Here is a 57671-nt window from a genome sequence, read left to right on the forward strand (position 1 = left end):
TCCCGGGTCCGGGAGCCCCCATTTTTTCGGGTCAGCTTATCTCCGTGGTCGTCAGCACCGGGTTGGGATCCGGATAGCAGGAGGTCGGAACACCGACCGTGCCGAGCACCGTCGAAACGTCGGCGTCGAACGTCAGACCGGGATCGGAGTATCCGGTTCCGTGGAGCCGCGTTTCGATCACTCCCGAGTCACCGGCCTGCAGCGTGGCCGTCACTGTCGGAAGCTCGAACTCGGCTCCTCCGGAGATGGGACCTTCCACGTGAAGGGTGGCGATTCCGTCGGAAACGTTCACGGTGGGTTCGGCACCCCCGAGGTTGGAACCTCCCTCCAACTGGGTGGAAACATGGGTGGAGTTGTCCGGGATCGGCAGCCTCAGCTCCATGCCCTGCATCCGTTCCACCTCGTAACCGTTCACTTCGGAGGGAACGGTGTTGACCGCGGGGTCGATGACGACCTCGAACTCCTCACCGGCGGCCACGCTGGACGGGGCGGAGACGTCCGAATCCTGCTGGTAGCCGAACAACTGCTCGCCGAGCGGGGAGTCACCCGAGCACTCGAAGTTGTGCGTGAAGCTCTCCGCCGCCGCGGGTTGCGCGAAGGCCACCACCGGAGCTATCGCGAAGGCCGCGGCCGTCAGCAAGCGTGCGCCCGAACGTCTGGCACTTGCCATCGATATCACCTCGAGAACAGAGCGGAAAACGTCGATTCCACGAAAAATGCCGCGCGACGACCGAGGTGTTTACCGGCCGGTAGGTTATTTCGTCAACAACGGTGCCGACACATCGGAAAAACCAAAACGAAATCACGGCACCAATCGTGACGGGAAATGCCGCGGGATTTCACCGGAACAAAGCAGTAACCCGCCACTCGGGGGGATGACGCCCCGCCCGGACCGGTCACTTCCCGTGCACGCGGTGGGCCGACCGGGTGTTGTTGGGCTTTCCGCCCCGCGCACGCCGCGCCGAACCGGCGAACCCCGCACGCTGCTCCCCCTGGTCAGCATACCGCCCAGTCGGTATGCTGCCTCGCCATGAGGAGGGAGCCCACTGTCGACGCCGTGGTGTTCGACTACGGCGGCGTGCTGACCGTCCCCGGCAGGCAGGCGGTCGAGTCCTGGACGCGCGCGGAGGGCATCCGCCCGGAGAGCTTCTCGGCACTGCTGCGGGAGTGGGTGGGCAGCGAGGCCGCCGCGGACACGCCGCTGCACCGACTGGAGACCGGCCTGCTGCCCATCGAGGAGTTCAATCACCTGCTGGCCGCACGACTGCGCCCCCACCACGAGGAGGGTCGGATCGAGCCCGCGGGCCTGCTGCAGCGACTCTTCTCGTTCATGCACCAGGACGAGGAGACGCTGCGCCTGGTCACGAAGCTGCGCGGAGCCGGCCTGCGCACTGCTCTGCTGTCCAACAGCTGGGGCAACACCTATCCGTGGGAGCAGTTGGAGGGACTGTTCGAGCACGCTGTCGTCTCGGGTTCGGTGGGGCTGCGCAAGCCCGATCCGGAAATCTACCGACTCCTCCTGGACCGAATGGACCTGCTCCCCGAGAACACCGCGTTCGTCGACGACGTCCGGGCGAACGTGACGGCGGCACGACGGCTGGGGATGCACACCGTCCTGCACCGGGACGCGGCGCGCACCGAGCAGGAGCTGCGCGAACTCCTCGGCGACCTCGACAAGCACGACCGGAGGTAGTAGCGATGCCGGAAGACACCGCCGAAGGACCACCCCCCGGGTTCGACCCGACGAGCCTGCGGACCTACCTGGAGACCGAACGTCCGGATCTGTGCCGGGGAGAACTGCGCGCCGAGCTCATCCAGGGCGGACGCTCCAATCTCACCTACCGGGTGACGGACGGCAACGGCAGCTGGGTGTTGCGGCGCCCGCCTCTCGGGCACGTTCTCGCGACCGCGCACGACATGAGCAGGGAATACCGCGTCATGTCCGCGCTCGCCGACACCGCGGTTCCCGTCCCCCGGACCCATCTCCTGTGCTCGGACGAGAACGTGCTCGGAGCTCCCTTCTACGTCATGGACTTCGTCGAGGGGCACGTCTACCGCTCGCGACAGCAGGTCGAGCGACTGAGCGAACCGCAGCGCCGTGACCTGTCGCTGCGCATGATCGAGGTGCTCGCACGGCTGCACTCCGTCGACCCGGATGCGGTGGGGCTCTCCGACTTCGGCCGCCCGGAGGGCTTCCTCGAACGGCAGGTCCGCCGCTGGAGCAAGCAGCTCGAGTCCTCGCTGGACCGGGAAATACCGGGCATCTCCGAACTGCGGGACCGTCTCGCGAGCACGATCCCCGCGGGTGGGCGCACCACGATCGTGCACGGCGACTACCGGCTGGACAACGTGCTGGTCGACGACGACGGACGGATCCGTGCCGTTCTGGACTGGGAGATGGCCACCCTCGGCGATCCCCTCACCGACCTCGGACTGCTGGTCGTCTACTGGGAAGGGTTCAGCGGCATCCGGAACAACCCGATCGCCAAGGGGGTCGGACCGGAATTCGGATTCCCCACGGCGCGGGAACTGCTCCAGCACTACGCGGAGCACAGCGGTACGGACGTGTCCGAGCTGGACTGGTACGTCGCGTTCGGCTTCTTCAAGATAGCGGTGATCCTCGAGGGGATCCACTACCGCTACACCCGGGGGAAGACCGTCGGTGAGGGTTTCGAGCACGTCGGTTCCATGGTCGAACCGCTGGTGCGCCAGGGACTTGCCAAGATCAGGGAGGACTAGATGGACTTCGCCTTCGACGAACGAACCGAGAGCATGCGTTCGGAGCTCGAGTCCTTCATGGACGAGCACGTGCTGCCCTCAGAGGAGGAGTTCGAACGCCAGGCCGCCTCCTCCGCGCCCTGGGAGGTCCCCGGGGTCGTGGAGGAGCTCAAGCGCGAGGCGCGCTCCAGGGGACTGTGGAACCTCTTCCTGCCCGGTGAGCACGGAGCCGGGCTCACCAACCTGCAGTACGCCCCCCTCGCCGAGATCACCGGGCGCAGCCCCCACCTGGCCCCGCCCGCGCTGAACTGCGCGGCACCGGACACGGGCAACATGGAAGTGCTTTCCATGTTCGGCGACGAACGGCAGCGCGAGCAGTGGCTCGCCCCCCTGCTGAACGGGGAGATCCGTTCCGCCTTCTGCATGACCGAACCGGACGTCGCCTCCTCGGACGCCACGAACATAGCGACCCGCATTCGCCGCGAGGGCGACGAGTACGTCATCACCGGACGCAAGTGGTGGTCCTCCGGGGCGATGAATCCGAACTGCCGGATCCTGATCGTCATGGGCAAGACCGACCCGGAGGCCGAGCGGCACCGTCAGCAGAGCATGGTGCTCGTCCCGGTGGACACCCCCGGCGTCGACATCCGCCGCGGCATGAGCGTGTTCGGCTACTCCGACGGCGACCACGGGGGACACGCCGAGATCGACTTCAACGAGGTCCGGGTGCCTGCCGCCAACATCATCTCCGGCGAGGGCGAGGGCTTCACCATCGCGCAGGCACGGCTCGGTCCCGGTCGGATACACCACTGCATGCGGGCCATCGGCATGGCCGAACGCGCGCTGGAGCTCATGTGCAGGCGGGTGGTCGCCCGGGAGGCCTTCGGCAGGCCGCTCGCCGACCAGGGCACGGTCCAGCACTGGATCGCCGACGCCAGGGTGCGGATCGAGTCGGTGCGCCAATTGGTGCTCAAGACTGCCTGGTTGATGGACACGGTGGGCAACCGCGGAGCGCACACCGAGATCCAGGCCATCAAGGTCTCGGTTCCCGAGATGGCGACCACGGTGATCGACCGGGCCATTCAGGCGCACGGCGGCGCGGGGGTCAGCCAGGACACTCCGCTCGCCAATCTGTACGCCCACGCGCGGACCCTGCACATCGTGGACGGGCCCGACGAGGTTCACCGCCGGTCGCTGGCCCGCCGCGAGCTGTCGAAGCACCGGTGAGGGGCGCACGCCCGCAGCCGGTGGGAACGGACACGGCGCCCCGGTCAACGGGGGGAACGCCCGTGACAAGCACCGAACCAGGAAGGTGAGCACATGCCCGTATTCGCCAACGCGGAGCAGTTGTACTCGGCTCGGGGAACGAAGCTGGGCACCAGCCAGTGGTGGACGGTCACGCAGCGGATGATCGACCAGTTCGCCGAGGCGACCGGAGATCACCAGTGGATCCACGTCGACGCGCAGCGGGCGGCAGCGGGGCCGTTCGGGACCACCATCGCCCACGGTTTCCTGACGCTGAGCATGGTCAGCGCGCTCAACGCGCAGATATACGGTTTCGAGGGTGCGCGCATGGTTATCAACTACGGGTTGAACAAGGTGCGCTTCCCCACTCCGGTTCAGGTGGACAGCAGGGTGCGCGCCGGCTCCGAGCTGGCCGACGTGGCGGAGAGCGGTGAAGCGCTGCAGCTGACCCTGAACACCACTGTGGAGATCGAGGGCTCGGACAAGCCCGCCTGCGTGGCCGAGGTCCTCTCCCGAGTGGTGTTCTGACCGCGGCTCGCGCGCGGAAGCGCCCACTCCGGTCGGAGTCACGACCGGGGTGGCCGCTTCCGCGTTCGTCGCCCGCCCCGCGGAGATACCGGGCGGGTTCCGCGCGGACCGGGCGGGCGACCTCTCGAAGATCACGTGCCGGTGTAAACCACCCGTCCCACGGTGTGCCCGTCGGCGACCCGCTGCGCGGCCGCGGGCAGTTCCTCGAGCCCGACCCGCTCGCTGACCAGCGGGGCGATCTCTCCGGCCGTTGCCATACGAGTCAGGTCCTCGTGGGCCTCACGCACCGCACGTGGATCCCGCTCGTTGTACAGCCCCCAGTGCAATCCCACGATCGAGTAATTCTTGATCAGGGCGTGGTTCAGCGCCGGTGTCGGGATGTCCCCGCTGGCGAACCCGATCACCAGGATGCGTCCCTCGAAGGCGACACACTTGGTCGACCGGCTGTAGGTGTCCCCGCCGACCGGGTCGTAGACCACATCGGCTCCCCTGCCTCCGGTGGTTTCCTTGACCACGCTGACGAAGTCCTCGGTGTGCCGGTCCACGACCACGTGCGCGCCCAGTTCACGGGCCACCTCGGCCTTCTCCCGGCCACCGGCCACGCCGATCACGGTGGCGCCCGCGGCCCTGCCGAGCTGTATCGCCGCACTGCCCACCCCGCCGGAGGCGGCGTGCACGAGCAGCGTCTCCCCGGAGCGCAGTCCGGCTCGCCGGTGCAGCCCGAACCAACCGGTCTGGTACCCGATGAACAGGGAAGCCGCCGCGACGTCGTCGAGGGCCTCCGGGGCGTGGAAGGTCCGCCCGGCGTCCATCAGGGCGTACTCCGCGAACCCTCCGTCGGGCACCGCACCCGCCCCGATCACTCTGTCCCCGTGCGCCAGCCCGGTCACCCCGGATCCCACAGCGACCACCTCACCGCACAGCTCGACGCCCGGCGTGAACGGCGGATCTGGCTTGACCTGGTACTTTCCCCGGCACATCAGCACATCGGGAAAGTTCACCGGACTCGCCGCCACACGCACGGCGACCTGTTCGGGCCCCGGTTCGGGGAGCTCGGTCCGGGCGAGCTCGAGCACTTCGTACGGCTTGCCCAGTTCGGTGACTCGCAATGCCCGCACAGCACACCTCCGTACTCCCTCGCTCCGCGATGCACAACCCCGCGTGGAGGGACACAACTGCCGCAATTGGATATACCGACTAGTCGGTATGCTAGTGGCTCCCTGTCGCGCTGTACACCCGCGAGAAGCGTCCGCGAGCTCGCGCCTCCGACTCACCCGGAGAAGTCCGGCCGCAGCGAGTCCAGCAGCAGGTCCGCGAACTGCTCCCCCACCTGCTGACCGCTCATCGGACCGTCCCTGCGGTACCAGAATCCGAGGTGGTGCACCGCCCCGAAGAAGAAGTCGACCACGAGCTCGGCCGAGCGATCGCTCCGGAACACTCCCGTCGACTGCCCCTCCTCGATCAGCCGACGCACGCGCTCGTGGTAGTGCCGTCGCTGCGCGCGCACCTCGGCCTGCTTGTCCGGATGCAGCAGGTGCATGGAGCGGAAGAAGATCACCGTGTCGTCCAGGTGCGTGACAGTGGTGACCACGACGTCGACCGCCACGGCCCGCAAGCGCTGCTGGATCGATTCCGCACTGTCGACGGCTCGCTCCATCCGGGCGGTCTGCACCCGCAGAATCCGCGCGTAGATCTCGTAGAGCAGATCGTCCTTGGCGCCGAAGTAGTGGTACATGGCCCCCTTGGTCACTCCGGCGGCGTCCACGATCTCCTGAACGGAGGTGGTCTCGAACCCCCTCTCGGCGAACAGCCGCGTGGCAGCCGTCAACAACCGCTGCGGCACCGGTTCCTGCTCCGCCTCGCTCTCCGACACCTGCGCGGCGGGATCCTCCGCCCCACCGATGGATGATCCCGGCGCCATCTTTCCTCCCCGTTCCTCGGACCGGTCGAACTCCTCCAGAGTACCGACCGGTCGGTCCTCCACCGACCGACCGGCCGGTGCCCACCGGCGTGTCCGTGCTCCCCTCCTTCGGGGGACGTCCCTAGCCGTGCTGCTCGACCTGCCGCCGCAGCGAGCTCATCCCGGCAAGCCAACGGTCCGGATCGGCCGCACGCCGCGCGTAGCGCTCCGCGACCTCGGGGTGGGGCAGTATCAGGAAGTCACCGCCGAGGGAGTCGGCGACCACCTCCGCGACGTAACCGGGTTCCAGCGCGTCCTGCGCCAGCAATCGCTGCCCGGTCTCCCCGCTTCCCGCCAGCATCCCGGTGCGCACCCCCTGCGGGCACAGCGCCTGCGCGGTGACCCCCCTGTCGCCGTAGGTCACCGCGAGCCACTCGGCGAACCCCAGAGCCGCGTGCTTGGTCACCGAGTAGGGCGCGGCCCCGAGCATGGTCAGCAAGCCTGCCGCCGACACCGTGGCCAGGAAGTGCCCACCGCCCGTCTCGAGCCAGTGCGGCAGCACGGCACGAGCCGCACGCACGTGCGCCATCACGTTGAGCTGCCAGGCGTGGTCCCAGTCCTCCTCGGAGGCCTCCGGACCACCTGCCGTGGCGACCCCGGCATTGGCGCAGAACAGATCTATGCGCCCGTGCTCGCCCAGGGCCCTGGACACGAGCTCCCGAGCTCCCGCATCACCCGCGGCGTCCCCCGCTGCGGCGGTCCCACCGATCTCCGCAGCCACGCTCTCGGCGGCGGAGGCGTCGACGTCGTTGACCACCACGCGCGCTCCCCGCGCCGCGAACTCATGACTCATGGCCGCGCCTATGCCGTTGCCCGCTCCGGTCACCACCGCCACGGAGCCGTCGAGCCGCACACCGGCAACACCGTTCTCCCGTTCCGTGCCGACCACCGCGAATCACATCCCACCGGTGAGCGTCACTCCGCCGTCCAGAGTCAGGATCTGGCCGGTCACCCAGCAGGCCTCGTCGGAGAGCAGGTAGGCGGCCGCACCCGCCACGTCGGAGGGCACGCCGAGCCTGCGCATCGGGTACTGCCCCGCCAGCTCCTCCTCGTTGTTCTCGTACAGCGCGGTGGCGAACTGCGTCTTGACCACGGCGGGTGCGACTCCGTTCACCCGCACTCCGGGCCCCAGCTCGACCGCGAGCTCACGGGTCATGTGACTCAGCATCGCCTTGGTCGCACCGTAGTAGCCGATGCCCGGCGCGGGGTCCGAACCGGCCACCGAGGACACGTTGAGCACGGAACCACCGTGCTCGGCCATCCACTCCCGGTGGACCAGTTGGGTCCACGCCAACGCGCCCAGGACGTTGACCTCGAAGGTCTTGCGGGCGACCCCGTGGTCGAGCTCGATCAACGGGCCGTAGGCCGGGTTGATGCCGGTGTTGTTGACCAGCACGTCGATCCGCCCGAAGGCCTCCAGGGTGCGCGACACCGTCTCGGCCTGGTGCTCACCGTCGTCGGCCTTGCCCGCGACCGCGATCGCGTGCTCGGGACCACCGAGCTCGCGGACGGCCTCCTCCAGGGCGTCGCTCTTGCGGGCCGTGAGGCACACCCGTGCCCCCTCCTCCACGAGGCGCTGGGCTATGCCGAACCCGATCCCCCGGCTGGAGCCGGTAACGATCGCCACGCGACCGTCGAAGCGCTTGCTCATCGACTTCCTTCCGTCGTCGTGCTCACTCGTCGCTGGCCTCCTCCCGAAGACGGCGCCGCAGGATCTTGCCCGTTGCGGTCTTCGGGAGCTCGTCGACGAGCACTATCTCCCGCGGGTACTTGTACGCCGCCAGCTGCTGCTTGCAGTGCTGCGCCAGTTCGGCCTCGGTGGTGCGCCCACCGGAGACGAGACTGACGTAGGCCTTGACCGTTTCGCCCCTGTAGGCGTCGGGGGCCCCGACCACGGCCACCTCCCGCACAGCGGGGTGGCCGTAGAGCACGTCCTCCACCTCGCGCGGCCACACCTTGAACCCGGAGGCGTTGATCATGTCCTTCTTCCGGTCGACGACGTAGAACCAACCACCCTCGTCCATGAACCCGACGTCACCGGTGCGCAGCCTGCCCCGCGGAATTCCCTCCTCCGTCCGCTCCGGGCTGTTCCAGTAGGCCGGTACCACCATCGGCCCTTCGACGACGATCTCCCCGGTCGAACCGACGGGCAGGTCCCGCCCGTCGTCGTCGACCACGCGCAGCACGCAGTTGAAGGTCGGGATCCCGACGCTGATCGTGCCGGTCGCCTCGTCCACGGGAGCTTCGAGGTGCGGCGGGACCGAGGTCGCGGTCGCCGTCGTCTCGGTGAGCCCGTAGCCGTTGCGGATGTAGAGCCCGAAGCGGGAGCGGAACCGCTCCACCAGCGCCGCGGGCAGCGGAGCTCCTCCCGAGTACACCTGCTCGAAGGAGGCGAAGTCCTCGGCCAAGGCGCTCGGGTGATCCAGCAGGGCGACGTAGGCCGTCGAGGGCCCGATCATGTACTGCGGTCGCCGTCGCCGCAGCACTTCGAGCACCGTGTCCGGTTCGAACCGGTACAGCAGGTCCAGCCTGCCGCCCAGGGCGAGCACCGCTCCCAGCTGGCAGACCAGCCCCGTTATGTGGAACAGCGGTGCCAGCGCGACGATGCCTCCCCCCACGGCGTCGGCCCGCTGCGTGAACGCCTGAGCGTTGAAGCTGATGTTGCGGTGCGTGTTCGTCGCGCCCTTCGGCGCCCCTCCCGTGCCGGAGGTGTAGGTGAGCAGGGCGACGTCGTCCGGGTGCAGGCGTGCGCGCTGGGGCTCGCTCCCCTCGCGGGCCCGCACCGTCTCCACGAGGTCGTCGGTTTCCTCCGGGCGCCTGCGCGCTGAGTTCCGCAGCGGCGCGGCGGTGCCGCTGCCCGCGAAGTCGAGTTCGCTGGTGGTGAGCACGACGGGCACGCCGCGCTCCGCCAGGACGGCAGCGAGCACGTCGTGCCAGCCGTCCTCCGAGGAAACGATCGCGGCAGGTTGGGCATCGGCGAGGATGGTGGTCAGCTCGTGGCTGCGATACATCGGGTTCAGCGGTACGACGATGGCCCCGATCTTCCAGCTCGCGAGCAGCGCTATCCCGAACTGCGGGATGTTTTGCAGGTAGAGCGCCACCCGGTCCCCGCCGCCGACCCCGCGCTCGGCGAGGTACGTGGCCAGCGCGTCGGCGAGTCCGTCCAGTTCGCGATAGCTGATCTCGGTGTCGAAGTAGGTGAGGGCGACGCTCTCCGGGAAGCGCTCGCACGTGTCCTCCAGCACGGAGATCATGTCCCCGTACCGGGGAGTTATGTCCCCCGGCTCGCCCTCGGCGTAGCGAGCCAGCCACGGACGCTCGTCGTAGACACCGGACATCGACACACCTCCGCGAGACCGACCAGTCGGTACGGACAGTCAACTGATTCGACCGGCGGTCGTCAACCCGTGCGATGGCCAAAACACGTCGATCCCTTGACCACCCAAACTGGTCTAGTCCAGTTTGGGGGCTTCGAAAAGCGATCACGGAGGTATCGATGCGCCTTCGCCGAATCACGGCCGCCCTGGCGGTGGCCGCCTTCCCGCTGGCGTTCGCCACGGCGCCGGCAACAGCGGCCACCAGTTCCGAGCACGCGTCCCCCGAGAGCACGGAGCTCGGGAGCTCCGCCCTCCCCGAACACCAGCTCACCGGTTACTGGCAGAACTTCGTCAACGACGCCGAACCGTTACGCGTGAGCGACGTTCCCGCCGATTACGACCTGGTCGCGCTCGCGTTCGCCCAGAACGACCCGGCACGCCCCGGAGCCGTCCGGTTCAACGTGGACTCCGGACTCTCGAACGCCCTCGGCGGCTACACCGACGCCCAGCTCAAGTCGGACATCGCGGCCAAGAAGGCCCAAGGCACTGATTTCGTGATGTCGATAGGCGGCGCCAAGGGCTCGGTCGACCTGAGCACCGAGCAACGCGTGAACAACTTCGTGGACTCGATGACCGGAATCATCGAGGAGTACGGTCTGGACGGGCTGGACATCGACCTGGAAAGCAGCTTCGACGCGGCCGGGATGACCAGCGCGGCCAGGCAGCTGCGTCAGCACTTCGGGCAGGACTTCATCCTGACCATGGCCCCGCAGACGCTGTACGTGCAGCAGGACGGGTCGTACATGCCGCTGATCAACAACCTCAGCGACATCATCACCGTGGTGCACACCCAGTACTACAACTCCGGCTCCATGTTCGGCTGCGCGGGCGAAGTACGCAGCCAGGGCTCCGTAGACTTCATCACCGCCCAGGCCTGCAACCTGCTGGACGTGCTGCGCGCGGACCAGGTCTCGCTCGGCCTGCCCGCCTCCCCCTCCGCGGCGGGGAGCGGGTACGTCGATCCCTCCGTGGTCACCGACGCGCTGGACTGCCTGACGGCGCGGACCAACTGCGGCGACTTCGTCCCCGACCAGGCCCACCCCTCCGTCAGCGGAGTCATGACCTGGTCGATCAACTGGGACGTCAGCAACGGCCGCGACTTCTCCCGAACCGTGGCCGATCACCTGGACACCCTGCCGAGCAGCTGACGTCCCGAGGTCGAGCGCGACCCGTTGAAAGTGGACGACTTCACCGCGTGGTTCGTGGGAAGTCGTCCACCTTCCCCGGCCACGCAGCGAACCAGGACGAACACGATGTGTGACATGACTGACACGGTTCGCACAACAGCGCACAGGTCCCGGGAAAGGCGTTAGGCTGGAAGTATGACAGTCGCGCTGGAGACCGTGCTGGCGCGGGCCGGCTTGAAGGTGACCGCGCACGAGTTCCTCACGCTGGTCGAGGACGCGGCCAAACGGCTCACCCCCGCCCAGGCCGATCCCGGCGCGCACTTCGACGAGTCCGAGCGGGCCGCGCTGACCGAGACGGGGCTGGACCTGAGTCCGCTCGGCGAGGAGGAGACCGATCCCAGAGCGCGCTCCGTCGCGGAGCAGACGGTACTGCGCGACACGGCGCTCTCGGTGGGGCAGGCCGCCGAACGCGTCGGCGTGGACGGCAGCCGCATCCGGCACCGCGTGGCCTCGCGCAGGTTGATCGGGTGGAAGGACCGCGGAGGATGGCGGCTTCCCGCCTGGCAGTTCACCGACGACGACGTGCTGCCCGGCCTGGAAACCGTGCTGGCCGCGATGCCGAGCGACCAGCCCGCTCTGGTTCTGGCCAATTTCATGACGACCCCCCAGGAGGACCTGGAATTGGGAGACCGGCCCGTGAGTCCGCGGGAATGGCTGATGGCCTACGGCGATCCTCGGCGCGTGGCCGAGCTCGCCTCGGTCATCGGAACCCCCGCGTAGTCGTCGACGAACACAGGACCGCAGATGGCCCGGCTCCCCCAGCCACCAACTCCCGCCGCGCTGCAGGCCGTGCTCCGGCGGACCGAGGACGTCGTAGCGCTTCCCGCCGGGACCAGACTCGTCAGGGTCTTCACCTCCGGTGGCAACCATCCCCAGCAGTGGGACAGCTTTCGCTACGCCGGACCGCTCCCGCACGCGCGATTCGACCCGCACCCGCCCACCCCGCAGGGCGGTCCCGCGGTGACCAGGGAGCACGGCGTGCTGTACTTCTCCCTCTCCGTGCGCACGTGCATAGCCGAAGTCTTCCAGGCGACTTCCACTGTGGACCGCAAAACGCGCGCTCCGCAGCTGGTGATCTTCCGGCCGCGCCGCACGGTGCGGCTGCTGGACCTGTCCGGGCTCTGGCCCACCAGGGCAGGCGCTTCCCAGGCGATCAGCAACGGCACGAAGGAGCGCACCCAGGCCTGGGCACGTTGCATCCGGGCCGCCCACCCCGAGCTGGACGGTCTCTGGTACCGCTCCTCCATGGACGCCGGGCACCCCTCGGTGTGCTTGTGGGATCCCCCCGCCGGAACGGTGCTGCCCGATACCCCGGACCTGCTGCTCCCGCTCGAGAATCCCGGCCTCGATCTTCCGCTCGGCCGGGTGTGCAAGGAGCTCAGCTACACGATGCTCAGCTGACGACCGACCGCCGGGCCGCACGACTCTCCCGGAAGACGTCGCACCCGGAAGCCCCGCCCCGGTCCCCCGTCGTCCCCGCCGAGTCGGCGAGAACGACGGCGAACCGGAGCGACCCGGTCAGGCCCGCTCCGTGGCGTGCTGTTCCCCGCGGGACTTCAGCAAGCTCGCCAGCGCGGTCACCAGCAGCACGGAAACTATGACACCGAGCGAGAGGAAGTTCCCGATCTCGAACCACTCGGGAACCCAGCCGTACTCGTGCAGGGCGTGCACGATCAGCTTGAAACCGATGAAGGCCAGAATCACCGAGAGACCGGCCGACAGGTAAACGAGCCGATCGACGAGATTGCCCAGCAGGAAGTACAACTGGCGCAACCCCATCAGGGCGAAAGCGTTGGCCGTGAACACCAGGAAGGAGTCCTTGGTGATTCCGAAAATCGCCGGAATGGAGTCCACGGCGAACATCACGTCGGAACTTCCGATGGCGATGATGACGACGAACATCGGCGTGAGCCACCGCTTGCCGTCGTACTTCACCGACACCTTCGTGCCGTGGTACTGCTCGGTGACCGGGTAGGCCTTGCGCACCCAGCGCACCACGGCGTTCTCGGGCTCCTCGCTCTCCTCCTTGTTCCGGAGCATGTTCGCCGCGGTCCAGAGCAGGAAAGCGCCGAAGACGAAGAACACCCAGACGAACCTCGCGATCAGTTGCGCCCCGACCGCGATGAAGAGCCCGCGGAAGACCAGCGCGAGAACGATGCCGATCAGCAGCACGCGGTGCTGGTGAACGGCGGGAACCGCGAAACTGGACATGATCACCATGAAGATGAACAGGTTGTCCACGCTCAAGGAGTATTCCACCACGTAACCCGTGAAATACTGCACGGCGAATTCATGGCCGCCCAGCAGCCAGACCCCGACTCCGAACAGCAGCGCGCAGCCCACGTAGAAAACCACCCAGCGGGCCGCTTCCGCCATTCCCACTTCGTGGGGTTTCCTGTCGACGATGACCAGGTCCAGCAACAGCAGCAGGACCAGACCACCCAGGGTCGCCAACCAGACCCACCAGGGAACACCCATCGTGTCCTGCTGGCTCCGCTCCGCTGCCTGCGCGAGCACTTGCGTTCCGATATGCATCGACCACCTCCGGTACAGGGCCATCGCCAAGGACCGGAGGTCTCTCCCACCGGCCGGACCGGCCGACGGCACCGGGTCCGAGTCAGCGCAACGCGCGTCGTCGGTCCGTGATGACGATGCCGCCGTGTAGGAATACTCCCCTCCACAACCTCCTCGAGATTCTCGCCCATGCGCGCGGGCGGCGGGCAAGCGGGTGTGGCGGTCGGCACCACGGGCGGACACAGCCGCGTGCGGACTGCTACTCGGGCAAGGTGGGGCTTGCACCCCGAACTGGCAAGCCTCCGCGCCGCGCGGGTGCGGAACACCCGGTACGAACAATTTTCATGTAGCCAAGGTCACCGCCGACTGGTTAAATGGTCCGTGGAAGCAGCGCGCGGATCACGCCGATAGCGATACGATTTCGGCGCCGTATCTAATTCGTAGCGTCTGCGCGCGTACCGGCTTCTCGGAGCCCCAACGGCGCCCCTGTTGCCCTAGGGTCGTGCGCGTGCTTCCGTCCCGTCGCCATGCTCCGAGCTTCACGCTGCTCTCGGTCGTCCTGATCGCACTGATCGTGGCCGGGGTGGCCCTGTGGTCCTCGGACGACGAATCGGTTCGACAACCGTCGCGCATCAGCGTCCGTCACGCCAAGATCGACGTACTGGACGGGCCGCAACGCCAGCAACGCGTCCAACTGGACCTCACGCTGTTCTCCCCCTCATCCACTCCTGCCCCGAGCGTGGTGCTGGCGCACGGCTTCACCGGGGACAAGACGGAGCTCGTCGGACCGGCCCGAAGACTCGCCGCCCGCGGGTTCACCGTGCTGACGTACTCCTCGCGCGGGTTCGGGGACAGCACGGGAAAGATCGCGCTGAATTCCCCGGACTACGAGGTGACCGACGCGCGGCAGCTGCTGGACTGGATGGCCAGGCAACCCGAGGTCGCGACTCAGGGCGAGGGCGATCCGCTGGTCGGCGTCGGCGGGATCTCCTACGGTGGCGCGCTGAGCATGCTGCTGGCGGGCAACGACCCGCGGGTCGACGCCATAGCTCCGATGGCCACCTACAACGACCTCTCCGAAGCAGTGCTGCCGAACGCGGCCTCGCAGCACCCGATCCCGGCCTCGACCGCCGCGCACGGAGCCGAGGGAGCTCCGGGAGTGTTCAAGCACCTCTGGGCGCGCAAGCTGTTCCAGATGGCCACGGGGGATCCGACCTCCGCCTCCCCGGCCCCGTCGAGCACGACGACGTCGACATCCGCGGAACCTCCCCCGAGCGCTCCACCGGGCGACGAGCCGCTGACATGCGAGAACTTCGTCGAACGACTCTGCAGGGCCTACACCGAGCTGGCCAGCACCGGACGGGCGGGCGAAAGCACGTCACGGTTGCTCGCGGCGGCCTCGCCCACGACGGTCACGGACAACGTGGACGTGCCGACACTGCTGGTCCAGCGCCAGAACGACGCCCTGTTCGGACTCGAACAGGCCGACGCGAACGCGCGGCAGATCACCGCTGCCGGCGGCGCGGTGAAGATGCTCTGGGTGGACGAGCGCGCGGACCGCGGCTTCTCCCCCGCCGTGTGGGAACAGGTCGGGGACTGGTTCTCCCGCAGGCTGCACGACCCAGGTGAGTCCCGCGACGCCGAGCCCACGAGCGCGTTCTCGTACCAACTGGCGGAGGAGACCGACGGCGGCTCCGGAACGGAGCGGAGCACTCTGGTGTCCGAACGCTACCCGGGGCTCGAGGAAGGCTCCGTGCCACGCTTCGCCCTCCCGCTGCGGGGCGAGGCCACGGAAGTGATCAACCCGCCCGGCGGCAGCTCCAACTCGTCCTCCGCGCCGCGGAACAACGGTTCGGGCGGGCAGGACGGCTCCTCCTCCGGCGCGACCACCTCCCCGGCCAACACCCCGATTCCGGAGGAGGACGAACGACCCGCGGCGCAGAAGGCCGTCTTCGACACCCGGCGCTCGGAGCAGGAGGTGCGGATAACGGGAGTCCCCCAGTTCGAGCTGTCGGTGTCCTCCGTGCCGGAACAGCCCGGCGGCGACACCGCCGTGCTCTTCGCCAGGCTCCTCGACGTCGGACCGGACGGATCACGAACGCCGCTCGGCAGGAGCAGCGCCGCCATCCGCGTGAGCGGTCTCGCCGAGAACGGCGCTCCGAGCACGGTCGATGTCGCGCTGTCGCCGACCGTGCACACCCTCGAGACCGGCCACCGGTTACGCCTGCGGCTGAGCACGACCGACGCCGCCTACTCCTCCCCGGAGGCACCCGCCGTCCACCGGGTCGCCCCGGCGGGCAGGAACACGATTTCACTGCCCTCGGTCCCCGCCGAGCCCGTGGAGGCGGCGGCACCCCCCTACGGGGCACTGATCGGGATCGGCACGTTCACGCTCCTGATCACCGCCGGTGCGGTGCTGGCGATCCGATTCGGCCGTTCGCACGGCCAGCCACCCGATCCGGAGCTCACCCACGTTCCCCTGTCCGTGGAGGGGATCGGCAAGTCCTATCCGCGCAGCCCCGATGCCGTGCGGGACCTGTCCCTGCGCGTCGACCCCGGGCAGGTCGTGGGACTGCTCGGACCGAACGGCGCGGGCAAGACCACCCTGCTGCGCATCGTCCTCGGGCTGAGCAGACCCGAGGAGGGGCGTGTCCGGGTGTTCGGGCGCGGAGTCACCCCGGGCGCCCCCGTGCTGTCCCGCGTGGGCGGCTTGGTGGAGTCGCCGGGACTGCTGCCGCACCTGACCGGGCTGGAAAACCTGCGCAGCCACTGGGAGGCGACCGGGCGCCCGCTCGAGCAGGCCAGGCTGGACGAGGTCGTGCGCATCGCCGCTCTCGGCGAGTTCGCCAACCACAAGGTCAGTACCTACGGACCGGGCATGCGACAGCGCGTCGCCCTGGCCCAGGCGATTCTGGGCATGCCCGATCTGCTCGTGCTCGACGAGCCGATGAACGCGTTGGATCCGGCACACACCCAGCGGATGCGCGAGGTGCTCCGCGAGTACGCGAGCACGGGACGTTCGGTGCTGTTGTCCAGCCACCTGCTCGACGAGGTCGAAAAGACCTGCACCCACGTGGTGGTGCTCCGCGAAGGGCGTCGCGTGGCCGGCGGGACGACGGAGGAACTGATCGCCGCGGACTCGATCACCGCGTTCCACGTGGACCAGCCCGACCGCGCCGCGCGGACGCTCGAGGGACTCGAGGGGATCGGCGAGGTGGAGGTCCGCTCCGATGTGGTCTACGCCGAACTCACCGGTCACCCGACCGCGATCGCCGTGAACGCCTTGGTGGAATCCGGGGTCTCGATCAACCGGGTAGGCCCTCACCGCAAGCTCGAGGACGCGTTCCTGGAACTCGTCGGAGAGGACCGCTGATGCGGGAGGAATCGGAGCTCGTTCCGGAAGCGGTGGATGAGCACGCACGGGCTTCCGGGGTGGACGGCAGCGCCCCGGGGTACCGCGCGAACCGGACGTTGCCGCTGAACGTGGAGCTGCGCAGGCAGCTGACCCGCAAACGCACTCGGGTGGTGCTGGGCTGTCTCCTCGCCCTTCCGGCACTGCTGATAGCCGCTTTCGCGCTGGGGGAAAACGAGCGGTCCCGCCCACGCGCCACCGATCTGGGTGACCTCGCCGTGTTCAACGGCTCGAACTTCGCCGTGTTCACCCTGCTGCTGTGCACCCACTTGCTGCTGGTGCTGACCGTGGCGTTGTTCTTCGGCGATTCCGTGGCCAGCGAGTCCTCGTGGGCGAGTCTGCGCTACCTGGCCACGATCCCGGTACCGCGACACCGGCTGCTGCGGCAGAAAGCCCTCGTGGCCGGGTTGCTGTCCGGACTGGGATTGTGCTTGCTCACCCTGTCCGCCCTCGCCACGGGCACGCTCTGGTACGGCTCGGGGGAACTGATCACCCCGGACCACGGGATGCTGACGGGCCCGTGGAGCGCGCTCGTGCTTCCCGCCGTCTGCGGCTATCTCGCCGTGCACCTCACCTGGGTGGCGAGTCTGGCGCTGCTGCTCAGCGTGAGCACCAGCAACCCGCTGGCCGCGGTGGGCGTCAGCGTGGGGATCTCGGTGGTCTCCCAGATCCTCGACAACGTATCCAGGTTGGGGCAGCTGCGACTGCTGCTGCCCACGCACCACGCCACGGCGTGGGTGGACCTGCTGGACTCGCGAATCGACTGGACGAACATGGCCAACGGGGCGTTGTCGGCCGCCGTCTACGCCGCGGTGTTCACCACCGCCGCGCTCGTGCGCTTCCAGCGAGGCGACATCACGAGCTGACTCGCCTCACCCGGGCGCACGAGGCGGTGGCCACTTCCCGGCGACTGCTCCGGGGAGCGCTCAGTGGTGAACGACGTCGGTGTTCTCCGCGGCTCCCCAGCCGTGCCAGCGGTCGACCGCGATCCGCGCGCTGATCCGGTGCCGATCGCGAACGTGATACCGGTCGCCGGTGTAGTGCCGGGCGAGTCGGTCGATGTCGGTGAGCTCCGGATCGTCCAGCAGTTCGACGACGTGTCCCTGCAGGCTGACGTGGGTGTACCAGTTGTCGGAGGCCAGCACCGTCAGGCTCACCCTGGGCTCGGCCCTCATGTAGTCCAGACGTTTCCGCCCCTGATCCATGTTGACCAGGATGTTTCCGTCCTCCCACAGGTACCAGGTCGCCACCGAGACCGGCTGCCCGTCCGAGCGCACCGTGGTTATCACGGAGGGGTTGGGCGCGGAGAGCAACTTGCTGACCTGTTCGGGAACCGGGGGCTTCGGCACGAGTGCACACCTTTCCGCTCGTTCGTCGCGAGTTCCTTCGCACCGGAAATCCTAAGTCGGATGAGCCGCTCCGTCCTGGCCAACGTCCCCGCGTGGGGCGTACCCGATCCGTTCGGCGGAGGGCGCGTACGCGGAAGGCACCGATGACTTCTCGAGTAGTCTCGATCGTGATGGAGATCTTCCACCTGCGCTACTTCGTGGCCGTCGCGGAGAACCTGAGCTTCTCGCGGGCCGCCCGCCAGCTCCACATGGCCACGTCCCCGCTGAGCCAGCGAATCCGCGATCTGGAGCGGGAGCTGGGCATGACGCTGTTCGAACGGGATTCGCACAACGTGGAGCTGACCGAGGCGGGGCGCCACCTGCTGCCCACCGCCAAGGACGTGGTGCACCGCTTCGACGACATCCCCTGGCGAATGCGCCAGGCGGTGGGCAGCTCCACGCCGACCGTCTTCATCGGTGTGGCCCCGGGGCTGCACTCCCGGGTTCGGGACAGGCTCATCCGCCTGGAGCGCCGGTGTGCGCAGGACTTCCGGATCAAGCGCTGGCCTGCGAACACCGACGAGCTGGTGCGCTCGGTCTCCCGCGGGGAACTGGCCATGGCGCTGGTCCACCTTCCCGTGCACGCGAGTTCCCTCGGGGTCCTGGAGGTGACGCGCGAACCGCTCGGCGCCGTGCTCCCGCGTGCCGAGTTCGGCGATCACACGAGCGTCTGCCTGGACGAGCTCACCGACTACTCCTATGTGGTTCCCGCCCCAGCCACGGCACCGATTTACTTCGAACAGCTGGAAAAGCGTCTGGACAACGCGGGAATCAAGAAAAAAATCCATCTCAGCACTGGGGACTATTCCGCCGTCAGCGAGTTGGTGGCGAACGGTTCGGCCTTCGCCATTTCCATGCTCGACCCGGAGAGCGGAATGCACAAGTACCGCACGGAAGAGCAGATAGTCCTTCCCTTCGAGGATTTCTCCCCAGCGCTCGCCACGGGACTCATCTGGCGGCTCGACCGGGCCGCGGAGGGCTGTGAACTGCACGAGCCCGTGAACAGGGCACAGGAGGAGCTGCCGGACCGGTAAGCCGGTCCGCGCCACCCCGCGCCCCACCTCGGCCGAAAAACGGGCAACTCGGCGAAAAAATCCGCGCAAAGCACGGCTACCACCCCAGAACGAAGGCGTGACCGCAGTGGTCACGCAGTTTTTCGCGAAACGATACAGCCGATCAGTTGAAGCGAACACAGTACGGCCGTACTGTCGTTAGTGAGGTTAATAAGTTTCAATGCTCGACAGGGAGACACCATGTCGAATACCACCGGTACGCGGTCCACCGAGGAGAAGCGGAACGCCACCGGGCCGCTGGCGGGAGTTCGAGTCATCGACATGTCCACGGTGGTGATGGGTCCGTACGCGGCCCAGATATTCGGAGATCTCGGGGCCGACGTGATCCGGATCGAATCCCCCCGGGACAGCGCACGCCTCGGCACCACGCACCGCACTCCCGGAATGACTCCGCTGCACCTCAACGTCAACCGCAACAAGCGCAGCGTGGAGCTCAATCTCAAGGACCCCGAGCAGCGGGAACGAGCTCTCGGATTGATCGACGGGGCCGACCTGCTGATCACCAACATGCGGGCTGGAGCCCTGCAGCGACTCGGCATGGACTACGAGAACCTCGCGCAGCGCAATCCCGCGCTGGTCTACGCGCACGCGCAGGGTTTCCGCCCCGACTCGGACCGAGCCGAGCTGGCCGCCTACGACGAAACCGTCCAGGCGGCCTCCGGAATGATCGACATGGCCCAACGAGCCGGTGACATCGGAACCCCCGCGGTCCTGCCCAGCATTCTCGCCGACAAGGTCACCGCGCTCACCATCGCCTACTCCACCATGGCCGCGCTGCTGCACCAGCGCGCCACGGGTGAGGGACAGCGCGTGGAGGTCCCGATGGCCGACACCCTGCTGTCGTTCAACATGATCGAGCACCTGCAGGGCAACGCCTTCGAACCACCGCTGGGCCCCACCGGATTCCCCAACTCGTTGAACGAGGGCCATCGGGCGCGGCCCACCAAGGACGGGCTGGTCATGATCATCCCGTACACCCCGCAGAACTTCCGCGACCTGTTCGCCGCCGCGGGGCGTCCCGACCTGGCGGAGGATCCCAGGATCAACGGGGAGTTCATCGACGTCCGCCGGGACGGCCAGGACCTGGCGGAGTTGATCGAGTCCGTCACCCCGGAGCTGACCTCGGAGGAGTGGATCGAGGTCGGCACCAAGCACAGCATTCCCGTCGGACCGGTCCTGCGCCTGGAGGAGGCCACCGAGGACCCCTACGTGCGCGAGGGGCACCTGCTGGACGTGGCGGAGCACCCGACGGAGGGCAGCTACCGGGTCGTGGGGATCCCGATGAACTTCTCCCGCACCCCCGCCTCCATCCGCAAGCACGCACCCCAGCCCGGCCAGGACACCGCCGAGGTGCTCGGCGAGTTCGACCGGTCGGACGAGACGCAGGAGTGAACGAATGAACGACATCGAGAACCAACCGGTGCGCACGGAGGTGCACGAGAACACGCTCGTGATCACCATCGACCGCCCGAAGGCCCGCAACGCCGTGAACGCCGCTGTCGCCGAAGGCATCGCCGAAGCCGTGCGACGCCTGGACGAGGACCCGCAACTGCGCGTCGGGGTGCTCACTGGAGCGGAACGGATGTTCAGCGCGGGCATGGACCTCAAGGCAGCGGCCAACGGGGAGTCCGCCTCGATCGAGGGCAAGGGGTTCGCCGGATTGACCGAGGCCGAGCCGGACAAACCACTCATCGCGGCGGTCGAGGGCTTCGCGCTGGGAGGCGGGTTCGAGCTCGCCCTCGCCTGCGACCTCGTCGTCGCCGGATCGAGCGCGAAGTTCGCGCTGCCCGAGGTGCAGCGCGGCCTGATCGCGGGTGGGGGCGGAGCGGTCCGCCTGCCCAACCGGGTTCCGTACCACCTGGCGATGGAACTGATACTCACCGGGGAAAAGCTCACGGCCGAACGCGCGGCCGAGCTCGGTGTGCTCAACAGGGTCACGGCGGACGGCGCGGCCGAGTCCACGGCTCTGGAACTGGCCGCAGGCATCTCGCGCAACGCCCCCCTCGCGGTCAAGGCGGCCAAGCGGGTCTCCCGGACGGCGGCGCGCGACTCGGAGCAGCAGGCCTTCACCGCCCAACGCGAGGAGATCCGCGCGCTGCTGGCGTCCGAGGACTTCGCCGAAGGTGCCCGCGCCTTCGCGGAACGCCGCTCACCGAAATGGTCCGCACGGTAAGGAGACCCGAGATGCGTTCGGAAGAAGTCCGTCAGGCGCTGACCACGCCGCTGACCAACCCGGCTTTCGCGGCCAGCGTCCCCAGGTTCACCGACCGCGAGTACCTGAACATCGTCTACCGCACCGACCGCGACGCGCTGCGGGCCGTCGTTCCGGAACCGCTGGTCGTCGAACAACCACTGGTCCGCTTCGAGATCATGCGCATGAACGAGGTGACCTCCTTCGGTCCCTACACCGAAGCGGGGCAGGCCATCCCGGTGCGTTTCGGTGACGAGCAGGGCGAGTACCTGCACGCCATGTACCTGGACAACTTCCCGGCCATCGCATCGGGACGCGAGCTGAGCGCCTATCCGAAAGTGCTGGCCACTCCCGAGCTGCACACCGAGCACGCTGCCCTGGTCGGAACGCTGGACTACGGTAGCCAGCGCGTGGCCACGGCCACCATGGGGTACAAGCACCAGCCGCTGGAGGCCGACCGCGCCCGGGAACAGATCACCGTCCCCACCTACATGCTCAACATCGTCTCCGGCGGCGACCGGACTCCGCGGGTGTGCGAGCTGGTGCGCACCGAGATCACCGACATAACGGTCAAACAGGCCTGGACGGCACCGGCTCGTCTCCAGCTCTTCGAGCACGCGCTGGCGCCGCTGGCCGATCTCCCGGTGCGCGGAATCGTCTCGGCCAGCCACATCCTCACGGACCTGACGCTTGGTCCGGCGCACCCGGTTCACGACTACCTGCACGAGCGGTGATCACGCGAAGAAGGCATCATGACGAAAGCAACGAATTCGGCGAACTCGCCCTCGGCGCGCTTCGAGCGGGCCGCGGTCATCGGGGCGGGAACCATCGGACTCGCCTGGGCGGCGCTCTTCGCCGCCAACGGCATGCACGTGCGGCTGTCCGATCCGCGCACCGACCTGCGGGAGTCCCTGGAAGCGGCCCTGCCTTCGCTGAGCGCGGCCCTGCCCGGAACCGAGGACTCCGACCCGCGCGAGCGGATCGAGTTGGGCGACGATCCCGAGTGGGCCGCCGAGCACGCCGACGTAGTCCAGGAGAACGGCCCTGAACGGGTGGAGCTCAAGCGGGAGCTGTTCCAGCGAATCGCGGACGCGGCCCCCGAGGACGCCGTGCTCGCCTCCTCGAGCTCTGGGCTGCTGCCCACCGACATCGCCGCGCGGCTGTCCGACGAGTCCGCCGCACGGATGCTGGTGGCTCATCCCTTCAACCCACCGCACGTGGTCCCGCTCGTGGAGATAGTCCCCGGGGAGCGCACCGCCGATTCCGTCGGAGCGGCTGCCTTCGGGTTCTACGAGCGCCTCGGCAAGACCCCGGTCCGGCTGCACCACGAGACCTCGGGGTTCGTGGCCAACCGGCTGCAGAGCGCCGTGCTGGCCGAGTCGTTCGACCTCGTGCTGCGCGGTGTGGTCGACGCCGAGCAGCTGGACACGATCGTGAAGAACTCCCTGGGCAACCGCTGGGCCACGGTGGGCCCCCTCGAAAGCTTCCATCTCGGAGGCGGTCCCGGGGGCATCCGGCACATGATCGAGCACCTCGGAAAGGGGATGGCCGAGCGGTGGAAGGACCTCGGCACCCCCGAGCTCAACGCCGGGAACATCGACACCCTGGCCGAGCAGACCGAACGGGCCTACGGCGAGGGAGCCGAGGCCTACCGCGCGCGCTCCGCACGGCGTGACCGCAGGCAACTCGCGATCACCGAAGCCCTGCGCGGGACCAACGAGGCGGACTGACCACCGGCGCGCACCGATCCGATTTCCACGAGAAGAAGGTTGAGCACAATGTCCAAGCACGTCAAGACCGACCCCGACTTCTTCGGCTTCGAGGAGCTGCTCACCGAGGGGGAGCGCTCCGAACTGGCCGAGATCCGCGAGATCGTTCAACGCGAGCTCAAACCGCTGGCCAACGACGCCTGGGACCGGGGAGAGTTCCCCTTCGAAGCGATCCGGACCTTCGCCAGGACGGGGATCGCGGGGTTCCAGTTCCCCGAGTACGGGGACGGGCGGACCCGCAGGCCGCTGTTCAACGGCTTCCTCAGCATAGAGCTGAACAAGGTCGACCCCTCGCTGGCCGTGGCCTCCGGCGTGCACACCGGCCTGGCCATGGGAAGCATCTACGGAGGTGGTGACCAGCATCAACGGGATCGCTGGATGCCGGACATGGTCGCCTGGAACAAGATCGGCGCCTTCGGCCTGACCGAGCCCGAGGGCGGCTCCGACGTGGCGGGAGGCATGCGCACCACCGCCCGCAGGGAGAACGACGAGTGGGTGCTCAACGGGGCGAAGCGCTGGATCGGCAACGGAACCTTCGCCGATCTGGTGGTCATCTGGGCCAGGGACGAGGCGGACGGCAACGTCAAGGGCTTCGTGGTCGAGAAGGACACCCCCGGGTTCCACACGAGCAAGATCGAGGGCAAGATCGCGCTGCGCTCGGTGCAGAACGCCGACATCTCGCTGAACGAGGTGCGCGTTCCGGAGGAGAACCGGCTCCAGAACATCGAGAACTTCAAGGACACCGCCAAGGTGCTGGCCAAAACCAGGGGCAACGTCGCCTGGCAGGCGCTCGGCGTGGCCATCCGCGCCTACGAGCTGGCCCGGGAGTACGCGGTGGAGCGCGAGCAGTTCGGCAAGCCCATCGGCGGTTTCCAGATGATCCAGGACCTTCTCGTGAAGATGCTGGGCAACATCACCGCCATGTTCGGCATGGTGACCAGGCTGGCCCAGAAGATGGCCGACGGGACCGCGGGGGCCGACCACGCCGCGCTCGCCAAGAGCTTCACCACCACCAAGATGCGCGAGTGCGTTTCCTGGGCACGTGAGTTGTTCGGCGGCAACGGCATCGTGCTCGACTACGAGGTGGCCAAGTTCTTCGCCGACGCGGAGGCCGTCTACTCCTTCGAGGGCAGCCGCGAGATGAACACGCTGATCGTGGGCAAGTCCATCACCGGCCACAGCGCCTTCGCCTGATCCCGCGGCGGCCGGGACCGGCCGGGACGAGCAGCCGCCCGCGCGGGAGCGGCGACCTTCCGCGCGGGCGGACTCACGTCGCGGTTCGGCGCGCGACGACTACTCCACCCCGGCCTCGTCCATGCCGCGCAGCTCCTTCTTGAGATCGTTGATCTCGTCCCGCAGCCGTGCGGCGAGCTCGAACTGCAGCTCCCGCGCCGCGTTCATCATCTGGTCGTTGAGCTGCTGCACCAGATCGGCCAGCTCGGCCCGCGGCATGGACTCGATGTCGCGGTCCTTGAGCACGCCCGAACTCACCGTGGAGCTCTCCCCGCTCGACTTCTTGCCCCGCGAGGCGTTGCGCGCGGAACCGCCCTCGGCAACGGTCTCCTCGGTGTCCTCGGACTCGGTGTAGACCCGGTCGAGGATGTCGGCCACCTGCTTGCGCAGCGGTTGCGGGTCGATGCCGCGTTCCTCGTTGTAGGCGATCTGCTTGGCCCGCCTGCGATTGGTCTCCTCGATCGCCCGCCGCATCGACTCGGTGACCCCGTCGGCGTACATGTGGACCTGGCCGGACACGTTGCGCGCGGCCCGGCCGATCGTCTGCACCAGGCTCGTCTCCGAACGCAGGAAACCCTCCTTGTCCGCGTCCAGGATCGACACCAGCGAGACCTCGGGCAGGTCCAGTCCCTCGCGCAGGAGGTTGATCCCGACCAGCACGTCGTACTCGCCGAGCCTGAGCTGGCGGAGCAGCTCGACCCTGCGCAGGGTGTCCACCTCCGAGTGCAGGTAGCGCACCCGGATGCCGAGCTCCAGCAGGTAGTCGGTCAGGTCCTCGGCCATCTTCTTGGTGAGCGTGGTGACCAGCACCCGCTCGTCCCTGCCCGCGCGTTCGCGGACCTCCGCGACGAGGTCGTCGATCTGCCCCTCGGTCGGTTTGACCACCACTTCCGGGTCGACCAAGCCGGTGGGACGGATGACCTGCTCGGTGAACTCACCCCCGGAGCGCTGCATCTCGTACGAGCCCGGCGTCGCCGAGAGATACACCGTCTGCCCGATCCGGTCCGCGAACTCCTCCCAGGTCAGCGGGCGGTTGTCCAAGGCGCTCGGCAGCCGGAAACCGTGCTCGACGAGAGTGCGCTTGCGCGAGGCGTCCCCCTCGAACATCCCGCCGACCTGCGGGACCGTGACGTGGGACTCGTCGATGACCAGCAGGAAGTCCTCCGGGAAGTAGTCGAGCAACGTGGCCGGAGCCGTACCGGGCTCACGCCCGTCGATGTGCCGCGAGTAGTTCTCGATGCCCGAGCAGAAGCCGACCTGGCGCATCATCTCGATGTCGTACTGGGTGCGCATCCGCAAGCGCTGCGCCTCGAGCAGCTTGTTCTGGCGTTCCAGCTTGCCGAGCTGCTCCTCCAGCTCGGCCTCGATGCCGCGTATCGCCTGCTCCATGCGCTCGGGCCCGGCGACGTAGTGCGTGGCCGGGAAGATCCGCAGGTCCTGCACCTCCCGGACGACGTCCCCGGTGAGCGGGTGCAGGTAGTAGAGGCGCTCTATCTCGTCGCCGAAGAACTCCACGCGGACGGCGAGCTCCTCGTAGGCGGGAATGACCTCCACCGTGTCCCCGCGCACCCGGAAGGTGCCGCGCTGGAAGGCCAGGTCGTTGCGCTGGTACTGCACGTCCACGAGGGCGCGCAGCAGGACGTCGCGGTCCGTCTCCCCGCCCACCGACAGCGCGATCGCGCGATCGAGGTAGGACTGCGGCGTCCCCAGGCCGTAGATGCACGACACCGAGGAGACCACCACGCAGTCCCTCCGGCTCAGCAGGTTCGAGGTCGCCGAGTGCCGCAGGCGCTCGACGTCCTCGTTCACCGAGGAGTCCTTCTCGATGTAGGTGTCGGTCTGGGGGACGTAGGCCTCGGGTTGGTAGTAGTCGTAGTAGCTGACGAAGTACTCGACGGCGTTCTCCGGGAAGAACCCGCGCAGCTCGTTGGCCATCTGAGCGGCGAGTGTCTTGTTCGGCTCCATCACCAGGGTGGGCCGTTGTACGCGTTCGATCAGCCAGGCCGTGGTCGCGGACTTGCCGGTACCCGTCGCGCCGAGCAGCACCACGTTCGTCTCACCGGAGTTGATCCGTTTTTCCAGGTCGTCGATCGCCTCGGGCTGGTCTCCCGCCGGCTCGTATTCGGTGACGACCCGGAAGGTTCCCTCCTTGCGCGGGATGTCACCGACCGGCCGGAACTCGGAGTGCGCCAGGACGGGGTTCTCAGTCGCGAATGCCACACCCCCAGCTTACGAGCTCGGAACGACACCGCTGCGCCGCCGCTTCCCGCGTCGTGGGCACGTTGCGGGAAAACGGCGACACGACTCACACGGTTCTCGTACAGTGTCGGCGTGACGTCACAACGGGAGATCGCCGAGAGCATGGGCCTTCCGGTCCATCCTCCGAAGGTGGAGGTCTTCGACCTGACCGCACGGACCAACACCGACTCCAAGGGACGGCTACGGGCGGTGGACGAGTACCGCCTGGAGTCGTTCGGGCTCTACATGGCGCGTGAGATCGTCGACCACCCGAAACTGACCTACGTCGAGTCCTGGCTGCTTCCCGAGCTGAACCTCCGGGTCAGCGATTTCCGCTGGCGCCCCGGACACGAGCGGGTGCAGGACTTCTACCTGGACGTCGTCTCCGTGGAGCGCGGGGCGCGGCAGTGGCGCACGGTCGACCTGTACCTGGACATCGTGGTTTCGACCACGGGTTTCGCCGAGGTCCTCGACACCGACGAGTTCGTCAGTGCGCTGCGCGCCGGTCTGCTGGACGAGCAGACCGCGCAGCGGGCGATGTCCACCACCCACGCGACCGTGGACGCCCTGGCCAGGAACGACTACGACCTCGCGGCCTGGTTGCGGACCTCCGGTATCGAGCTGGAGTGGCGCACTCCCGGTGCCTGATCGACAGCCCCGGGGATCCGCGCACCCGAGGAGGTGGCCCCGACGCAGGCGCCGGATGCTCAGCACTCGAGGCCCGAATTCGGGAACTCCTAGCAGAGATCACGCTGCGCGACAACCGACATACTGGCTAACTCACCGGTAAGGGTGTAACCATCACGCGAACAAGGTTCAAAGGTTACATAACAGATCCATTTTGTTGGTTATTTCACAGTTCTTTCGGGTTACTCTCGGCCCCGTGGGTTCGGTGATCACTCCTCAGCATGTCGAAATCGTCGACGTCCCCAGTGCGCAACGGCACCTGGGTTCCGGGGCCGTCCAGCAGCTGGACGACTGCCACCTCGAGCGATGGGGGTTGTGCCTGGAATGCAGCACGCCGGATGACCCGGTTCACGACAGCGAGATCACCTGGCTGCTGCCCGATCCCGGACTGCGGCTGACCCGTTACCGGCCGCGCAGTCGCCACGCCCTGCCCGAGGGAAGCCTGCTGACGGCGGCCCGCATCGACCGCGACGCGCGCTCCTGGATCGCGACCGATCTGTGCCTGGGGCTGGAAGTCCCGCAACAGGGCCAGCCGCGCATCGTCAACTCGGAGGAGTACGCCCGCGCGATAAACCGCGGTCAGCTGACACCGGAGGAGGCCGACCTGGCGCTGCGCACGGTGCACAGCGTCTTCGACGAGATCAGCCTGCACCGCGACATCGAGCAGTGGCTGGCCCACCGCGGGATGTTCGCCGGGCTGTAGAGCCTCACTCGTACGGGCTCCAGCCCGTGCGCTCCGCCCACCGCTCGGCGCGCGGCAGGACCTTTTCGAACCAGGCACGCTTGGCCTCCGCGTAACGCCGGGAGTCGACGTCCGAGGCGAACAGCTCCGCGCACCGGTGCTTGAGCGCCGCGTACTCCGCGCGGGCCTGCTCGTCCGCGCGCAGCCAGGCCGACAACAGCAGTGCCAGGCGCCAGTTGCTCCTGCCCTCCACCCGCAGGTGCAGGTCGACCCTCCTGCCCGGATCGGCGGAAACGTGCAGCCTGCGCCACCACTGCTCCACCGAGTCCCCGGTGCACGGTTCGTCCGCGTCGTGTCCGGACAACCGCGGGAAACCGGCGGCGGCGAGCCGCTCGTCCAGGACGTCGGCCTCGTCCGGCGCACGGACGGTCAGCTGCAGATCGAGCACGTCCTCGGAAGCCAGCCCCGGAACCGCGGTGGATCCGATGTGATCGACCCGGACACCGCCCCCGCCCGCGGCCTTGGCGATCCGCGCAGCCAGCCGTCGGGCCTGTGCGGGCCACTCCGGATCGGGCGCGACCGGCTCCGGAGGAGCGCTCCAGAGCTGCGGAACGCGGGACCGCACGTTGGCCTCGAAAGGCATCAGGCGCATCTCCCACAGCCGGTCCACCTCGGCGCGGAGTTCCCACTGCGCGGAATCGTTGTCCAGCCAGACGTCGGCGGCCGCCCGCCGCTGCTGCTCGTCGGCCTGCGCCTCGATGCGGGAGCGCGCGTCCTCCGCGGACAACCCCCGGTTCACGAGTCGCCGCACGCGCTGCTCCACCGGGGCGTCCACCACGATCACCAGGTGGTAATCGTCCTGATAGCCGTTCTCGACGAGCAGCGCGACGTCGTGGACCACGATCGCGTCCTCGGGCGCGGCGGCGATCAACTCGGCGGTGCGGGCGGCGACCCTGGGATGCACGATCCCGTTCAACACGCGCCGGGCCGCCTCGTCACCGAAGACCACCCGCGCCAGCGCGGAACGGTTCAGCGCCCCGTCCTCGTCGAGGACCTCCGCACCGAAGTGCTCCACGATCTCTGAAAGCCCCTCGGTTCCCGGTTCGACGACCTCCCGCGAAACGAGATCCGCGTCCACGACGACGGCACCGTGCTCGGCCAGCCTGTTCGCGACCGTCGACTTGCCCGAACCGATTCCTCCTGTGAGACCAACGCGCAACATCCGCCCCATCCTGTCAGTTCCACCGGGGCGGGCGGCGGGGCCGCTGCCCCACGGTTCGGTGATCCGTCCTCCAACCGCCCGCGAGTTCCAGCAGCGCGCCCCGGCACGGGAAGGAGGGTTCCCCGCCGCCCGCCGCCGCTTTCCGGGAACCGCCCGCAGAGCCCGGTCCGCGCCCACAAAAAGGGCGGCCCCGCACCACCCGGGTGCGGGGCCGCCCACGAACCGATCGATCAACCGGTCAACGACCGGGGGTTCGTTCACGCGCCGCCGGAGAGCTTCTCGCGGAGAGCGGCCAGCTGCGCGTCGCTGGCCATGGCGCTCGGCTCCGGCTCCTCCTCCTCAGCAGCGGGCTCCGTGGTGGAGGTGTAGTCGCCCTCCTGGGGCTCCTCCTCCCCTTCGCCCGCGGCCGCGGCAGCGGCGTCGGCCTCGGCGGCCTTGGCAACCTGGCGCATGTGGGCCTCGTAGCGCTCGAGGGCCTCGGCGTACTGCCGCTCCCACTCCTCGCGCTGGGCCTCGTAGCCTTCCTTCCACTCCTGGGTCTCCGGGTCGAAGCCCTCGGGGTAGATGTAGTTGCCCTCGTTGTCGTACTCGGCGGCCATGCCGTACTGGGTCGGGTCGAACTCCGAGTCCGGGGTGAAGCCCTCGTTGGCCTGCTTCAGCGACAGCGAGATGCGCCTGCGCTCCAGGTCGATGTCGATGACCTTGACCATGACCTCGTCACCGACCTGAGCGACCTGCTCCGGAATGTCCACGTGCCGCTCGGCCAGCTCGGAAATGTGCACCAGGCCCTCGATCCCCTCGTCGACGCGGACGAAGGCACCGAACGGAACGAGCTTGGTGACCCGACCGGGCACGATCTGGCCGATCGCGTGGGTCCGGGCGAACTGGCGCCAGGGGTCCTCCTGGGTCGCCTTCAGGGACAACGAGACCCGCTCGCGGTCCATGTCCACGTCGAGCACCTCGACGGTGACTTCCTGGCCGACCTCGACGACCTCGCTCGGATGGTCGATGTGCTTCCAGGAAAGCTCCGAGACGTGCACCAGACCGTCGACCCCACCCAGATCGACGAACGCACCGAAGTTGACGATGGAGGAAACGACGCCCTTGCGGACCTGCCCCTTCTGCAGCTGGTTGAGGAACTCGCTGCGGACGGCGGACTGGGTCTGCTCCAGCCAGGCCCGGCGGGACAGAACGACGTTGTTGCGGTTCTTGTCCAGCTCGATGATCTTGGCCTCGAGCTCGCGCCCGACGTAGGGCTGCAGGTCGCGAACACGCCGCATCTCAACCAGCGAAGCGGGCAGGAAGCCGCGCAGGCCGATGTCGAGGATGAGGCCGCCCTTGACGACCTCGATGACGGAGCCGCGCACGGGCTCGTCCTTCTCCTTGAGGTCCTCGATCGTCCCCCAGGCGCGTTCGTACTGCGCACGCTTCTTGGACAGGATGAGGCGGCCTTCCTTGTCCTCCTTCTGCAGGACAAGGGCTTCGACAAAGTCGCCGACGGCCACGACCTCGGCGGGATCGACATCGTGCTTGATGGACAGTTCCCTGGACGGGATAACGCCCTCGGTCTTGTAGCCGATGTCGAGCAGGACCTCGTCCTTGTCGACCTTGACGATAGTGCCCTCGACGATGTCGCCATCGTTGAAGTACTTGATGGTCTGGTCGACGGCGGCGAGGAAGTCCTCCTCCGTCCCGACGTCGTTCACTGCGACCTGCGGCTTGGTGGCGGCTGCAGTCGGGACGGTGGTGGTGTCGGTGGACATCAGGTGGGTTGCTCCGGTACGGATAGGTAGGTTGTCGGGTCTAAGGTTCTCATGCACCCGGAGTGGTCCCGCACGGGACCCGCCCGTCACGACGCCGGAAGTCCGAGCGGCGTTCGGGGCCCTTGTCCCCGGCCGCTTTCCAGCCACCCGGGAGCCGCAACTCCCGGCGGGAAGCGGCACGGCCGGTGGCTTCCCGCGCGGTATTTTCCGGAGAATGACCACCCCGGGAACCAGCCCCGGTGGGTGGACGGACCACGCGAAAACGGTGACCCCGGCACCGTGTTCGAACACGGGGCCCTGGCGGAGACATACTCCTGGTGCGAGCGATAGCGTACCCGCCCCGGCGATCGCGGAGCAAATCGCCCCACCGATTCCGCGGTCCCCCCGCCGGACACCCACGAGAACACCACCCAGGACTCCACGGAGGCAACAGTGACCGACCGCGTCACCACCGGATCCGACCAGGACGACGGGCGGAGGGCCGCGGCCTCCGCCGTCGTTCCCGAAGCGGGGCAGCAGGCTTCCGGCGGAGATCCGGAGCACACCACGGCCGAGCGCGTCCTCGGCACCATCGGAACGGCGAACCGGGCCGCGGGATCCGCCGAGTCCCGCTCGGCCAGCAAGCTGTGGTGGGACGCCGACGCCGATGACTACCAGGCCGAGCACGGCCCGTTCCTCGGGGACGAGGAATTCCTGTGGTGCCCGGAGCGCCTGCGCGAGCGCGAGGCGAAACTGCTGGGCGAGGTCGCGGGAAAGCACGTCCTCGAGGTCGGCTGCGGGGCGGCCGCCTGCTCCCGCTGGCTGGCCGCCCGGGGAGCCCACCCAGTGGGATTGGACATCTCCGAGGGCATGTTGCGCCACGCCGCGGCAGGCAACGAACGCTCCGGGCGGAGCGTTCCGCTGGTGCAGGGCAGCGCGGACATGCTTCCGTTCGCGGCCGAGTCCTTCGACACCGTCTGCTCCGCTTTCGGAGGCGTGCCCTTCGTCGCCGACTCGGGGCAGGTGATGCGCGAGGTCTCCCGAGTGCTGCGCCCGGGCGGGCTCTGGGTGTTCGCGGTCACCCACCCCATTCGCTGGGCGTTCCCGGACGATCCGGGCCCGGACGGCCTGACGGCCGTGCAGTCCTACTTCGATCGCAGTCCGTACGTCGAGATCAACGCCACCGGCAGGGCCACCTACGTCGAGCACCATCGCACGCTCGGCGACTACGTGAGCCAGATAACCTCGGCGGGCTTCCGACTGCTGGACCTGATCGAGCCGGAGTGGCCGGAGGACCACACCGAGGTGTGGGGCCAGTGGAGTCCGTTGCGCGGCAGGACGCTTCCGGGCACCGTGATCTTCCGCTGCCTGCTTCCCGAGTAACCGGACAACAGCGGTACGCGACCGGCAACGACGGGGCGGGCGAACCAGCAGCACCGCGACCACCGCTCGCGTCCGCGCGAGCCGATACGAGCGAAAAGGCACCGGAAGCGCCGTGAACAACGCACAGGAATTGCTCAAGGCCCAGCAGCGGCGGTTCCGGCGGCTGGATCCCGCCCTGCCCGCGGTCTACCCCCTGCCGCGCCACGGCGAACCGGTCCTGGCTCATCTGGACGCCGGGCGGACGGTGGCGGGGGTTTCCGCCCACGCGCATCAGCCTCCCGGAACCCTGCCGAGTCTGTGGTCCACGGCTGACACCTACGAACTCTTCCCCCTGCTCGGCGAGCACCCGCGTGCGGGCATGGACGTGCTGCTGCGCGCCTTCCGGGAGCAGCTCGCCACCCGCGCTGTTCCCGAGCGGGACTCCGCCTGCCTGGTCACCTGGCCCAGCCGGGACGTCTCGGCCACCCGGGCCCTGCTCGACCACGGTTTCACCCCGCTGACCTGCCTCGCGGTGCGGACACCGACTCCGGAAGTAGATACGAAACTGTCTGGTACCGTAAAGATGCGTCGGGCCGGACCGCCCGATTCGGACCGGGTCGTCGAACTGGCCATGGCCGAGCTCGAGTACGCCGCGCTGGTCGGGGGCTCCGTCCTTCGCCCCGACGCGGCCGGACTCAAGCGCAGTGCCGTCGAAGTCCGGTTGCGCACGCGGAGCACCCCCGGAAGCGCCGAGGCTCCGGGCGGCGATCCGGTCTGGCTGGCCGAGCGGAACGAGATTCCGGTCGGACTCGCCGAATGCGGCTGGGTCGACGCGAACAACCACCACAGTGGACACCGGATCGGCAGCGGACTCTGGGGCTACGTCAACTGCCTCTCCGTCCGCGAGGAGCACCGGGGCACCGGCATCGGTCGCGACCTGATGACGATGGCCCACAACGACTTCGCGGCGGCGGGAGCCGTGGGCAGCTTCCTGTACTACAACCCGGCCAACCCGGTGTCCCCGGTTTTCTGGCACCGCCAGGGCTACCGGCCGCTGTGGACGATATGGGAGATCAGACCGGCTACCGCACTGCGCTGACACCTCGGACGGCGGAGCCGGTCGCGACGCGAAAGGCAACGCCGAGCCGTGGAGATCGTCGCAACGGGAGTCGAGGTCGCCGGTCCGCACGGGCCGCTGCTCGAGCCCACCTCGCTGCACGTCCGTTCGGAGGAGCTGCTGCTCGTCGCGGGACCGCCCGGATCGGGGCGCACCGCACTGGCGCTGGCGTTGTCGGGACGCCTGCGCCCCGACAGCGGAACGGTCCTGCGCAACGGGCACGCTTCCCCCGTCCGACTGCGGCGGACCACAGCCGTGGTCGACTCCGCCGGAATCACCGAGCCGGAAGGATCCGTCGAACTCTCCGAAGCGGTCGCCGAAGGGCTCGGTCTCGCCGGGAGACCGTTCGGCAGGCGAGCGGTGCACCGGTGGTTGTCCGAGCGCGGACTGCACCACTCGGCCCGGAAGCGTTTCGAACAGCTCGCACCGGAGCTCCGGACCAGGGTGCTGCTCGACCTCGCCCGCACCGCGCGCGGCACCGAAGCGCTGATCCTCGACTGCCCCGACCGCCACGGCGGTGACCCGCTTAGCTGGTACACCGCCGCACGCGAAACCGCCACCCACGGCTACGCGGTCGTGGCGCTGTGCGCACCGCAGACCGCGCGGGAACTGAACGTGCGCCCGATTCGCATCGGCTCCGCTCGGAACTCGGGCACCGAGCAGCCCGTCTCCGAGTGCACCCACCCCACTCCCACCGCCGGAACTTCCCCCAGGACCGCACCATGACCACTCTTCGCCTGGCCAGGACCGAACTACGCCGGCTGACCTCCGGCAAGCTGCCCAAGCTCGCTCTCGTGGCGGTCACCCTCGTCCCGCTGCTCTACGGAGCGATGTACATCTACGCGAACTGGGACCCCTACGGGGAGCTGGACTCCGTTCCCGCCGCCGTCGTGGTCGACGACGCGGGAGCCACCCGGGACGACGGGAGCAGGCTCACGGCGGGCGACACGGTCTACCAACGCCTGATCGACTCCGGGGACTTCGACTGGAACCGGGTGAGCCGCGAGCAGGCGACCAGCGGAGTCTCGGAGGGTCGCTACACCTTCGCTCTCGTGATCCCGCAGGGCTTCTCCGAAGCACTGCTCTCCCCCGGCGAGTTCGATCCGGAGCAGGCCCGGCTGCGGCTGGTCACCAACGACGCGAACAACTACTTGGCGGGAACGATCGCCGACCAGGTGGTCACCCGGGTTCGTCAGGGAGTCGCCGCCGACGCGGGAAGCGATGCCGCGCGGCAGCTGCTGCTCGGACTGAGCACCGTGCACGACCAGACGGTACGGGCGGCCGACGGGGCCGGAGAACTCGCGAACGGGGCCGGAGAACTGGACGAGGGGCTGGACAGCGCCAGCAGCGGTGCCGCGCGGCTCTCCCGGGGAGCGCACGAACTGCTCACCGGACAGCGCAGGTTGGCCGACGGCTCCGCCCAGCTCGCCGAGGGCGCCGGAGAGATCGCCGACGGCAGCGACGAGCTCCACGGCGGACTGAACCGCCTGCGGGAGCGAACCGCCGAGCTTCCGGAGCGCAGCGACCGCCTCGCCGACGGCGCCGAACGCGTCGCCGAGGGCAACGCCGAGCTCGCCGAGAAGGCCACGAAGCTCGGGACCGTGTCGCAGCGCGTAGCCGACGGGCTGGACGGCGCCAAGAGCGACGTGGTCGAGAAACTGCGCGGGCTCGGGATGTCGGAGCAGCAGATCGAGCGCGTCACCCGCTCGATCGACGAACTCGACCAGCCCGTGGACGAGGCCAACTCGAAGGTCCAGCAACGGGTGAACAAGATCCGCAAGCTCTCGGACGGAGCGGAGCAGGTCGCCACGCACGCGCGGGAGCTCGCGAACAGGACCCCCGAACTGACCAACGGCATCGCGAAGCTGGACACGGCCTCGGAAAAGCTCGCGAACGGCTCCGCCGAGGTCCACTCCGGAGCCACCGAGCTGCGGGACAAGCAGCGGGAGGCGGTGTCCGGGGCCGAGCAGCTCACCACCGGCGCCGACGAACTGGCCTCGGGCACCACCAGGCTGGCCAACGGATCGGACGAGCTGGCCAACGGCTCGCACGAGCTGGCCGACAAGCTCGACGACGGAGCAGCCGACATCCCGGCCCCGGACGAGTCCACGCGCGAAGCCACGGCCGAGACCATCGGGAACCCGGTCGCCGTGGACGAGCGGGCGCAGACCGAGGCGGGAACCTACGGGGCCGGGCTGGCCCCCTACTTCATGGGATTGGCGCTGTGGATCGGCGGGTTCGTGCTGTTCCTGCTGATGCGTCCCCTCTCCAACCGCGCGTTGGCCGCAGGCGTCGCACCGTGGCGCACCGCGCTCGGGGGCTGGTTGCCCGCCGCGATCGTGGGGACGGTCCAGGCCGTGCTGCTCTATCTGGTCGTGGTCTTCGGCGTCGGAGTCCAGCCCGCGCGCCCGTGGCTGACCCTGAGCTTCCTGGTGCTGACCTCGCTCGCGTTCACCGGTGTGGTGCACTCGCTCAACGCCGCGTTCGGCCCGCGCGGGAAGTTCCTCGCCCTGGTGTTCCTGGTTCTGCAGCTCGTCACGGCCGGGGGAACCTTCCCCTGGCAGACCATTCCCGACGTGCTGCACCCGCTGCACCGGGTGCTGCCGCTGAGTCACGTGGTGGACGGGCTGCGGCACCTGATCTACGGCGGTGGCGCGGACAGCGCGGCCCGGGCGGCGCTGGTGCTCGCCTGCTACCTGGCCGGTGGGCTGCTGCTGAGCACAGTCGCCGCCATGCGGCAGCGGGTCTGGACTGCCTCCAGGCTCCGACCGGAACTGGCACTCTGACACCGCGACCGCCGCAGCGGACGAGAAGGGCCCGGAGTGGTTTGGCTTTCACCACTCCGGGCCCTTCGAGCACGCACTGTACCGCACGGATTCACACGCCGTAGCGAGGGGGCGAGAGCAGCCGCCCCGCCGTTCCGCGGGGCGGGCGAGTCACTCCCGCGCCGACTGCTCCTGCTCGTCGTAACGAGCGATCTCGATCAGGTTGCCGTCCGGATCACGCAGGTACAACGAGGTGATCTGACCGGTGCTGCCGGTCCGCACGACCGGACCGGCCTCGATGCGCACGTCGTTCGCCCTCAGGTGCTCCTGGACCTCGCTGAGCACGTTGCCGGTGACCAAGCACAGGTTCGCCGAGCCGGGAACCGGATGCGTCGCCGTGGGTTCCACCAGCTCGCTGGCCGCGTGCAGTTTGATGGTCTGCTGACCGAAACGCACCGCGCGCCGCTCCCCCTGAAAGGTCACGGTCTCCATTCCGAGAATGTTCTCGTAGAAGTCCAACGCACGATCGACATCGGCCACGGTGAGCACCAAATGGTCCAGTCTGTCGATGCTGATCATGATCCTCCTTCGCCGACGTCGGGCAACCCCCAACACCACGCGTCGACCATCCGCGGTTTCTCGTGTCGTGATACGCCAGTTCTCCGGCGGCTCGAATCCCCTGCTTGAGACGACGGAACACCCCGACGGAGCCTGCACCGCCGATGCACAACTGAATCCAGGGCAGCCTAACCGCATGACCCCTTCGGAGTGACAACCGGCTGCCCCGGTTCACCGGGTGTCGCCCCGGCGGGAGCACCCGGTGAACAACCGTATGGCCTCACGACGCGGCGAAGGGGTCAGTGTGCCGCCGTGTCCCAGGAATCCCCCGTTCCCACGGAAACCTCCAGCGGAACGTCCAAACTCGCCGCTGAGCTCATCTGCTCGCGAACCAGCCGCTCGACGGCCGCGGTCTCGCCCTCGGCCACTTCGATGATCAGTTCGTCGTGCACCTGCAGCAGCATCCTGGAGGACAGCCCCTCGGAGGCCAGCGCGCTGTGCACGCCGAGCATCGCCACCTTGATGATGTCCGCGGCGCTGCCCTGGATCGGGGCGTTCAGCGCCATGCGTTCGGCCATTTCCCGGCGCTGCCTGTTGTCGCTGGTCAGATCGGGCAGGTAACGACGTCGTCCGAGGATGGTGGACGTGTAGCCGTCCTTGCGCGCCCGATCGACGATCTCGTGCAGGTACTCGCGCACCCGACCGAACCGGGCGAAGTAGGCGTCCATCTGCTGCTTGGACTCCTCGTTGGAGATCTGCAGCTGCTGGGCCAGCCCGTAGGAGGACAGCCCGTAGACCAGCCCGTAGGACATCGCCTTGACCCGACGACGCAGCTCGTGGTCGACCTCGGCGATCGGCACGCCGAACGCCTGGGAGGCGACGTAGTTGTGCAGGTCCTCACCGGTCCGGAAGGCCTCGATGAGCCCCTCGTCACCGGAGAGGTGGGCCATGATCCGCATCTCGATCTGGCTGTAGTCCGCGGTGAGCAGTGTCTCGTAGCCGTCACCGACGACGAACACCTCCCGGATCCGCCGCCCCTCCTCGGTGCGGACGGGGATGTTCTGCAGGTTCGGTTCCGTGGACGAGAGCCTGCCCGTGGAGGCGATCATCTGGTTCAGGGTGGTGTGGATCCGCCCGTCCGGAGCCACGGCCTTCACCAGCCCCTCCACGGTGGTTTTGAGCTTGGTGGCGTCCCGGTGCTCCAGCAGGTGCCGCAGGAACGGGTGCTCGGTCTTGGCGTACAGCCCCTGCAACGCCTCGGCGTCGGTGGTGTAACCGGTTTTGGTGCGCTTCGTCTTGGGCATGCCCAGCTCGTCGAAGAGCACCGTTTGCAGCTGCTTCGGCGAGCCGAGGTTGATCTCCCTGCCGATGACCGAGTAGGCCTGTCCGGCGGCCTCCTCCACTCGCCCGACGAAGTGCTCGCCCAGTTCCTCCAGCCGCTGCCGGTCCACCGCTATGCCGGCCTCCTCCAGGTCGACCAGCACGCGCAGCAGCGGCAGCTCCAGATCGGTGAGCAGGCCGCGGTTCTCGATCCCCTCGAGCTCGCCGTCCAGCGCGTCAGCGAGCTCCAGCACCGCCTTTGCCCGCACCAGCTCGGCCGCGGCTGCGTCCTTCCTGGCCTGGTCCTCGTCCTCCAGCAACGAGAGCTGACCGCTGTCATCGCCCCCGCGCACGCTGAGATCGCGCTGCAGGTACCGCACGACCAGATCGGGGAGATCGAAGGAACGCTGCCCCGGACGGACCAGGTAAGCGCCCAGCGCGGTGTCGCTGGTGACGCCGCGCAATTCCCAGCCGCGCTCCCGGATCGCGTGCATGGGGACCTTGACGTCGTGGGCGGCTTTCGGAACGGACTCGTCCGCCAGCCACTCGCCGAAAGCGCTCTCGTCCTCGGGCGTCAGCTCAGCGACGTCCACATAGGTCCCCGCGCCGGACGCGGTGGCCACGGCGATCCCGTCGAGGTCCCCGCTGCCCTGCGACCAGGTCCCGGTGCAGGCCAACCCGACCCGACGACCGTCCCTGGCGTGGTTGTCCAGCCAGTCCCGCAGCGTTCCCGGATCCGCGATCCCGCCGGAGACCTGGAACCCCTCGGAGACCTCGGGCTCCTCGGTCGACAGCGTGCTGAACAGCCGATCACGCAGCACCCGGAATTCCAGGTCGTCGAACACGCGGTGCACGGCGTCGCGGTCCCACTGCCGCATCTCGAGGTCCTCCGGACGCGCGTCCAGCGCGACGTCCGAGACGAGCTGAGTCAGTTCCCTGTTGCGCAACACCTGCGCCACGTGGGCGCGCAGCTTCTCGCCGGCCTTGCCCTTCACCTCGTCGGCCCGGTCCAGCAGTTCGTTCAACGAGCCGAACTGCTGGATCCACTTGGTGACGGTCTTCTCCCCCACGCCGTCGATCTTGGGCAGGTTGTCCGAGGGGTCGCCGCGCAGCGCCGCGAAATCGGGGTACTGCAGCGGCGTCAGCCCGTACTTCTCCTGCACCGCCTCCGGGGTGAAACGGGTCATCTCGGAAACGCCCTTGCTGGGGTACAGCACGGTGACGTTCTCGGAAACCAGCTGCAGGGCGTCGCGATCACCGGTACAGATGCGGACGTCGCCCCCCTCGGCGACCGCCTGGCTGGTCAGGGTGGCGATGACGTCGTCGGCCTCGTAGTTGTCCTTGCTCAGCACCGGAATGTTCAGCGCACCGAGCACTTCCTGGATCAGGCTCACCTGACCGCGGAACTCCTCGGGGGTCGATCCCCTGTTGGCCTTGTACTCCGGATAGGTTTCGGACCGGAAGGTCTGGCGCGATACGTCGAAGGCCACCCCGAGATGCGTCGGCTGCTCGTCCCGCAGCAGGTTGATCAGCATCGAGGTGAAGCCGTAGACCGCGTTGGTGTGCTGTCCGGTGCCCGTCTGAAAATTCTCCTTGGGCAGGGCGTAGAACGCTCGGTAGGCCATGGAGTGGCCGTCGATCAGCAGCAGGCGTCGGTGCTCGGATGCCATCACGGCGTGCGAGTCTAGGCTCAACCCCCGTCAACGGTTACGCACAGGGCAGGAGAGCGAGAAGTGGCCGAGGACACGAACGGAACGGTGCTGTCCGGCGCGGACGGCCCCGCAGCGACGCCCACCGTTTCCGAGCAGGAGCAGCTGGGGAGCCGGATGGGCATCAGGATGACCGAATACGCCCCCGATCGTGTGGTCGGAGTCATGCCTGTTTCCGGCAACAGGCAGCCCTACGGGCTGCTGCACGGGGGCGCGAACGCCGTGCTCGCCGAGCAGCTGGGGTCGATCGCGGCGGCGTTGCACGCCGGGGCCGACCGGATCGCGGTGGGGCTGGAACTGTCGTGCACGCACCACCGCGCCGCCACAGAGGGGAACGTGACCGGGGTGGCCACACCGCTGCACCGGGGCGGGAGCACCGCCACCTACGAGATCGTCATAACCGACGAACAGGACAGGCGCACCTGTTCGGCACGACTGACCTGCCTCATCCGCGAGAAGCCGCCGGCGAGCGAGTGAGTCGGCACCGGCCCGGGGCGGAGGTAGTTCCCGGACCGGTGCTGTGCCGGACCGGCGCCGCGGCCGGCGTTCGCGCGAACACGGCCGGGCGGTGGAGCAGCGGGGAGCGGGCGCTCACTCCAGGCTCTCGAGCACTGCCTGGGCAACCGCCTTCATGGTGGTGCGCCGGTCCATGGCGGTACGCTGCAACCAGCGGAAGGACTCCGGCTCCGACATGTCGTGGTTGCTCATGAGCAGGCCCTTGGCACGCTCGATCGTCTTGCGCGACTCGAGACGTTCGGAGAGGTTCGCGGCCTCCGCCTCCAGGGCCTGAACCTCGGTGAACCGCGAGACCGCGAGCTCGATGGCGGGCACCAGGTCGCGCTTGGCGAAGGGCTTGACCAGGTAGGACATGGCCCCGGCCTCCTTCGCCCGCTCGACCAGGTCACGCTGGCTGAACGCGGTCAGAATCACCACGGGGGCGATCCGCTCACCCGCTATCGAGGAAGCCGCCTCGATGCCGTCCATCTTCGGCATCTTGATGTCCAGGATCACCAGATCGGGCCGCAGCTCCTCCGCGAGACGAACCGCTTCTTCCCCGTCACCGGCCTCACCGACGACCTGATATCCCTCCTCGCGAAGCATCTCCACAAGATCGAGCCTGATCAGCGCCTCGTCCTCGGCCACGAGCACGCGGTGCTGAGTAGCATTCGTCGCCGCGTTCGGGTCCTCGGCAGCCGGCGTGGTCACCGGATCCTCCTGGATGGTTCTCGGGTCTGCCGGTGCGGTCGCACCGGAGAGTGCAGCTTATCGTCCTGCGCACCACAGTGAAGGCAGCAGGGGCCGCGCGAGCGGAGGATGAGAGCTGGGCCACGCACGTGGAACCCCGCTCGTTCCGCTCGTTTCCGCGCAGGCCCGGACACTCCGCCCGAACCGCCTGCGGCCACCCCGTCCGCGATCAGTGATCGGTGGTGCCGTATGCTTGTGTCAACAGCGGCCCCCGTAGCCCAATAGGCAGAGGCGGCGGACTCAAAATCCGTGTAGTGTCCGTTCGAGTCGGACCGGGGGCACCCCGCACCACCACCCGAAAACGGCCGCTGCGCTGGGGCGACGCGAACAGCGGCCGATCACGGGATCTGCGGCTGCACCCGGCTCGGTGCGGGCCTGTGCGAGTGCTCACGGCACATACACGGCCAATGCACGTACACGGACCGACCCGAGCGCCCCTTCCGGAACCAGCACGCTCGTGTGCCTGTGAACGATCCGCGGAAGTCGCGCACGCTCCCGAAGCTCTCCGATACGACCACCGGAAGCCGGGGCGAAAGCACGCATTCCTGTGCGAAACTGCGATCATGCGGAGTCGGTGGTTCCGAGCACTGCTGCTGGGTGGCCTCCTGGCCGTCACGGTCGCGGGATTCCTGCTGAGCCGTCCCGGCTGGCTGCTCGAGGACAGCAGTCCCGTCCGCAACATGTTCGAGGCGCTGAGCTGGATCTTCGGAATACTCGGTGTTACCGGTGCCGGGATCGCGGCGGCGTGGCGGCGGCTCCCCGCCCCGGACGGCCGCCCCGGGGCGGATCACTCACCCGACCCGTCCGGTGTGCTGCCCGGACGCGCCCTGCACCTCGTCGTCGGACGTCTTCCCACCGTGGATCAGCTGGGCCTGCTCGCGCTCGGCGTCAAACCCGCCATCGACACCGACTCGGAGGAGCAGCTACCGCCCTTCGTCCCGCGCGACCGGGACGCGGACCTGGATCGGGCGATCGCCCGGGGTGGCACGGTGCTGGTGCACGGCCGAGCCGCCGCGGGCAAGAGCCGCGCAGCCCTCGAGACCTTGCGCCGACGACTTCCGGACCACAGGTTGCTCGTGCCCAACGACGGACCGGCGCTGCGTGAGATCGCCGAAGCCGAGATCGACCTCACCGACACCGTGATCTGGCTCGACGACCTGGAGCGCTTTCTCACCCCGGACGGACTCGACCTCGGCCTGGCACACCGACTGTGCCCGAGCGACCGGAACACCAGGATCGTGGCCACCATCCGCGACGACGAGCTGGCCCGCTACGACCGCGCCGCCCTCTCCGGAAGCCACGCTTCCCCGGACGTCGCGCGCAGCGCCGTCCAGCTCGTCGAACAGCTCCGGGACGAGCACCGCATCAATCTCGCCCGCCGTCTCAGCAGCACCGAACGCGACGCGGCTTCCCGGCAAACCGACCACCGCATCCACTCCGCGCTGCACGCCGAGGAGGGATTCGCCGAGTACCTGGCAGCGGGCAAAGCCATGTTCGGCCGCTGGACCACCGGCGACGGCGAGCTCTACCACCTCGGCCAAGCCGTCATCAGCGCCGCCGTCGACTGCCGCCGCGCCGGATACCACCAGCCCCTGCCCGCGGAAGTCCTGGAAGGACTGCACGCGCACTACCTCGCACCCGGCTGGCGGCACCGCGACGACCTCCCCGCTTTCACCGAGGGCCTCACCTGGGCCCGCCGGAGGGTGCTCGGCGCCAGCTCGTGCCTGCAGCCCCACGCGGAGAACACCTACCTGGCCTCCGACTACCTCCTCGACAGCGCGGAACTTCCGGGAAGTCCGCTGCGCGGCCTGCCCACCCCGGACACGACCAGAAGCGCAGTGCTGGCTCTGTCCACTCCGCGGGAAGCGCTCTACATCGGCCAGCAGGCCTGGCAGAACGACAACGCCCGTGCCGCGGAAGAGGCCTTCCGCAGCGCGGCCGAATCCGGCTACCCGAAAGCCATGCTCGTCCTCGGAGGACTGCTCGCACAACGCGGGCGGAACCACGAGTCCCGCGACTGGTTCGCGAGAGCACGAGCCCGGAGTCCCCGGGACCAGGACGACGAGCAGTGACCCGAACCTAACGGCCGGGAGAGAGCAGCACGGACACCGCGGGCGGCCGGACTCCGCGGAGCCGCACCGAAAACGAGCGGACGCGCGGGCCACGCCTTCCGCGTTGGCCGTTCTCCGGCCCGCAGGCACTCCCACCGATGTCCCTCCCCGCAGCACGCGAACCCGGCCAGCCGACTGTTGACGTGACCTCGATCACCTTCTATTTTCTTTCGAAGCGATTCGAAAACTGGCCTCTCCAGTGAACGGGAACCACACATGCCCACGATCGCAGGAAGCACCCGCGACGTTCGGACCTCGTCCGGAGCGGCGCCCCACGTGCCCACCGAGCTGCGAGCCACATCGGACGGCACGCGGGAACGCACCGAGCACACCGCCGAACACAGGAGAGGTCTCCCCCAGCTCGGAACGATGCCGGGGGACGCCTCAGTGCGGCCGAACCTTCGGCCTCGTGCGCACGACAGCGGCGCGCCGACCCCGCAGAACCGGCAGGAGCACGACAGCACCGGAAGAAGGTGACTAGGATGCGGTCACTAGTCGGATTCGTCGAAGCGGTTCGAAATGCTCGTTCCGAACGGGCCGGACGACGACCGCCCGCCGACCGCACACCGCCGGGGAGGGGCCGCGCAGCCGATGGTGCCCCGAGAAGACGGCGGGACAGCAGCTTCCCCACCCGCCTCGTCGTCATCGGTCTGGCCGTGCTGCTGGTCACCGCGGGCTGCGCCGGCGGGGTGCGCTCACGCGACCCGAACGTGGTGGTCGAGCTCGACCACTACACGGACGCCGCGACGAGCCGACAGTTCAGAGCGGTGCTGGACCGATGTGCGCAACGCTTCGGCCTGCGGATCCAACGGCAGGACGTGCCCACCGACCAGTTGATGCCCAAAGTTCTCCGGGACGCCACCGCGCACTCGCTACCGGACCTGCTGTTCGTGGACAACCCCGACCTGCAGACCGTGGCCGAGACCGGAGCGCTCACCGAGCTGAGCCAGTACGGGCTCAGCGGCGAGGGGCACTTCCCCGCCATCGTGGAGGCGGGGTCCCACCAGGGGAAGCTCTACGGGCTCGCCCCCGGGGTGAACGGGCTCGCGCTGTTCTACAACCGCACCATGTTCGAGCGGGCCGGGCTGGAACCACCGGAAACCTGGCGGGAACTGCGCGAGGCCGCCCGCACCCTGACCCGGGGTTCCACCCACGGTCTCGCGTTCTCCGCGATCACCTCCGAGGAGGGCACCTGGCAGTTCGAGCCCTTCCTGTGGAGCAACGGCGGGGAGCTCGACGAGCTCACCTCCCCGGAGTCGGTGCGTGCCCTGGAGTTCTGGTCCGGCCTGGTCGAGGACGGGCTGGCTTCCAGATCGGTGGTCAACTGGAACCAGAACGACGTCATCGACCGCTTCGCGAGCGGCCACGCGGCCATGATGATCAACGGTTCCTGGTCCCTGTCCGCTCTGGATGAATCGGGCACGGACTACGGAGTCGTGCCGATCCCCACCCCGAGTCCCGAGATCGCCCCGCAGGTGCCGCTCGGCGGTGAGGTCGGTGTCGTGCCGGAAACCACTCCGCGACGGCAGGAGAACGCCGCACGCGTGCTGGGCTGCATGCTCGAGCGGGACAACATGCTGGACTGGACGACCGACCACGCCTACGTCCCGTCCCGAGTGGACGTCGCCGAGCAGTACGCCCGGGACGTTCCGGCCATGAAGCCCTTCGTCACCGAAGTGGCCACCGGACGAGCGCGCACGGCCGAACTGGGCCCCCGGTACCGGGAGGTGTCCCAGGCGCTGGCCGACGCCGTCCAAGCCACCATCGCCGGAACGACCAGTCCCGAACGAGCCCTGCAACGAGCCGCACGTGTCGCGGAGAACGCGGACTGACGTCAACGCTCCTGAACGGGTGGTTGTCATGACGACGGCGAGCACGAAAACCACGACGACCGGATCCTCCCCGCCACGACGCGCACGCGGCGGGATCGGTGGAAGGCGTGAACGACTGATCCAGTGGACCTTCGTCCTGCCGATGGTCGTGTTCCTCCTGCTGTTCTTCTGCTACCCGGTCGTGCGAAACCTGATGATGGGGTTCCAGCAGTGGACGGTCGCCTCGTTCTACGAGGGCGGTGCTCCCTTCGTGGGACTGGACAACTACGTCGAGCTCGTCACCGATCCGCTGTTCGGCACCGCCGTGCTGAACACGGTCCTGTTCACCGCGGGCTCGTTGTCGTTCCAGTTCGTGATCGGTCTGGGGCTGGCGGTGTTCTTCCAGCGCCGCTTCCCGCTCAGCGGAGTGCTGCGCGGCTTGCTGCTGCTGCCGTGGCTGCTACCGCTGGTGGTGTCCGGTGCCGTGTTCCGCTGGATCTACGACGAGGGCTTCGGGGTGCTCAACCAGATCCTGCTCGGACTGCACCTGATCCAGGACCCGATCCCCTGGTTGTCCAGCACCCAGTACGCGTTGACCGCGGCGATCATCGCCAACATCTGGGTGGGTGTTCCGTTCAACCTGGTCATTCTGTACAGCGGTCTCCAGGCCGTTCCCGCTTCGCTGTACGAGGCCGCGGCGCTGGACGGCGCGGGTCCGTGGCAGCGCTTCCGCAGGATCACGCTTCCGCTGCTGCGGCCGGTCATCTCCATCGTGCTGATGCTGGGACTGATCTACACGCTCAAGGTCTTCGACATGATCATGGTCCTCACCGGTGGCGGTCCGGCCAACGCCACCGAGACGCTGACCACGTGGTCCTTCGCGCTGTCGTTCGAGGAGTTCGACTTCGGCCAGGGTGCCGCCGTCGGCAACATCCTCATCGTGATCGCACTGGTGTTCGCGCTGTTCTACCTGCGCTCCATCCGCGATTCGATCCGCTCGGAAGGAGGGCCCCGATGAGCACCGCACGACGAGTGACCAACACCGCTGCCGGCATCGTGCTGGTACTCACCTTCCTGGCCCCGGTGTACTGGATGATCAACGTCTCCTTGCAGCGCAGCGACGCCCTGCTGCGGACGCCACCGGCCTGGTTCCCGGTCGACCCGACCTGGAGCGGCTACGTCGAGGCAATACGCACCCAGGGCTCGCACCTGCTCACGAGTCTGGTGATCGCGTTGGGAACGGTGCTGTTCACGCTGCTGGTGAGCGCACCAGCCGCCCACGCGCTGGCCAGGTTCCGGCTGCGCGGCACACTGGCGCTGGTTCTGGTCGTGCTGCTGGTGCAGATGGTGCCCGGAATCGTGATGGCCAACTCGCTCTACCCGGTGTTCAGCCAGCTCGGGCTGCTGGACAGCTACGCGGGCATGATCCTGGCCGACTCGACGCTGACCGTCCCGTTCGCGGTGCTGATCCTGCGCACCTTCATGAGCGGAGTCCCGGGCGAGCTGCTCGAGGCCGCCCGAGTCGACGGCTGCGGCCAGTGGCGCACGTTCGGCAGCGTGGTCCTTCCGGTGTGCCGCAACGCCCTGATCACAGCGGGGCTGTTCAGCTTCCTCTTCGCCTGGGCGGACTTCCTGTTCGCGGTCAGCTTCACCACGGGCAACACCATCCAGCCGATCACCGTGGGGATCTACCGCTTCGTCGGCAACCAGACCACGAACTGGAACGGGGTGATGGCCACCGCCGTGCTGGCCTCCATCCCAGCGGCGATCCTGCTGCTGACCGCGCAGCGGTACGTGGCCGCGGGCATCACCGGGGGTGGTGTCAAGGAGTAGGACCTCCGCCCCGACCGGTCCCCACCGGAAAAGCACGGGGGTGCCCGCTGCGGAAACGCACCGCCACGGGCAGACTCGGTCACCATGGAGGACGCTGAAGCGGCGCGGGGGAAACTGACCGACCTCGCCCGGGAAAGAACCGCGGTGGAGCAGCAGCTCGACGAGCTCTGGGAACGCACCCGCCGGACCATCCGCGAGGCAGACGGGGCGGGACTCAACCGCAGGGAGATAGCGGCTCTGGCCCGCGTCTCCCCTCAGACGGTGTACAAGGCGCTCGGCAGGGGCGAGCAGTAGCCCCTGCCCGGTCTGCCGCCCGGAGAAGCGCTCGCTCCGCCGGGGCGCACGCCCCATTTCGCCGAGGAGGTGCTCGGGGCGCCGCGGAAACACCTCGCCCCGGACCGCACGTTCCCGCTCGCGGACGCTCCCGGAAGAATCACAGGGGTGTGAAAGCCCCGCAGATCTCCTCCCACCCGCCCACGAAGAGGTTCGTTTTTGCGGAAACCGAGTTCGGAGTCGTCACGAGACGATTGTTCGTCGTCGAGCTCCACGCGGAGCGCCCGCGCGGGGCGCTCCGCGGAGTGTGCGCCTCGTCGGGGGAGTCCGGAAACTCCCGCCGTGCCGATGCCGGGAGCGGAAAGGGCCTGCCGGACGCTCCCGCGACGACGGTTCGGCGAGCACCCCCCTCCGGAGCTCGAAACACCCGGAAGGCCACTTCCCTCCTCCGCACACGGCCCGGCCCGGGAACGCGAGCCGAACAATTCGAATCGAACGCACCGGAAAGCCGAAAGCGCACTTCTCGAGGGCGACAATCGGAGATTCTTTTTCGCAACACCTGCCGAAAAATCCACGAAAACCGAGAACAAAATCCTCGCAGCACCGACGCGGGAACAAACACCGAAAGCACGGAAAGCGACACGAGGAATGATCGAAGAGTGACGCACTCGGCTCAACTCCCGGCTTCGACTCCTCGTCAGGACGCGCAGTGGCGCGAGGGAGCCGACCGGAAGCCGAACCCACTCCCCGGGGGCGGAACCACGACGTGGGCGGGAAAGTCACCACCGCCCCACGGAGCAGCGCTCATTCGGAGTTCCGATCGTAATTCTCCGAATCACGACTTTCCCCTTCGTCGTCCTCGTCCTCGTCCTCGGAATCACCTTCGGCCAACTCGTCCTGCAAGGCCTCGATATCGAGCGGTGGCGAACTGTACTTGAGCTCACGTGCGATTTTGGCCTGCTTGGCCTTGGCGCGCTTGCGCCCCATACGTACGTCCCCTTCCATACAGTGCTTTCCCTGCACCCACAATACAACCACGATATCGCCGTGGAGCTTTACGGGCCGCTTCGCGGCACGCCCGCGCGTCCGAACCGAAGTGCCGCCGCCTCACCCACCGGGGACGGGGCCGTCCCGCTCGACCGCGGAGCCGGTCCTCCGGCCCCGTCCCCTCCGGGAGATCTGCGCGGAGCAGTTCCGAGCTCTCAGGCAGTCGACGAACCTCCCGTGGAACGGCGCGCCACCGTGCGAACCCGCGCTCTGGCCGGATCCTCCGGCTTGCTGCGCACGTGAGGAGCGCGTCCGAAGCTCGGCGATTCGTTCGAGCGCTTCCTGACGAACAACGTCACGGTCACCCCCTCGGTGAACGCGTTGCGCCGCATCATCCGCGCGGAGGGCTCGTTGCCGTGCTCGACGTCGGTGATGATCCGTGCCGCTCCCGCGTCGAACAGGGCCTGACAGCAGGCCTCGACCAGCTGGCTGGCCACACCGCTGCCGCGCGCACGGGGGTCGAGGGAGATCCACTCCATGTAGCCCCAGTCCTCGCGTTCGTCGTAGGACATGGACCCGAGCACGAAACCGAGGACCTCACCTTCGGACTCGGCCACCCAGCACGCCTCCGGCTGAGTGTCGAAGTGCTCCGTAATGCTCGACAGCGACCACGAGGTGTACGGCATGGTGGAGACGTCGAAAGTCCGAAACCCCAGGTCCAGCACACCCTCCAGATGTGCCATGCGCATGGGCACAACGTCGATCGTCTCCGGGGCCATCCCGGTGCCGCCCATGTTCTCACTCCCTCGAACCGGCCCGAGCCGACGTCTCGATCGTCTCCGCGTCGCCGTTCCCATTCTCTCCTCGAGGGGAACAACACGCGGCCCGCGGCCCGACCGCGCCGAGGACTCGGACCGTACACCCGCACCGGGCGGCCGGCCTCGGAAGCACTCCGGCGAAGTTGCGCACCGCCGCAATCGCGACCTTCCGGTGCCCCGGTTCCGCTCCCGGAACGACCCCGCCCCGCGGTGATCGGATCACTGGCGCTGCGCCAACGACGTCCTGTTCGCCGCGCTGCGCGCTATCAGAATGTCGCCCCCTCCCACCAGCAGATAGGTAACCACGGTGCCCGCGGCCGTCAAGGGCCACGCCCAGTATCCCCCTATCCGAGAAAGGCCGTAAGCCACGGCCACGGACGCGGAGACGGACAGCAGATCGACGGCGCCGCTCATGGTGGCCACCCGCGCGCTCTCCGGAAGACTGCCCCTTCGGAAGTGACCGAGAAACACTCCGCCCACCAGCACGAACGCGACGGCGGCCCCCAGCGCGAAGGAAACCGTCTCCCAACTACTCGGCGGACCGCCCGCTCCGTTGACCAGACCGTAGGAGGAGGTGATCGTTATCGAGAAGCCGTAGGCAGTGGCGTTGTTCCGCAGCGCGGTACGCACACCGCTGCCGTAGACGCTCAGAGCGCTCTCGGCCCGGTCCGGGCGAACTTTCCCCTCTGCCTCTCCAGCGGACAGCTCCGTTCCGTCTTCGGCCATGTTCACAGCGCAGCACGCCGGCGGACACCGGACAACTCGGCTGCCCCGCCGCCCCGTCCTCGCCGCGGCGGCGGGTGGCCGTCCGGGCTACCCGACGAACCCGGCCGTGCCCGCTCACCGGAGCGCGTCACCGCCTCCGCTGCTAGTTCAGCTCGGAGAGGAAACCGCTGACCGCGGCTTCGGCCGCCCCGAGCAGACGTCCCTGCTCACCGAACCGCGCGGTTCGCAGGTCCACCGGAAGCTCGGGCAGCCCGCGGAGCCGATCCAGGGCCGTGCGCAGTTCCTCCCCGGTGTTCCGCAGCATCAACTGCAACCACCCTCCGAGCAGCACCCGACTGGGGTCGAAAACGTTGATCAGGTTGGCCAGGCCGACGGCCACCGGGGTGCACATCCGGCGGAACGCTTCCAGGACTTCCGGCTCGGAGCGCTCGGCCCCGGAGAACAGTTCCGCCAGCGCGGTGTGCCGGTTCGGCGAGGTGCCCGCCCCCACCTGGTCCAGCAGGGCGTCCGCGCCGATCTCGGTCTCCCAGCATCCCCGGCCACCGCAGTGGCAGGAGCGCCCACCGGGGTTGGTGATCATGTGGCCGACCTCTCCGGCGTAACCGGTGCTTCCCGTCAGCAGCCGGTCGTGGGTGACTATCCCCCCGCCGACGCCGACTCCCGCGGAGACGTAGACGAGATCGGCGCAGTCCCTGCCCGCACCCCGGCGGTGCTCGGCCAACGCGGCCAGCCGCGCCTCGTTGCCGATCACGATCGGCCCGGTGAGCCGGAGCTCGTCGCGCAGTCGTTCGGCCAGGTTCAACTTGCGCCATCCCAGGTTCGGGGCACGGCTGACCACCCCGTCCTCGGAGCGGACGAGGCCGGGAACCGCGATGCCCACCGCGAGGGGCGCCTCCTCGAGCGGCTCCACTTCCGCGTGGATCAACCGCACGAGCTGGTTCACGCTCGCGGTCGGATCCCCCGGAACCCGTTCGTGCCGGGTCTCCGACTCCTCCAGGAGGGTGCCGCCGAGCCCCACACGTCCGATCCCGATGGTGTCCACATCGACCGACACGGCCAGCACGTAGGCGGTCTCCTCCCGCGGGGAGACGATCATCGGCGGACGACCACGGCCCGACTGCGGCTGGCTGGATCCCGTCTCGACCGCCAGCCCTCGTTCGGCGAGCTCGCCGACCAGATCCGCGATGGTGCTGCGAGTCAGTCCGGTCACCTCTCCCAGCCGCACCCTGCTGGTGGCTCCCTGCAGGTGCAGATGACGCAACAGAGTGCGGAGGTTGTGGCGGCGCAGGCTGGCCGGATCACGGCCCTGCACGGTCGATGCGGTCAAGACGTCCTCACTCGTTCTCGCTGATGGCCGGAGCCCAGTCAACTTGGCACTGCTGAGCAGCGCCAATCGGTGTGGGGGTTGACACATCGGCAAATTTGTTTTTACCTCTTACAAATCATATTGGCTCGCAGGAGTGAACGCCCGATGACAGAAACGAAACAGCGCCACGGCAGCGCTCGCTCCGTGTATCTGCCCGCCACGATCTGCGCCATCGGCGCGCTGCTGTTCGGGTACGACACCAGGGTGATCTCCGGAGCGCTGCTCTACTTGAAAGGGCCGCTCGGAATAGCCGACAACGAGTTCCTGCAGGGGCTGGTGACCAGCGGGATCCTCGTCGGAGCGATGGTCGGCGCGCTGACCAGCGGCAGTCTGGCCGCCCGTTTGGGCAGGCGGATGATGACCCTGATCGCGGCGTGCGTGTTCGCGCTCGGGTCGCTGTGGGCCGCGTTCAGCCCCGACGTGGCCAATCTCGTCCTCGCCCGCTTCGTGATCGGCATCGGGGTCGGTCTCGCCTCGGTGATCGTTCCGATGTACATCGCCGAGATCTCGCCCACCCGGATCCGCGGGACCCTGACCTCGCTGAACCAGCTGCTGATCACCACGGGCATCCTGCTCGCCTACATCGTCGACTACGCCCTGGCCCCGTGGGAGGCCTGGCGGTGGATGCTCGGGCTGGCGGTCATTCCCGCGGTGGCGCTGTTCATCGGGATGCTGTTCATGCCCGAGACCCCGCGCTGGCTGGCCAGTCGCGACCGCACGGACGAGGCCCGCGCGGTGCTGGAACGCACCCGCCCGCCGGAAGAGGTCGAGGAGGGCTTCGAGGAGATCCGGGCCGCGCAGCGCCAGACCGGCGAACAGCTGGGCTGGCGGGACCTGACGGCGAAATGGATCCGCCCCGCCCTGTTCATCGGGATCGGGCTCGCCGTGCTCCAGCAGTTCGTCGGCATCAACACCATCATCTACTACGCGCCCACGACGCTGACGCAGCTCGGCATGGGTGACGGGGCCTCGATCGCCGCGCAGGTCGGCATCGGGACCGTGATGCTGCTGTTCACCCTGATCGCGGTGCGCTACACCGACCGGATCGGCCGCAAGCGGCTGCTGCTGACCGGCAGTACCGGTATGAGCGTCAGTCTCGGCGTGCTGGGGATCCTCACCCTGATCGTCGGTGCCTCCGGACAAACCGTCGCGATTATCACCGTCATCTGCCTGGCCACCTACATCGCCTCCTTCGGGGCGACCTGGGGGCCGGTCGTCTGGGTGATGCTGCCCGAGCTCTACCCGCTGCGGATCCGCGGACCGGCCGAAGGACTGGCCACCTGGAGCAACTGGGCGGCGAACTTCGTGGTTTCGCTGGCCTTCCCCGTCGTTCTCGGCGCCATCGGACAGGGCTGGTCGATGCTCATCTTCGCCGCGCTCGGCGTGCTGTCCTTCGTCTTCGTCAGCGCGTTCGTGCCGGAAACCACCGGCCGAAGTTTGGAGGGCTTGGAAGCGGACCTGCACGAAGGTCCGGCCAAGGAAGGAATCGAGTCCCAACAGGTCTGACCCAGACTGCGAGTCCAGGAGGGACGGAAGTGAACAGACGACCGACACGATTACTGGCACTGATCGGTCTGTGCATGGCGTGCACCGTGTCCACCGCGCCCGCCATCGCACAGGAGCCGAACACGGACGAGGACAAACCCGTCTACCTCGATCCGAGCTTCTCCGCCCGGGAGCGGGCCGCGGACCTCGTGTCGCGGATGACGCCCTCCGAGAAGGCCGACCAGATGGTCAGCAGCCGTGCTCCGGCGATCCCCCGCCTCGGGGTGCGCGCCTACGGCTGGTGGAACGAGGCCGCACACGGTGTCGCCCGCGAACAGCTGGCCGACGACTCCGAGCCCGAGGTGTTGACCAACACCACCTCCTACCCGGTGAGCCTGTCCATGGGGTCCACGTGGAACCCGGACCTGATGTACCGGGTGGCCCAGGAGACCTCCAGCGAGGCCAGGGAGGTCGTGCGCGACAACATGCGCGACCTCAACTTCTACTCCCCGACGATCAACCTCGCCCGCGACCCCCGTTGGGGCCGCAACGACGAGACGTTCAGCGAGGACCCCGGACTGACGGCGAAGATGGCCGCGCAGTACGTCAACGGAATGGAGGGCAAGGACAAGAACGGCGAGCTGCTGCCTTCCGCGAAGGGCTATCTCAAGACCAGCACCACCATCAAGCACTTCGCGGCGAACAACAGCGAGTTCAACCGGCTAACCGGTTCCTCCAACATGGACGAGCGCACGTTGCGCGAGTACTACACGGCCCCGTTCAAGGAGGTGATTCGCAACAGCTCCCCCGGTTCCATCATGAGCTCCTACAACCGGGTCAACGAGGTGCCTACCTCGGCCAGCGTGAAGCTGCTGGACACGCTGGCGCGCAAGACCTTCGGCTTCAAGGGCTTTTTCACCTCCGACTGCGACTCGGTCTACGAGATCCAGCACGGACACCAGTGGAAGCCCGCGGGCGAGGACGAGCCGCTCGACCACGTCGAGCGCAACGCGTACGCGAACGCTGCCGGGGTGGACCTGAACTGCAACAAGGGCTACCACGACGAGCACAACTTCGCGAACACGCTGACCAAGGCCGCCAAGCAGGGAATCGAAACCGGCAACGGGGTCTACACGGCCAACTTCATGGACGCCTCGCTGATCCGGATGTTCACGATCCGGATCAAGCTCGGCGAGTTCGACGACCCGGAGAAGGTCCCGTGGGTGCAGCGGGCACGTGAACGCGTCCCCAAGGGGAGCTGGGAGAACTCGGACTCCAACAACGCGGTCACCCAGACGCCGCAGCGGTTGAAACTGGCTCGTGAGGCCGCGTCCGAGTCGATCGTGCTGCTGCAGAACAAGTCCTCCGGCGACAGCGGGAACAAGCTCCTCCCGCTGAAGGTCCCCGAGTCCGGCCAGTACCGCGTGGCCGTGATCGGTGATCACGCCAATCCGGAGGAGATGTATCTGGGCGGCTACTCCAGCAACCAGCACTCCGCGGGCCAGGCCAACGGGGTCAACGGATACGCCGGCGTCAAGGCCGCGGTCAAAGCCGTCAATCCGGACGCCGTGGTGGACTACCTGCCCGGAACCGCTCCCGGAAGCGAGCAGAAGCTCAACCAGGAGTCGGTGCGCAAGTCGGCCGACTACGACGCCGCGATCGTCTACGCCGGTACCGACGAGAGCACGGCCAAGGAGGACCAGGACCGCAAGTCGATCGACCTGCCGAAACCGCAGACCTCGCTGATCAACGAGGTCGCCGCGCGCAACCCCGACACGGTCGTCTACATGGAGACCATCGGCCAGGTCGACGTGAGCAGCTTCTCCTCCGACGTGTCGGCGATGCTGTGGAGCTCCTACAACGGGCAGCGCAAGGGTCAGGCCCTGGCCGACGTGCTGCTCGGCAAGCAGAATCCCAGCGGACACCTGCCCTTCACCTGGTACCGCGACGAATCACAGCTGCCGGCGATGGGCGACTACAGCATTCGACAGAGCGGTAGCGGTCCGGGGCGGACCTACATGTACTTCGACGGCCAGGCCTCCTACCCCTTCGGGCACGGACTCGGCTACAACCGCTTCGAGTACTCCGATCTGCGGGTGGACCGCAACCAGGTGAACGCCAACGGCACTGTGCGGGCCACCGCCAAGGTCACCAACACGGGTGAGACCAAGGGCTCGGACGTGGTCCAGCTCTACACCTCTCCCCCGGACGGATCGGCACCGACGCAACGTCCGGACGAACGTCTGGCCGGCTTCGAGAAGGTGTCGCTGCAACCGGGTGAGACCAAGCAGGTGCACTTCGAGGTTCCCGTACGCGACCTGGCGTTCTTCGACCAGCAGGCCGGGCGCTACGAGGTGGCGAACGGGAACTACGAGTTCCGGCTGGCGCATTCGAGTTCCGAGGTCGCGCAACGCGCGACGGTCGGCGTGCACGGCAAGCTCAAACCCGTGCCCTCCACTGTCAGCACCACCCCGCGCGCGGCGGGCGACGGTGAGCGCGGCATCACGGTCCGCAAGATGTTCTCGCAGGACACCGTGGTGAAACCGCGGATCACCGTGTCGATGAACGACGGGACCCTGCGCGGGCACATCGCCGACTCCCAGGACACCCCCCTCCCGAGGGGCATGCGGGTCGACTACCGGAGCAACCGGCCCGACGTCGTGTCCGTGAACCGGCACGGCGAGATCCGCACCCAGAACCGGGGCGTGGCCACGATCACGGCGAACGTCCGGTACCGCGGCACGTCCGAGTCGACGAGCTTCGTCGTCAAGGTCGAGTGACGCGACTCCCGCCCGGAGCCCCGCTGTCCAGCTGTGACGGGGGCTCCGGCCCGGGAGCACGGGAGCAGGCACCGCCCCGTCCCGCACTCGGGGGTGGGGCCGGTGCCGGCCTCGTCAACGACAGGTGAGCAACCGCTCCGAAGGAGAAGAAACCGAATGAACGACTACTCGCCCACCCCGGCCGACAAGTTCTCGTTCGGCCTGTGGACGGTCGGATTCCAGGGCGCCGACCCGTTCGGCGCCGCTACCCGGCCCGAACTGGACCCGGTCCGGGCCGTGCACAAGCTGGCGGAGCGGGGCGCGTGGGGAGTCACCTTCCACGACGACGACCTGATCCCGTTCGGCGCCTCCGAATCGGAGCGCGAGAACGCCGTGTCCCGCTTCCGCGCGGCGCTCGACGAGACCGGGATGACCGTTCCGATGGTGACGACCAATCTCTTCGGACACCCGGTTTTCAAGGACGGCGCCCTCACGGCCAACGATCGCGACATCAGGCGTTTCGCGCTGCGCAAGGTGCTGCGCAACGTCGAGTTGGCGGCCGAGCTGGGAGCTGAGACCTTCGTGGCCTGGGGCGGAAGGGAAGGCGCCGAGTCCGAGGCCGCGCTCGACGCCTGCAGCGCGTTCGAGCGCTACAAGGAAGGCATTGACCTGGTCTGCGAGTTCATCCGCGAGCGGGGCTACGACCTGCGGCTGGCTCTGGAGCCCAAGCCGAACGAACCCCGCGGGGACATCCTGCTGCCCACCGTGGGGCACGTACTGGCGTTCATCGAGCGCCTGCAGCATCCCGAGATGGTCGGGGTCAACCCTGAGGTCGGTCACGAGCAGATGGCCGGGCTCAACTACGTGCACGGCATCGCCCAGGCGCTGTGGTCGGACAAACTGTTCCACCTCGACCTCAACGGACAGCACGGCGCCAAGTTCGACCAGGATCTGCGCTTCGGTGCCGGTGACCTCAAGAACGCCTTTTTCACGGTCGACCTGCTGGAGAGCGCGGGCTACTCCGGTCCGCGGCACTTCGACTTCAAGCCCTCGCGCACCGAGGACGAGGAAGGCGTGTGGGAGTCGGCGGCGGGTTGCATGCGCAACTACCTGATCCTCAAGGACCGCGCCGCGGCCTTCCGCGCCGATCCCAGGGTGCGGGAAGTGCTGGAAGCGTCCCGGGTCACCGAGCTCCGTCGGCCCACGAGCTCCTCCGGGGAGAAGGCGGCCGACCTGCTCACCGCGCAGGAGGACTTCGACCCCGAGGAGGCCGGCAAGCGGGCCATGCACTACGAACTGCTCGATCAGCTCGCTCTGGAGCACCTCATGGGGCTCGGCTGAGCGCGGCCCGGTCCTCTCGCGGGACTGGGTGCTCCGGAGGGGCCGCCCCGCGGGTGGCCCCTCCGGAGCACGACGGCCGCGTTGCCGGACGATCCCGCGGGCGGGTGTTGAATTCGGGGCGCGGTCCGCCCGGCGGGACGCGCCGCACGGGCGGCCTTCGGCCACGTTCAGCGAGCACCCGCGACGTGGGCCGCCGGACAACGCAACTCGGACGCCGAACGCGGGCTGCCTCGCAGCCCGCGTTCGGCGTAGTCTCACACATTCGCGACGCAGTGCTTTTCGAGGAGGAAGTCGTGTTCATTCTGGGTATCGACTCGTCCACTCAGTCCACCAAGGCAGTGGTGGTGAACTCGGAGGACGGCGTGGTGGTTTCCGAAGGAAAGTCCCCACATCCTCCTCAGACCGAGATCGACCCCGCCGTGTGGTGGACGGCCTGCGGCGAGGCGGTCCGGCAGGCGATCGACCAGGCCCCCGGCCCCGTCGAGGCCGTCTCGGTCGCCGGGCAACAGCACGGTCTGGTTCCGCTCGACAGCGGCGGTGCTCCCCTGCGGGACGCGCTGCTGTGGAACGACACCCGATCGGCCCCGCAGGCTCGTGAGCTGATCGAACGCCACGGAGCGGACAAGCTCGCCGAGCGAACCGGACTCGTGCCGGTGGCGAGCTTCACCCTGCCCAAGCTGGCCTGGCTGGCCGAGAACGAACCGCACAACGCGGATCGCTTGGACCGGGTGCTCCTGCCGCACGACTGGGTGACGTGGCGACTGGCGGGGCGTCCGGAGCAGGCTTGCACCGACCGCGGGGACGCTTCCGGAACGGGCTACTTCTCCCCTGCGTCCGGGGAGTGGCTGCCAGAGCTGTGCCGGGAGGTGCTGGGCGGGCGCACACCGCGCCTGCCCGAGATCCTGGGCCCCTCCGACGA

50 protein-coding genes and 1 tRNA gene (1 of these 51 running past the window's edge) are annotated in these 57671 nt (G+C 68.3%); 32 read left to right on the forward strand and 19 right to left on the reverse strand.

What is annotated here, in order from left to right; translation table 11 throughout:
* Window positions 1-31: 31 nt before the first annotated feature.
* Window positions 32-670: a cyclase gene (locus G9Q41_RS07710; protein WP_165632226.1), complete on the reverse strand. Its 639-nt coding sequence runs from the start codon at window positions 668-670 to the stop codon at window positions 32-34.
* 360 nt (window positions 671-1030) lie between these two features.
* On the opposite strand from G9Q41_RS07710, the gene G9Q41_RS07715 reads away from it, so the two are divergent.
* The 4 genes from G9Q41_RS07715 (at window position 1031) to G9Q41_RS07730 (ending at window position 4491) form a co-directional block, all read left to right on the forward strand.
* The gene (locus G9Q41_RS07715; protein ID WP_165632227.1) at window positions 1031-1693 is read left to right on the forward strand and encodes an HAD family phosphatase; all 663 of its coding nucleotides are present in this window, start codon (window positions 1031-1033) and stop codon (window positions 1691-1693) included.
* A gap of 5 nt (window positions 1694-1698) precedes the next feature.
* Window positions 1699-2739, forward strand: a complete 1041-nt coding sequence (locus tag G9Q41_RS07720) for a phosphotransferase family protein (RefSeq protein ID WP_092521969.1) — start codon at window positions 1699-1701, stop codon at window positions 2737-2739.
* Window positions 2740-3945, forward strand: a complete 1206-nt coding sequence (locus G9Q41_RS07725; RefSeq protein ID WP_165632228.1) for an acyl-CoA dehydrogenase family protein — start codon at window positions 2740-2742, stop codon at window positions 3943-3945.
* A gap of 93 nt (window positions 3946-4038) precedes the next feature.
* Window positions 4039-4491, forward strand: a complete 453-nt coding sequence (locus G9Q41_RS07730) for a MaoC family dehydratase (RefSeq protein WP_092521971.1) — start codon at window positions 4039-4041, stop codon at window positions 4489-4491.
* A 131-nt stretch (window positions 4492-4622) separates the two neighbouring features.
* On the opposite strand, the gene G9Q41_RS07735 is transcribed toward G9Q41_RS07730, so the two are convergent.
* The 5 genes from G9Q41_RS07735 to G9Q41_RS07755 all read right to left on the reverse strand — a co-directional run bounded on the left by G9Q41_RS07735 (window position 4623) and on the right by G9Q41_RS07755 (window position 9789).
* Entirely contained in the window at window positions 4623-5609 is a 987-nt protein-coding gene (locus G9Q41_RS07735; RefSeq protein ID WP_165632229.1) for an NADPH:quinone oxidoreductase family protein, read from the reverse strand.
* A 152-nt stretch (window positions 5610-5761) separates the two neighbouring features.
* Complete coding sequence (locus tag G9Q41_RS07740) at window positions 5762-6412, reverse strand: TetR/AcrR family transcriptional regulator (protein WP_242687235.1); 651 nt, start codon at window positions 6410-6412, stop codon at window positions 5762-5764.
* Window positions 6413-6533: 121 nt separating this feature from the next.
* Entirely contained in the window at window positions 6534-7340 is an 807-nt protein-coding gene (locus G9Q41_RS07745) for an SDR family oxidoreductase (protein WP_165632230.1), read from the reverse strand.
* Window positions 7341-7346: 6 nt separating this feature from the next.
* On the reverse strand, window positions 7347-8102 hold the full coding sequence (locus G9Q41_RS07750; protein WP_092521976.1) for an SDR family oxidoreductase: 756 nt from the start codon (window positions 8100-8102) through the stop codon (window positions 7347-7349).
* A 22-nt stretch (window positions 8103-8124) separates the two neighbouring features.
* Window positions 8125-9789 (reverse strand): AMP-binding protein, encoded by a 1665-nt coding sequence (locus G9Q41_RS07755; protein WP_165632231.1) that lies wholly within the window; start codon window positions 9787-9789, stop codon window positions 8125-8127.
* A 158-nt stretch (window positions 9790-9947) separates the two neighbouring features.
* On the opposite strand from G9Q41_RS07755, the gene G9Q41_RS07760 reads away from it, so the two are divergent.
* The gene (locus tag G9Q41_RS07760; RefSeq protein WP_165632232.1) at window positions 9948-10976 is read left to right on the forward strand and encodes a chitinase; all 1029 of its coding nucleotides are present in this window, start codon (window positions 9948-9950) and stop codon (window positions 10974-10976) included.
* On the opposite strand, the gene G9Q41_RS07765 is transcribed toward G9Q41_RS07760, so the two are convergent.
* Entirely contained in the window at window positions 10949-11092 is a 144-nt protein-coding gene (locus G9Q41_RS07765) for a hypothetical protein (protein ID WP_165632233.1), read from the reverse strand. The two genes, G9Q41_RS07760 and G9Q41_RS07765, sit on opposite strands and share 28 nt — an antisense overlap.
* 58 nt (window positions 11093-11150) lie before the next feature.
* Here G9Q41_RS07765 and G9Q41_RS07770 point away from each other — a divergent pair, with 58 nt between their 5' ends.
* Window positions 11151-11735 (forward strand): DNA-binding protein, encoded by a 585-nt coding sequence (locus G9Q41_RS07770; RefSeq protein WP_092521982.1) that lies wholly within the window; start codon window positions 11151-11153, stop codon window positions 11733-11735.
* A gap of 24 nt (window positions 11736-11759) precedes the next feature.
* On the forward strand, window positions 11760-12416 hold the full coding sequence (locus tag G9Q41_RS07775) for an RES family NAD+ phosphorylase (protein WP_175455014.1): 657 nt from the start codon (window positions 11760-11762) through the stop codon (window positions 12414-12416).
* A gap of 117 nt (window positions 12417-12533) precedes the next feature.
* On the opposite strand, the gene G9Q41_RS07780 is transcribed toward G9Q41_RS07775, so the two are convergent.
* Window positions 12534-13493, reverse strand: a complete 960-nt coding sequence (locus G9Q41_RS07780; protein ID WP_165632434.1) for a TerC family protein — start codon at window positions 13491-13493, stop codon at window positions 12534-12536.
* 544 nt (window positions 13494-14037) lie between these two features.
* On the opposite strand from G9Q41_RS07780, the gene G9Q41_RS07785 reads away from it, so the two are divergent.
* Window positions 14038-16902 (forward strand): alpha/beta fold hydrolase, encoded by a 2865-nt coding sequence (locus tag G9Q41_RS07785; protein ID WP_347567487.1) that lies wholly within the window; start codon window positions 14038-14040, stop codon window positions 16900-16902.
* Window positions 16902-17807 carry an ABC transporter permease subunit gene (locus tag G9Q41_RS07790; RefSeq protein WP_165632235.1) on the forward strand — a complete coding sequence of 302 codons (906 nt, stop codon included), beginning with the start codon at window positions 16902-16904 and terminating at the stop codon, window positions 17805-17807. Before G9Q41_RS07785 ends, G9Q41_RS07790 begins: the two co-directional genes overlap by 1 nt.
* Window positions 17808-17867: 60 nt before the next feature.
* Here G9Q41_RS07790 and G9Q41_RS07795 read toward each other — a convergent pair whose 3' ends face one another.
* Window positions 17868-18290, reverse strand: a complete 423-nt coding sequence (locus G9Q41_RS07795; RefSeq protein WP_092521988.1) for a PPOX class F420-dependent oxidoreductase — start codon at window positions 18288-18290, stop codon at window positions 17868-17870.
* Window positions 18291-18460: 170 nt separating this feature from the next.
* On the opposite strand from G9Q41_RS07795, the gene G9Q41_RS07800 reads away from it, so the two are divergent.
* The 6 genes from G9Q41_RS07800 to G9Q41_RS07825 all read left to right on the forward strand — a co-directional run bounded on the left by G9Q41_RS07800 (window position 18461) and on the right by G9Q41_RS07825 (window position 24556).
* Window positions 18461-19363 carry a LysR family transcriptional regulator gene (locus G9Q41_RS07800; RefSeq protein WP_165632435.1) on the forward strand — a complete coding sequence of 301 codons (903 nt, stop codon included), beginning with the start codon at window positions 18461-18463 and terminating at the stop codon, window positions 19361-19363.
* Between the two features lie 219 nt (window positions 19364-19582).
* Window positions 19583-20794 (forward strand): CoA transferase, encoded by a 1212-nt coding sequence (locus G9Q41_RS07805; RefSeq protein WP_165632236.1) that lies wholly within the window; start codon window positions 19583-19585, stop codon window positions 20792-20794.
* A gap of 4 nt (window positions 20795-20798) precedes the next feature.
* Entirely contained in the window at window positions 20799-21575 is a 777-nt protein-coding gene (locus G9Q41_RS07810; RefSeq protein WP_165632237.1) for a crotonase/enoyl-CoA hydratase family protein, read from the forward strand.
* 11 nt (window positions 21576-21586) lie between these two features.
* Window positions 21587-22327 carry an acetoacetate decarboxylase gene (locus G9Q41_RS07815; RefSeq protein ID WP_165632238.1) on the forward strand — a complete coding sequence of 247 codons (741 nt, stop codon included), beginning with the start codon at window positions 21587-21589 and terminating at the stop codon, window positions 22325-22327.
* An 18-nt stretch (window positions 22328-22345) separates the two neighbouring features.
* Window positions 22346-23323: a 3-hydroxyacyl-CoA dehydrogenase NAD-binding domain-containing protein gene (locus G9Q41_RS07820; RefSeq protein WP_165632239.1), complete on the forward strand. Its 978-nt coding sequence runs from the start codon at window positions 22346-22348 to the stop codon at window positions 23321-23323.
* Window positions 23324-23371: 48 nt separating this feature from the next.
* Complete coding sequence (locus G9Q41_RS07825; RefSeq protein WP_092522000.1) at window positions 23372-24556, forward strand: acyl-CoA dehydrogenase family protein; 1185 nt, start codon at window positions 23372-23374, stop codon at window positions 24554-24556.
* A gap of 99 nt (window positions 24557-24655) precedes the next feature.
* Here the strand turns inward: G9Q41_RS07825 and uvrB are convergent, their stop codons facing one another.
* Window positions 24656-26815 (reverse strand): excinuclease ABC subunit UvrB, encoded by a 2160-nt coding sequence (gene uvrB / locus G9Q41_RS07830; protein WP_165632240.1) that lies wholly within the window; start codon window positions 26813-26815, stop codon window positions 24656-24658.
* Between the two features lie 111 nt (window positions 26816-26926).
* Between uvrB and G9Q41_RS07835 the strand changes: the two genes are divergently transcribed.
* On the forward strand, window positions 26927-27481 hold the full coding sequence (locus G9Q41_RS07835; protein WP_092522004.1) for a DUF402 domain-containing protein: 555 nt from the start codon (window positions 26927-26929) through the stop codon (window positions 27479-27481).
* A gap of 235 nt (window positions 27482-27716) precedes the next feature.
* Window positions 27717-28223: a hypothetical protein gene (locus G9Q41_RS07840; protein ID WP_092522006.1), complete on the forward strand. Its 507-nt coding sequence runs from the start codon at window positions 27717-27719 to the stop codon at window positions 28221-28223.
* Between the two features lie 4 nt (window positions 28224-28227).
* On the opposite strand, the gene coaE is transcribed toward G9Q41_RS07840, so the two are convergent.
* Together coaE and rpsA are read right to left on the reverse strand one after the other, a co-directional pair.
* Entirely contained in the window at window positions 28228-29424 is a 1197-nt protein-coding gene (coaE, locus tag G9Q41_RS07845) for a dephospho-CoA kinase (RefSeq protein ID WP_165632241.1), read from the reverse strand.
* 257 nt (window positions 29425-29681) lie between these two features.
* Entirely contained in the window at window positions 29682-31187 is a 1506-nt protein-coding gene (gene rpsA, locus G9Q41_RS07850) for a 30S ribosomal protein S1 (RefSeq protein ID WP_165632242.1), read from the reverse strand.
* Window positions 31188-31757: 570 nt separating this feature from the next.
* On the opposite strand from rpsA, the gene G9Q41_RS07855 reads away from it, so the two are divergent.
* The 4 genes from G9Q41_RS07855 (at window position 31758) to G9Q41_RS07870 (ending at window position 36431) form a co-directional block, all read left to right on the forward strand.
* The gene (locus G9Q41_RS07855; RefSeq protein ID WP_347567513.1) at window positions 31758-32549 is read left to right on the forward strand and encodes a class I SAM-dependent methyltransferase; all 792 of its coding nucleotides are present in this window, start codon (window positions 31758-31760) and stop codon (window positions 32547-32549) included.
* A gap of 112 nt (window positions 32550-32661) precedes the next feature.
* Window positions 32662-33627: a GNAT family N-acetyltransferase gene (locus G9Q41_RS07860; protein WP_165632244.1), complete on the forward strand. Its 966-nt coding sequence runs from the start codon at window positions 32662-32664 to the stop codon at window positions 33625-33627.
* 48 nt (window positions 33628-33675) lie between these two features.
* Window positions 33676-34371: an ATP-binding cassette domain-containing protein gene (locus G9Q41_RS07865; protein ID WP_165632245.1), complete on the forward strand. Its 696-nt coding sequence runs from the start codon at window positions 33676-33678 to the stop codon at window positions 34369-34371.
* Entirely contained in the window at window positions 34368-36431 is a 2064-nt protein-coding gene (locus tag G9Q41_RS07870; RefSeq protein WP_165632246.1) for a YhgE/Pip domain-containing protein, read from the forward strand. The genes G9Q41_RS07865 and G9Q41_RS07870 overlap by 4 nt, the downstream gene beginning before the upstream one ends.
* 150 nt (window positions 36432-36581) lie before the next feature.
* On the opposite strand, the gene G9Q41_RS07875 is transcribed toward G9Q41_RS07870, so the two are convergent.
* Both G9Q41_RS07875 and polA read right to left on the reverse strand, forming a co-directional pair.
* On the reverse strand, window positions 36582-36989 hold the full coding sequence (locus tag G9Q41_RS07875) for a VOC family protein (RefSeq protein ID WP_092522018.1): 408 nt from the start codon (window positions 36987-36989) through the stop codon (window positions 36582-36584).
* A gap of 278 nt (window positions 36990-37267) precedes the next feature.
* Window positions 37268-39958, reverse strand: a complete 2691-nt coding sequence (gene polA / locus G9Q41_RS07880; protein WP_165632436.1) for a DNA polymerase I — start codon at window positions 39956-39958, stop codon at window positions 37268-37270.
* An 87-nt stretch (window positions 39959-40045) separates the two neighbouring features.
* Here polA and G9Q41_RS07885 point away from each other — a divergent pair, with 87 nt between their 5' ends.
* The gene (locus G9Q41_RS07885) at window positions 40046-40474 is read left to right on the forward strand and encodes a hotdog fold thioesterase (RefSeq protein ID WP_347567514.1); all 429 of its coding nucleotides are present in this window, start codon (window positions 40046-40048) and stop codon (window positions 40472-40474) included.
* Window positions 40475-40588: 114 nt separating this feature from the next.
* Here G9Q41_RS07885 and G9Q41_RS22630 read toward each other — a convergent pair whose 3' ends face one another.
* Window positions 40589-41203 carry a response regulator gene (locus G9Q41_RS22630; protein ID WP_092522024.1) on the reverse strand — a complete coding sequence of 205 codons (615 nt, stop codon included), beginning with the start codon at window positions 41201-41203 and terminating at the stop codon, window positions 40589-40591.
* 246 nt (window positions 41204-41449) lie between these two features.
* Here G9Q41_RS22630 and G9Q41_RS07895 point away from each other — a divergent pair.
* The 6 genes from G9Q41_RS07895 (at window position 41450) to G9Q41_RS07920 (ending at window position 47291) form a co-directional block, all read left to right on the forward strand.
* A tRNA-Leu gene (locus G9Q41_RS07895) sits at window positions 41450-41523 on the forward strand.
* A gap of 282 nt (window positions 41524-41805) precedes the next feature.
* Window positions 41806-43314, forward strand: coding sequence for a hypothetical protein (locus G9Q41_RS07900; RefSeq protein WP_165632248.1), 1509 nt, complete (start codon window positions 41806-41808; stop codon window positions 43312-43314).
* Between the two features lie 521 nt (window positions 43315-43835).
* Window positions 43836-45185 carry an extracellular solute-binding protein gene (locus G9Q41_RS07905; RefSeq protein ID WP_165632249.1) on the forward strand — a complete coding sequence of 450 codons (1350 nt, stop codon included), beginning with the start codon at window positions 43836-43838 and terminating at the stop codon, window positions 45183-45185.
* 28 nt (window positions 45186-45213) lie between these two features.
* The gene (locus tag G9Q41_RS07910; RefSeq protein ID WP_207630728.1) at window positions 45214-46182 is read left to right on the forward strand and encodes a sugar ABC transporter permease; all 969 of its coding nucleotides are present in this window, start codon (window positions 45214-45216) and stop codon (window positions 46180-46182) included.
* The gene (locus G9Q41_RS07915; protein WP_165632250.1) at window positions 46179-46997 is read left to right on the forward strand and encodes a carbohydrate ABC transporter permease; all 819 of its coding nucleotides are present in this window, start codon (window positions 46179-46181) and stop codon (window positions 46995-46997) included. Before G9Q41_RS07910 ends, G9Q41_RS07915 begins: the two co-directional genes overlap by 4 nt.
* Window positions 46998-47081: 84 nt before the next feature.
* Entirely contained in the window at window positions 47082-47291 is a 210-nt protein-coding gene (locus tag G9Q41_RS07920) for a hypothetical protein (RefSeq protein WP_092522042.1), read from the forward strand.
* 783 nt (window positions 47292-48074) lie between these two features.
* On the opposite strand, the gene G9Q41_RS07925 is transcribed toward G9Q41_RS07920, so the two are convergent.
* The 4 genes from G9Q41_RS07925 to G9Q41_RS07940 all read right to left on the reverse strand — a co-directional run bounded on the left by G9Q41_RS07925 (window position 48075) and on the right by G9Q41_RS07940 (window position 51128).
* Window positions 48075-48257 (reverse strand): DUF3073 family protein, encoded by a 183-nt coding sequence (locus G9Q41_RS07925; RefSeq protein WP_092522044.1) that lies wholly within the window; start codon window positions 48255-48257, stop codon window positions 48075-48077.
* A gap of 215 nt (window positions 48258-48472) precedes the next feature.
* Window positions 48473-49051, reverse strand: a complete 579-nt coding sequence (locus G9Q41_RS07930; protein WP_165632251.1) for a GNAT family N-acetyltransferase — start codon at window positions 49049-49051, stop codon at window positions 48473-48475.
* A gap of 243 nt (window positions 49052-49294) precedes the next feature.
* Window positions 49295-49801, reverse strand: coding sequence for a hypothetical protein (locus G9Q41_RS07935; protein ID WP_165632252.1), 507 nt, complete (start codon window positions 49799-49801; stop codon window positions 49295-49297).
* Between the two features lie 142 nt (window positions 49802-49943).
* A complete protein-coding gene (locus G9Q41_RS07940) occupies window positions 49944-51128 on the reverse strand; it encodes an ROK family protein (protein WP_165632253.1) in 1185 nt (394 codons plus the stop codon).
* Between the two features lie 144 nt (window positions 51129-51272).
* Between G9Q41_RS07940 and G9Q41_RS07945 the strand changes: the two genes are divergently transcribed.
* The 4 genes from G9Q41_RS07945 to xylB form a co-directional block, all read left to right on the forward strand.
* The gene (locus G9Q41_RS07945) at window positions 51273-52673 is read left to right on the forward strand and encodes a sugar porter family MFS transporter (protein ID WP_165632254.1); all 1401 of its coding nucleotides are present in this window, start codon (window positions 51273-51275) and stop codon (window positions 52671-52673) included.
* A gap of 29 nt (window positions 52674-52702) precedes the next feature.
* Complete coding sequence (locus G9Q41_RS07950; RefSeq protein WP_165632255.1) at window positions 52703-55432, forward strand: glycoside hydrolase family 3 C-terminal domain-containing protein; 2730 nt, start codon at window positions 52703-52705, stop codon at window positions 55430-55432.
* Between the two features lie 156 nt (window positions 55433-55588).
* Window positions 55589-56752: a xylose isomerase gene (gene xylA, locus G9Q41_RS07955; RefSeq protein WP_165632256.1), complete on the forward strand. Its 1164-nt coding sequence runs from the start codon at window positions 55589-55591 to the stop codon at window positions 56750-56752.
* 293 nt (window positions 56753-57045) lie between these two features.
* Window positions 57046-57671, forward strand: the 5' portion of a protein-coding gene (gene xylB, locus G9Q41_RS07960) for a xylulokinase (protein WP_165632257.1). It continues 787 nt past the right edge of the window; only the first 626 of its 1413 coding nucleotides appear in the window; it begins with the start codon at window positions 57046-57048; its stop codon lies off the right edge, out of view.

Source organism: Actinopolyspora sp. BKK2 (assembly GCF_011291845.1).
GTDB classification, from domain to species: domain Bacteria; phylum Actinomycetota; class Actinomycetes; order Mycobacteriales; family Pseudonocardiaceae; genus Actinopolyspora; species Actinopolyspora saharensis.

Excerpts from the sequence above, each read along its gene's own strand:
- G9Q41_RS07915 (WP_165632250.1), top strand. The coding sequence starts at position 46,179 with ATGAGCACCGCACGACGAGTGACCAACACCGCTGCCGGCATCGTGCTG.
- G9Q41_RS07775 (WP_175455014.1), top strand. The coding sequence starts at position 11,760 with ATGGCCCGGCTCCCCCAGCCACCAACTCCCGCCGCGCTGCAGGCCGTG.
- G9Q41_RS07900 (WP_165632248.1), top strand. The coding sequence starts at position 41,806 with ATGCGGAGTCGGTGGTTCCGAGCACTGCTGCTGGGTGGCCTCCTGGCC.
- G9Q41_RS07925 (WP_092522044.1), bottom strand. The coding sequence starts at position 48,257 with ATGGGGCGCAAGCGCGCCAAGGCCAAGCAGGCCAAAATCGCACGTGAG.
- G9Q41_RS07730 (WP_092521971.1), top strand. The coding sequence starts at position 4,039 with ATGCCCGTATTCGCCAACGCGGAGCAGTTGTACTCGGCTCGGGGAACG.
- G9Q41_RS07905 (WP_165632249.1), top strand. The coding sequence starts at position 43,836 with ATGCGGTCACTAGTCGGATTCGTCGAAGCGGTTCGAAATGCTCGTTCC.
- G9Q41_RS07810 (WP_165632237.1), top strand. The coding sequence starts at position 20,799 with ATGAACGACATCGAGAACCAACCGGTGCGCACGGAGGTGCACGAGAAC.
- G9Q41_RS07920 (WP_092522042.1), top strand. The coding sequence starts at position 47,082 with ATGGAGGACGCTGAAGCGGCGCGGGGGAAACTGACCGACCTCGCCCGG.
- G9Q41_RS07720 (WP_092521969.1), top strand. The coding sequence starts at position 1,699 with ATGCCGGAAGACACCGCCGAAGGACCACCCCCCGGGTTCGACCCGACG.
- G9Q41_RS07935 (WP_165632252.1), bottom strand. The coding sequence starts at position 49,801 with ATGGCCGAAGACGGAACGGAGCTGTCCGCTGGAGAGGCAGAGGGGAAA.
- rpsA (WP_165632242.1), bottom strand. The coding sequence starts at position 31,187 with ATGTCCACCGACACCACCACCGTCCCGACTGCAGCCGCCACCAAGCCG.
- G9Q41_RS07875 (WP_092522018.1), bottom strand. The coding sequence starts at position 36,989 with ATGATCAGCATCGACAGACTGGACCATTTGGTGCTCACCGTGGCCGAT.
- G9Q41_RS07805 (WP_165632236.1), top strand. The coding sequence starts at position 19,583 with ATGTCGAATACCACCGGTACGCGGTCCACCGAGGAGAAGCGGAACGCC.
- G9Q41_RS07800 (WP_165632435.1), top strand. The coding sequence starts at position 18,461 with ATGGAGATCTTCCACCTGCGCTACTTCGTGGCCGTCGCGGAGAACCTG.
- G9Q41_RS07790 (WP_165632235.1), top strand. The coding sequence starts at position 16,902 with ATGCGGGAGGAATCGGAGCTCGTTCCGGAAGCGGTGGATGAGCACGCA.
- G9Q41_RS07760 (WP_165632232.1), top strand. The coding sequence starts at position 9,948 with ATGCGCCTTCGCCGAATCACGGCCGCCCTGGCGGTGGCCGCCTTCCCG.
- G9Q41_RS07870 (WP_165632246.1), top strand. The coding sequence starts at position 34,368 with ATGACCACTCTTCGCCTGGCCAGGACCGAACTACGCCGGCTGACCTCC.
- G9Q41_RS07725 (WP_165632228.1), top strand. The coding sequence starts at position 2,740 with ATGGACTTCGCCTTCGACGAACGAACCGAGAGCATGCGTTCGGAGCTC.
- G9Q41_RS07825 (WP_092522000.1), top strand. The coding sequence starts at position 23,372 with ATGTCCAAGCACGTCAAGACCGACCCCGACTTCTTCGGCTTCGAGGAG.
- G9Q41_RS07910 (WP_207630728.1), top strand. The coding sequence starts at position 45,214 with ATGACGACGGCGAGCACGAAAACCACGACGACCGGATCCTCCCCGCCA.
- G9Q41_RS07930 (WP_165632251.1), bottom strand. The coding sequence starts at position 49,051 with ATGGGCGGCACCGGGATGGCCCCGGAGACGATCGACGTTGTGCCCATG.
- G9Q41_RS07770 (WP_092521982.1), top strand. The coding sequence starts at position 11,151 with ATGACAGTCGCGCTGGAGACCGTGCTGGCGCGGGCCGGCTTGAAGGTG.
- G9Q41_RS07715 (WP_165632227.1), top strand. The coding sequence starts at position 1,031 with ATGAGGAGGGAGCCCACTGTCGACGCCGTGGTGTTCGACTACGGCGGC.
- G9Q41_RS07945 (WP_165632254.1), top strand. The coding sequence starts at position 51,273 with ATGACAGAAACGAAACAGCGCCACGGCAGCGCTCGCTCCGTGTATCTG.
- G9Q41_RS07740 (WP_242687235.1), bottom strand. The coding sequence starts at position 6,412 with ATGGCGCCGGGATCATCCATCGGTGGGGCGGAGGATCCCGCCGCGCAG.
- G9Q41_RS07820 (WP_165632239.1), top strand. The coding sequence starts at position 22,346 with ATGACGAAAGCAACGAATTCGGCGAACTCGCCCTCGGCGCGCTTCGAG.
- polA (WP_165632436.1), bottom strand. The coding sequence starts at position 39,958 with ATGGCATCCGAGCACCGACGCCTGCTGCTGATCGACGGCCACTCCATG.
- G9Q41_RS07815 (WP_165632238.1), top strand. The coding sequence starts at position 21,587 with ATGCGTTCGGAAGAAGTCCGTCAGGCGCTGACCACGCCGCTGACCAAC.
- xylA (WP_165632256.1), top strand. The coding sequence starts at position 55,589 with ATGAACGACTACTCGCCCACCCCGGCCGACAAGTTCTCGTTCGGCCTG.
- coaE (WP_165632241.1), bottom strand. The coding sequence starts at position 29,424 with ATGTTGCGCGTTGGTCTCACAGGAGGAATCGGTTCGGGCAAGTCGACG.
- G9Q41_RS07765 (WP_165632233.1), bottom strand. The coding sequence starts at position 11,092 with ATGTCACACATCGTGTTCGTCCTGGTTCGCTGCGTGGCCGGGGAAGGT.
- G9Q41_RS07755 (WP_165632231.1), bottom strand. The coding sequence starts at position 9,789 with ATGTCCGGTGTCTACGACGAGCGTCCGTGGCTGGCTCGCTACGCCGAG.
- G9Q41_RS07750 (WP_092521976.1), bottom strand. The coding sequence starts at position 8,102 with ATGAGCAAGCGCTTCGACGGTCGCGTGGCGATCGTTACCGGCTCCAGC.
- G9Q41_RS07710 (WP_165632226.1), bottom strand. The coding sequence starts at position 670 with ATGGCAAGTGCCAGACGTTCGGGCGCACGCTTGCTGACGGCCGCGGCC.
- G9Q41_RS07780 (WP_165632434.1), bottom strand. The coding sequence starts at position 13,493 with ATGGGTGTTCCCTGGTGGGTCTGGTTGGCGACCCTGGGTGGTCTGGTC.